48 protein-coding genes (2 of these 48 running past the window's edge) are annotated in these 57,527 nt (G+C 59.6%); 22 read left to right on the forward strand and 26 right to left on the reverse strand.

Annotation, left to right across the window (positions count from 1 at the left end):
- On the reverse strand, positions 1 to 401 hold the start of the coding sequence (locus tag ACOYXI_RS23425) for a PepSY domain-containing protein (protein ID WP_461675354.1). 2,128 nt of this gene lie to the left of the window's left edge; the window shows 401 of its 2,529 coding nt (coding positions 1-401); the start codon lies at positions 399 to 401; its stop codon lies off the left edge, out of view.
- Between the two features lie 236 nt (positions 402 to 637).
- Complete coding sequence (locus ACOYXI_RS23430; RefSeq protein ID WP_096795326.1) at positions 638 to 2,959, reverse strand: TonB-dependent receptor; 2,322 nt, start codon at positions 2,957 to 2,959, stop codon at positions 638 to 640.
- 207 nt (positions 2,960 to 3,166) lie between these two features.
- Here ACOYXI_RS23430 and ACOYXI_RS23435 point away from each other — a divergent pair, with 207 nt between their 5' ends.
- The 4 genes from ACOYXI_RS23435 to ACOYXI_RS23450 all read left to right on the forward strand — a co-directional run bounded on the left by ACOYXI_RS23435 (position 3,167) and on the right by ACOYXI_RS23450 (position 7,943).
- On the forward strand, positions 3,167 to 3,847 hold the full coding sequence (locus ACOYXI_RS23435) for a Fe2+-dependent dioxygenase (protein ID WP_027610799.1): 681 nt from the start codon (positions 3,167 to 3,169) through the stop codon (positions 3,845 to 3,847).
- A complete protein-coding gene (locus ACOYXI_RS23440; RefSeq protein ID WP_210558891.1) occupies positions 3,844 to 4,599 on the forward strand; it encodes a tetratricopeptide repeat protein in 756 nt (251 codons plus the stop codon). Before ACOYXI_RS23435 ends, ACOYXI_RS23440 begins: the two co-directional genes overlap by 4 nt.
- A 201-nt stretch (positions 4,600 to 4,800) precedes the next feature.
- Entirely contained in the window at positions 4,801 to 7,017 is a 2,217-nt protein-coding gene (locus tag ACOYXI_RS23445; protein WP_134785423.1) for an alpha-xenorhabdolysin family binary toxin subunit A, read from the forward strand.
- A gap of 47 nt (positions 7,018 to 7,064) precedes the next feature.
- Positions 7,065 to 7,943: a hypothetical protein gene (locus ACOYXI_RS23450; protein ID WP_210558892.1), complete on the forward strand. Its 879-nt coding sequence runs from the start codon at positions 7,065 to 7,067 to the stop codon at positions 7,941 to 7,943.
- Positions 7,944 to 7,990: 47 nt separating this feature from the next.
- Here ACOYXI_RS23450 and ACOYXI_RS23455 read toward each other — a convergent pair whose 3' ends face one another.
- From ACOYXI_RS23455 to ACOYXI_RS23475, 5 genes are all read right to left on the reverse strand, one after another.
- Positions 7,991 to 9,154: a type III PLP-dependent enzyme gene (locus tag ACOYXI_RS23455; RefSeq protein WP_039769212.1), complete on the reverse strand. Its 1,164-nt coding sequence runs from the start codon at positions 9,152 to 9,154 to the stop codon at positions 7,991 to 7,993.
- 635 nt (positions 9,155 to 9,789) lie between these two features.
- Entirely contained in the window at positions 9,790 to 10,947 is a 1,158-nt protein-coding gene (locus ACOYXI_RS23460) for an osmoprotectant ABC transporter ATP-binding protein OsmV (RefSeq protein WP_027610804.1), read from the reverse strand.
- Positions 10,944 to 11,597, reverse strand: a complete 654-nt coding sequence (locus ACOYXI_RS23465; protein ID WP_007965673.1) for an ABC transporter permease — start codon at positions 11,595 to 11,597, stop codon at positions 10,944 to 10,946. Before ACOYXI_RS23465 ends, ACOYXI_RS23460 begins: the two co-directional genes overlap by 4 nt.
- 12 nt (positions 11,598 to 11,609) lie before the next feature.
- Entirely contained in the window at positions 11,610 to 12,503 is an 894-nt protein-coding gene (locus ACOYXI_RS23470) for a glycine betaine ABC transporter substrate-binding protein (RefSeq protein ID WP_461675355.1), read from the reverse strand.
- A 21-nt stretch (positions 12,504 to 12,524) separates the two neighbouring features.
- Complete coding sequence (locus tag ACOYXI_RS23475; protein ID WP_177409065.1) at positions 12,525 to 13,214, reverse strand: ABC transporter permease; 690 nt, start codon at positions 13,212 to 13,214, stop codon at positions 12,525 to 12,527.
- Positions 13,215 to 13,572: 358 nt separating this feature from the next.
- Here ACOYXI_RS23475 and ACOYXI_RS23480 point away from each other — a divergent pair, with 358 nt between their 5' ends.
- From ACOYXI_RS23480 to ACOYXI_RS23490, 3 genes are all read left to right on the forward strand, one after another.
- Positions 13,573 to 15,156, forward strand: coding sequence for a peptide chain release factor 3 (locus ACOYXI_RS23480; RefSeq protein WP_027610807.1), 1,584 nt, complete (start codon positions 13,573 to 13,575; stop codon positions 15,154 to 15,156).
- 824 nt (positions 15,157 to 15,980) lie between these two features.
- Positions 15,981 to 17,210, forward strand: a complete 1,230-nt coding sequence (locus ACOYXI_RS23485) for an MFS transporter (protein ID WP_134785426.1) — start codon at positions 15,981 to 15,983, stop codon at positions 17,208 to 17,210.
- Positions 17,211 to 17,367: 157 nt separating this feature from the next.
- The gene (locus ACOYXI_RS23490; protein ID WP_047291237.1) at positions 17,368 to 17,622 is read left to right on the forward strand and encodes a hypothetical protein; all 255 of its coding nucleotides are present in this window, start codon (positions 17,368 to 17,370) and stop codon (positions 17,620 to 17,622) included.
- Between the two features lie 200 nt (positions 17,623 to 17,822).
- Here ACOYXI_RS23490 and ACOYXI_RS23495 read toward each other — a convergent pair whose 3' ends face one another.
- The 9 genes from ACOYXI_RS23495 to ACOYXI_RS23535 form a co-directional block, all read right to left on the reverse strand.
- Positions 17,823 to 18,803 carry a peptide ABC transporter ATP-binding protein gene (locus ACOYXI_RS23495; RefSeq protein ID WP_027610810.1) on the reverse strand — a complete coding sequence of 327 codons (981 nt, stop codon included), beginning with the start codon at positions 18,801 to 18,803 and terminating at the stop codon, positions 17,823 to 17,825.
- On the reverse strand, positions 18,803 to 19,771 hold the full coding sequence (locus ACOYXI_RS23500) for an ABC transporter ATP-binding protein (protein ID WP_139055904.1): 969 nt from the start codon (positions 19,769 to 19,771) through the stop codon (positions 18,803 to 18,805). Before ACOYXI_RS23500 ends, ACOYXI_RS23495 begins: the two co-directional genes overlap by 1 nt.
- 10 nt (positions 19,772 to 19,781) lie before the next feature.
- On the reverse strand, positions 19,782 to 20,708 hold the full coding sequence (locus tag ACOYXI_RS23505) for an ABC transporter permease subunit (protein ID WP_007966702.1): 927 nt from the start codon (positions 20,706 to 20,708) through the stop codon (positions 19,782 to 19,784).
- Between the two features lie 10 nt (positions 20,709 to 20,718).
- A complete protein-coding gene (locus ACOYXI_RS23510) occupies positions 20,719 to 21,729 on the reverse strand; it encodes an ABC transporter permease subunit (protein ID WP_007953665.1) in 1,011 nt (336 codons plus the stop codon).
- A gap of 73 nt (positions 21,730 to 21,802) precedes the next feature.
- Positions 21,803 to 23,398: an ABC transporter substrate-binding protein gene (locus tag ACOYXI_RS23515; RefSeq protein ID WP_098967183.1), complete on the reverse strand. Its 1,596-nt coding sequence runs from the start codon at positions 23,396 to 23,398 to the stop codon at positions 21,803 to 21,805.
- Positions 23,399 to 23,476: 78 nt separating this feature from the next.
- Entirely contained in the window at positions 23,477 to 24,898 is a 1,422-nt protein-coding gene (locus ACOYXI_RS23520) for an OprD family porin (RefSeq protein ID WP_098967185.1), read from the reverse strand.
- Positions 24,899 to 25,073: 175 nt separating this feature from the next.
- Positions 25,074 to 26,672, reverse strand: coding sequence for an ABC transporter substrate-binding protein (locus ACOYXI_RS23525; RefSeq protein ID WP_027610815.1), 1,599 nt, complete (start codon positions 26,670 to 26,672; stop codon positions 25,074 to 25,076).
- Positions 26,673 to 26,976: 304 nt separating this feature from the next.
- Positions 26,977 to 28,602 (reverse strand): ABC transporter substrate-binding protein, encoded by a 1,626-nt coding sequence (locus ACOYXI_RS23530; protein WP_027610816.1) that lies wholly within the window; start codon positions 28,600 to 28,602, stop codon positions 26,977 to 26,979.
- Between the two features lie 260 nt (positions 28,603 to 28,862).
- On the reverse strand, positions 28,863 to 30,464 hold the full coding sequence (locus ACOYXI_RS23535; RefSeq protein WP_223008104.1) for an ABC transporter substrate-binding protein: 1,602 nt from the start codon (positions 30,462 to 30,464) through the stop codon (positions 28,863 to 28,865).
- A gap of 967 nt (positions 30,465 to 31,431) precedes the next feature.
- Here ACOYXI_RS23535 and ACOYXI_RS23540 point away from each other — a divergent pair.
- Entirely contained in the window at positions 31,432 to 31,791 is a 360-nt protein-coding gene (locus ACOYXI_RS23540) for a DUF6124 family protein (RefSeq protein WP_210558896.1), read from the forward strand.
- Between the two features lie 170 nt (positions 31,792 to 31,961).
- Here ACOYXI_RS23540 and ACOYXI_RS23545 read toward each other — a convergent pair whose 3' ends face one another.
- A complete protein-coding gene (locus ACOYXI_RS23545) occupies positions 31,962 to 32,681 on the reverse strand; it encodes an SIMPL domain-containing protein (protein WP_134785432.1) in 720 nt (239 codons plus the stop codon).
- A gap of 404 nt (positions 32,682 to 33,085) precedes the next feature.
- Between ACOYXI_RS23545 and ACOYXI_RS23550 the strand changes: the two genes are divergently transcribed.
- Together ACOYXI_RS23550 and ACOYXI_RS23555 are read left to right on the forward strand one after the other, a co-directional pair.
- Entirely contained in the window at positions 33,086 to 34,348 is a 1,263-nt protein-coding gene (locus ACOYXI_RS23550; protein ID WP_027610820.1) for an ATP-binding protein, read from the forward strand.
- The gene (locus ACOYXI_RS23555; protein ID WP_003221630.1) at positions 34,341 to 34,901 is read left to right on the forward strand and encodes a response regulator transcription factor; all 561 of its coding nucleotides are present in this window, start codon (positions 34,341 to 34,343) and stop codon (positions 34,899 to 34,901) included. The genes ACOYXI_RS23550 and ACOYXI_RS23555 overlap by 8 nt, the downstream gene beginning before the upstream one ends.
- A gap of 71 nt (positions 34,902 to 34,972) precedes the next feature.
- On the opposite strand, the gene ACOYXI_RS23560 is transcribed toward ACOYXI_RS23555, so the two are convergent.
- Positions 34,973 to 35,299: a hypothetical protein gene (locus tag ACOYXI_RS23560; RefSeq protein WP_134785433.1), complete on the reverse strand. Its 327-nt coding sequence runs from the start codon at positions 35,297 to 35,299 to the stop codon at positions 34,973 to 34,975.
- Between the two features lie 270 nt (positions 35,300 to 35,569).
- On the opposite strand from ACOYXI_RS23560, the gene ACOYXI_RS23565 reads away from it, so the two are divergent.
- The gene (locus tag ACOYXI_RS23565; RefSeq protein ID WP_134785434.1) at positions 35,570 to 37,297 is read left to right on the forward strand and encodes an ABC transporter ATP-binding protein/permease; all 1,728 of its coding nucleotides are present in this window, start codon (positions 35,570 to 35,572) and stop codon (positions 37,295 to 37,297) included.
- 191 nt (positions 37,298 to 37,488) lie between these two features.
- Positions 37,489 to 38,238, forward strand: a complete 750-nt coding sequence (locus ACOYXI_RS23570) for a FadR/GntR family transcriptional regulator (protein ID WP_177416188.1) — start codon at positions 37,489 to 37,491, stop codon at positions 38,236 to 38,238.
- 145 nt (positions 38,239 to 38,383) lie between these two features.
- Here the strand turns inward: ACOYXI_RS23570 and ACOYXI_RS23575 are convergent, their stop codons facing one another.
- Positions 38,384 to 38,572, reverse strand: a complete 189-nt coding sequence (locus ACOYXI_RS23575) for a hypothetical protein (RefSeq protein WP_134785435.1) — start codon at positions 38,570 to 38,572, stop codon at positions 38,384 to 38,386.
- The gene (locus ACOYXI_RS23580) at positions 38,569 to 39,888 is read right to left on the reverse strand and encodes a phospholipase (protein ID WP_282412928.1); all 1,320 of its coding nucleotides are present in this window, start codon (positions 39,886 to 39,888) and stop codon (positions 38,569 to 38,571) included. The genes ACOYXI_RS23575 and ACOYXI_RS23580 overlap by 4 nt, the downstream gene beginning before the upstream one ends.
- Positions 39,889 to 40,125: 237 nt before the next feature.
- On the opposite strand from ACOYXI_RS23580, the gene kdgD reads away from it, so the two are divergent.
- The 5 genes from kdgD (at position 40,126) to ACOYXI_RS23605 (ending at position 46,952) form a co-directional block, all read left to right on the forward strand.
- Entirely contained in the window at positions 40,126 to 41,037 is a 912-nt protein-coding gene (gene kdgD / locus ACOYXI_RS23585) for a 5-dehydro-4-deoxyglucarate dehydratase (protein WP_007981458.1), read from the forward strand.
- A 60-nt stretch (positions 41,038 to 41,097) separates the two neighbouring features.
- Positions 41,098 to 42,543 carry an aldehyde dehydrogenase family protein gene (locus ACOYXI_RS23590; protein WP_134785437.1) on the forward strand — a complete coding sequence of 482 codons (1,446 nt, stop codon included), beginning with the start codon at positions 41,098 to 41,100 and terminating at the stop codon, positions 42,541 to 42,543.
- A gap of 149 nt (positions 42,544 to 42,692) precedes the next feature.
- The gene (locus ACOYXI_RS23595; protein WP_247842310.1) at positions 42,693 to 44,057 is read left to right on the forward strand and encodes an MFS transporter; all 1,365 of its coding nucleotides are present in this window, start codon (positions 42,693 to 42,695) and stop codon (positions 44,055 to 44,057) included.
- A gap of 11 nt (positions 44,058 to 44,068) precedes the next feature.
- A complete protein-coding gene (gene garD, locus ACOYXI_RS23600) occupies positions 44,069 to 45,622 on the forward strand; it encodes a galactarate dehydratase (RefSeq protein ID WP_098967200.1) in 1,554 nt (517 codons plus the stop codon).
- Between the two features lie 388 nt (positions 45,623 to 46,010).
- Positions 46,011 to 46,952 (forward strand): AEC family transporter, encoded by a 942-nt coding sequence (locus ACOYXI_RS23605; protein ID WP_134785438.1) that lies wholly within the window; start codon positions 46,011 to 46,013, stop codon positions 46,950 to 46,952.
- A gap of 135 nt (positions 46,953 to 47,087) precedes the next feature.
- Here the strand turns inward: ACOYXI_RS23605 and ACOYXI_RS23610 are convergent, their stop codons facing one another.
- From ACOYXI_RS23610 to gatC, 6 genes are all read right to left on the reverse strand, one after another.
- A complete protein-coding gene (locus tag ACOYXI_RS23610; protein ID WP_003221648.1) occupies positions 47,088 to 47,468 on the reverse strand; it encodes a carboxymuconolactone decarboxylase family protein in 381 nt (126 codons plus the stop codon).
- Positions 47,465 to 48,526, reverse strand: coding sequence for a calcium/sodium antiporter (locus ACOYXI_RS23615; RefSeq protein ID WP_461675356.1), 1,062 nt, complete (start codon positions 48,524 to 48,526; stop codon positions 47,465 to 47,467). The genes ACOYXI_RS23610 and ACOYXI_RS23615 overlap by 4 nt, the downstream gene beginning before the upstream one ends.
- A gap of 46 nt (positions 48,527 to 48,572) precedes the next feature.
- Entirely contained in the window at positions 48,573 to 48,947 is a 375-nt protein-coding gene (locus tag ACOYXI_RS23620; protein ID WP_007966094.1) for a septal ring lytic transglycosylase RlpA family protein, read from the reverse strand.
- Between the two features lie 229 nt (positions 48,948 to 49,176).
- Positions 49,177 to 50,622, reverse strand: coding sequence for an Asp-tRNA(Asn)/Glu-tRNA(Gln) amidotransferase subunit GatB (gene gatB / locus ACOYXI_RS23625; RefSeq protein ID WP_007961565.1), 1,446 nt, complete (start codon positions 50,620 to 50,622; stop codon positions 49,177 to 49,179).
- A gap of 10 nt (positions 50,623 to 50,632) precedes the next feature.
- A complete protein-coding gene (gatA, locus tag ACOYXI_RS23630; RefSeq protein WP_097090387.1) occupies positions 50,633 to 52,084 on the reverse strand; it encodes an Asp-tRNA(Asn)/Glu-tRNA(Gln) amidotransferase subunit GatA in 1,452 nt (483 codons plus the stop codon).
- Positions 52,085 to 52,100: 16 nt separating this feature from the next.
- Entirely contained in the window at positions 52,101 to 52,388 is a 288-nt protein-coding gene (gatC, locus tag ACOYXI_RS23635) for an Asp-tRNA(Asn)/Glu-tRNA(Gln) amidotransferase subunit GatC (protein WP_003221657.1), read from the reverse strand.
- A 211-nt stretch (positions 52,389 to 52,599) separates the two neighbouring features.
- Here gatC and mreB point away from each other — a divergent pair, with 211 nt between their 5' ends.
- The 5 genes from mreB to rng all read left to right on the forward strand — a co-directional run.
- Positions 52,600 to 53,637, forward strand: a complete 1,038-nt coding sequence (mreB, locus tag ACOYXI_RS23640; RefSeq protein ID WP_002555108.1) for a rod shape-determining protein MreB — start codon at positions 52,600 to 52,602, stop codon at positions 53,635 to 53,637.
- A gap of 141 nt (positions 53,638 to 53,778) precedes the next feature.
- A complete protein-coding gene (gene mreC, locus ACOYXI_RS23645) occupies positions 53,779 to 54,903 on the forward strand; it encodes a rod shape-determining protein MreC (RefSeq protein WP_461675578.1) in 1,125 nt (374 codons plus the stop codon).
- Positions 54,903 to 55,394 (forward strand): rod shape-determining protein MreD, encoded by a 492-nt coding sequence (mreD, locus tag ACOYXI_RS23650; protein ID WP_007961576.1) that lies wholly within the window; start codon positions 54,903 to 54,905, stop codon positions 55,392 to 55,394. The genes mreC and mreD overlap by 1 nt, the downstream gene beginning before the upstream one ends.
- 44 nt (positions 55,395 to 55,438) lie before the next feature.
- Positions 55,439 to 56,035 (forward strand): Maf family protein, encoded by a 597-nt coding sequence (locus ACOYXI_RS23655; RefSeq protein ID WP_461675357.1) that lies wholly within the window; start codon positions 55,439 to 55,441, stop codon positions 56,033 to 56,035.
- A 58-nt stretch (positions 56,036 to 56,093) separates the two neighbouring features.
- A protein-coding gene (gene rng / locus ACOYXI_RS23660; RefSeq protein WP_007961585.1) for a ribonuclease G crosses the window boundary here: on the forward strand, positions 56,094 to 57,527 show its 5' portion. It continues 24 nt past the right edge of the window; the window shows 1,434 of its 1,458 coding nt (coding positions 1-1,434); the start codon lies at positions 56,094 to 56,096; its stop codon lies beyond the right edge, outside the window.

The raw sequence follows: 57,527 nt of genomic DNA on the forward strand, positions 1-57,527 counted from the left end.
CCCATGGCGAGAAAGCGGTGCAGTTGCAGCATCAGGCCGAAGAAGTCCTGACCCACGGCGTCGCCCATGAACTCGCCGGTGTATGGGTCGAAGTAGCGCATCTCGCCACGGCGTTCGCCTTTGGGCGGGGTGAAGTAGACGCGCGCGGCGTTGCCGCTGTCGGTTTCGACCCAGAGCATCCCGACTTTCTTGCCGGAGTTCGCTTCGATGTGTTCCACCAGTTCGACTGGAGGCAGGACGCCAGCGACCTGTTTTTCCACCTGCAACACCGACGGGTTCAGCGCCCGCAGGATTTCGTCCTGGAACGAATAGGCGGCACCGGTAATGCCCATCAGGGCCAGCACCAGCCCGGCAGTGATGCCGAAAAACCAGTGCAACTGGAACAGGGTTTTCTTCAACACGTCGCTCGCCTTGTCCGTTCGAAAATTGTCATCACGGCGCGCATTATGCCGTGGGTTGTCGAGAGCTTCTTTGATTACGCACAAAGGCCCCGTTCAATCTAATGAACGGGGCCGGATCTGCTGATTGCATTAACTGTGGGAGGGGGCTTGCTCCCGAATGCGTCGTGTCAGTCGATATCTATTTCACTGACACATCGCCTTCGCGAGCAAGCCCGCTCCCACATTTAAAGCATCCATCAGAAGTGGAAGTTGGTGCTCAACAGCGCCGTACGGCCCGCCGCCTGGTTGGCGAAGTGGGTCGAGAAGGCTTTGTCGTAGTAGGTTTCGTTGGTCAGGTTCTGCACGTTGAGTTGCAGGTCGACGTTTTTGCTTAGCTTGTAGGCGGCCATCGCGTCGTAACGTACATAGGAATCGACCATCGTGGTGTTGGCCACGCTGCCGTAGACGTCGTCGACGTAGAACGCGCCGCCACCGAGGGTCAGCTTCGGCGTGACCTGATAAGTGGTCCACAGGCTGGCGCTGTTTTTCGGCGTGTTGGGCAACTCGTTACCGTTGTTGATTTTGTTGGCTGGCAGGTCACCGCCGTCCACCTGTTCGCTGTCCATGTAGGCGTAGCCGGCGAACACTTGCCACTTGTCAGTGATCTTGCCGCTAGCCGACAGCTCGATACCTTGCACGCGGGTCTTGCCGGCGTTCTCGTAGGAGGTGGTGTCGACTTGTACGCGAGCGTTTTCTTTCTCGGTGCGGAAGATGTCAGCGGTCAGCGACAGGCGATCGTTCAACAGATCCCACTTGGTGCCGATTTCGTAGTTCTTGGTGGTTTCCGGCTCCATGTCGCTCTTGAGCAGGTTGCCGTTGCGATCCGGGGTGCCGCCCAGCGGGTTGCCTTCCTGGCCTTCACCGAGGGTGTTGCCCGGTGGCGTCGCGGAGGTCGCGTAGGAGGCGTAGATGCTGCCGTTCGGTGCCGGTTTGTAGACCACGCCGAACTGACCGGTGACGAATTCGCTGGTGTCATCACCCTTGGAGGTGGTGGTGCCGGCGTTGTTGTAGGTCTTGTAGTCGGTGTCGAAGTGGTCGTAACGCAGGCCCATGTTCACCAGCCACTGCTCGGACAACTCCAGGGTGTCGAACGCATACAGCGCGTAAGTGTTGGCCTTGGTGTCGGTGCCGGCGTAGTTGCGCGAGATCGCGCCGTTCCACGGATCGTTCGGGTTCGGGTTCGACAGCGAGGTGCAGTTGTAGCCGCTCGATGCGCCAATCATCGACGGGGTGCAATTGGTGGTCGCGGCGCTGGTGCGCGGCGTGGTGTCAGTGTTGACGTTGTACGAGGACTTCTGGCCTTCCTCGCGGGTGTATTCGACACCGGTGGAGAAGCTGTTCTTGAAACCGGCGACGTAGAAATTGCCGAACAGATCAGTCTGGTTGGTGGTGGTCTCGGTGTTGCTGACCCGCGTGTTGGCACGGCGCCAGACGCTGCCATTGTTGACGTTGCCCTTGCTGTCGTCCGGCTGAGTCAGGATGTAATCCTGCATGCTGGTGCCGTGGCGCAGGGTGTTCTTGATGGTCAGCGAGTCGCTCAGGTCATGCTCGATGGCGAAGGTCGCGGTGTCGGTGCGGCCCTTGCGGAAGTCGCGATCCAGACCGTAGAAGTTGCTGTGATCACCACCGGCGTACGGCTTGTCCGGGTTGGACTTGGTGCGTGCCGCCGAACCACCGGCCGGGATGGTGTAAGGAATGCCCGAGTCCGGGGTGTCGTTGCTTTCCAGATGGTAGTAGTCGAGGTTGACGCGGGTGTCGGTACCCAGGCCAAACGCCAGGGACGGCGCGATACCCCAGCGATCGTAGTCGACCTTGTCGCGACCGGCGACATTGCTCTCGTGGCTCATCAGGTTCAGGCGGCCGGCAGCGGTGTCGCTGAACTGGTAGTTGCCGTCCAGGGTGTAACGCTGGGTCTGGTCGGAACCCCAGGTGAAACCACCATCAAACGAATTGCCCAGGTGCGCTTTCTTGCTCACCAGGTTGATGCTGCCGCCGGCTGCGCCACGACCGCCGATGGCGGAGTTCGGGCCTTTGCTGACTTCAATGTTTTCCACGGCGAAGATTTCGCGACTCTGCGAACCGGTGTCGCGCACGCCGTCGAGGTAGGTGTCGCCCTGGGCGTCGAAACCACGAATGAACGGACGATCGCCCTGCGGGTTGCCGCCTTCACCGGCACCGAAGGTGATGCCCGGCACGGTGCGCAGCGCGTCCTGCATGTTCAGGGCGCCGGTGTCTTTCAGGACTTGTTGCGGAATGACGGTGACCGAGCGCGGCGTGTCGACCAGCGGCGCGGTGTACTTGGGCGAGGAGGCTTTTTCGACCTGGTAGGACGTCGAGTCCTGCGCTTCGCCGGTGATGGCGGTAGCGTCCAGAGCGATGGCATTGCCGGAAGCTTTGCTGTCGGTCTTTTCCGCGGCGAAGACCATGTGCCCAGCAGAGCCGGCGGTGATGGCGACACCAATGGCCGAAGCAAGCAAACGTGGTGAACTGACCGGCAATTGAACCTGTTGACGTGACATTTTTATTCCCCTCCCCAAGGATTTGAGGTCGCGGAATATAGGGTAAACAGGTATTCGTATCAATTGCGAAACATTGTTATTCGCGACGAATTTACATTCTTTACAATTTAACCTTACGGTTTTTGCCGATTCATCCGTCGTGCGGGTTTTACACGGCCAATAAGAATCAATACCATTGGCACCCCTTTACCATCAGGTACGATCGCCATGCTGCTGCACATCCCCGGCCTGTTCGCCAAAGCAGAAGTGCAGCGCATCCGCGAGGCGCTGGAGCAGGCGGATTGGGCCGATGGCAAGATCACCGCCGGCTATCAGTCGGCCAAGGCCAAGCACAATCTGCAACTGCCGGAAGGCCATCCACTGGCCAAAGAAATCGGCGCAGCGATGCTCGAACGGTTGTGGAAAAATCCGCTGTTCATGTCGGCCGCGCTGCCGCACAAAGTATTCCCGCCGTTACTCAACTGCTACACGGCGGGCGGTAGTTTCGACTTTCACATCGACAACGCCGTGCGTCAGCCCAAAGGCAGCATCGAGCGGGTGCGCACCGATCTGTCGGCCACACTGTTTTTCAGCGAACCCGAGGATTACGACGGCGGCGAGCTGGAGATCCAGGACACTTTCGGCACGCAACGGGTGAAACTGCCCGCCGGCGATATGGTGCTGTACCCCGGCACCAGCCTGCACAAGGTCAATGCCGTCACCCGCGGCGCGCGTTATGCGTCGTTCTTCTGGACGCAAAGTCTGGTGCGTGAAGACAGCCAGCGCGCTCTGCTGTTCGAGATGGACGGGGCGATCCAGCAGCTCACTCAAGACATGCCCGATCACCCGTCGCTGATCCGCCTCACCGGCACCTATCACAATCTGTTGCGGCGCTGGGTCGAGGTATGAGTTTTCAACTGCGACGCGAAGAAGTACTCGACGGCGCCCAGCTCAACGCCATGCTTGAAGAAAGCCCGGCGCGTGCGGCGCAGGCGATTCTGCTCGCGGCCGGCCAGGGCATTGTTGAAGCGCAGGCGCTGCTCGGGCAGATCCTCCTCGATGGCCGTGGCATCGCTCAGGATCAGCCGCTGGCGCTACGCTGGTTTGGCATTGCCGCCGGGCAAGGACATCTGATGGCGCGCAACATGCTGGGTCGTTGTCATGAGCATGGTTGGGGCTGTGTCGCCAATGCTGCGGTTGCCGCGCAGCATTACCGGACCGCGGCGGATAACGGACTGGACTGGGCGATGTATAACCTGGCCAATCTGCTCGCCACCGGGCGTGGATTGGCTGAGGATCAATTTCAGGCACTGGCCCTGTATCGAAGCGCCGCAGAAGCCGGCCACGCCAAATCGATGAACCTGCTGGGGCGTTATCTGGAAGAAGGGCTGGTCTGTCGGGCCGACCCGGTCGCCGCGCGCGACTGGTACCGACGCTCGGCCGAGGGCGGAGATTTTCGTGGGCAGTTCAGTTATGCCGCAGTGCTGGCTGATGCTGGATTGATCGAGGACGCACTGGGCTGGTTGCGCAAGGCACTGGCTACAGGGAACGTGAATTTTCTGCGGGTGAGCATGGGTTCATTATCGAGCGCCCGTCATCCGTCGATTCGCCAGATGGCCGATGCTTATCGGCAGCGGCTTGGGGAATTGCTCGTCGCTTGAGTCATTAAAAAGTCTTTCGGTTTGCCACTGGTTAGTTGGCTTTTCTGCTTCTTGTATTTAATTTTAATAGTTAATAACTTGGCGAATTAGTTGTATCTGCCTACTGTCGGGCTCGATGTTTTTCAAGTGATTGGAAGTTTCTTGTCGGCATCGAAAATAAATTAGCCGTTATTAATATCCACGGAAGACAAGGAGTCTTTGATGGAACTCAAGTTAAATGACAAGGTGGTCGAGGCCGCCGCGAAAGCGCCTCTGGCATTTGTAAATGCTTCGCTGGGTGTGGGTGAGGGGTATAACCGCGGTACCGGTTTGCAAATGACCAAAGAGCAAATTATCAGTCTAAGGAAGTATGAAGTTCTCGGCCTCTCGCTGCCCGTCCGGTTGCAAGATGTTATTGCCTATCTGAACTATGGTGCGGGTGATGAAGGCGGCGTGGGCCTGAAAGCGGGAGATTTCCTGCGCACCTTCAGCATGACCTATGATCACGCCAAACGCTGGTCGCCATTGCGCGAAAAGATCATGTTGACCGGTAACGATCTGAGAATCTTTGCTGGCAGTATTATCCGCACGGGTAACGCCATTGTTGAAGTGTATGAGGATCTCAAGGCCTCGAGGTATCTCGAAGAGCACAACATCAATACGCCTGAGGAATACCTGAATCTGCAACGGCAGATTCCGGGTCTGCCTGATCTTGACCTGTCTTCGGAAGATATCCTGGATATCAAGGCGTATCTCAATGACCTGTTGGCTAAAGTTGCGCATTGTCATCAGGAAGCCGAGCGCGTTCGGGCCCTGCTGGACAGTTTTGGCGCCGATATGCGTGAAAAGGTGCTGCCGGAAATTGCCTTGCGACTGCAGTTCGTCTCCAGGAACACTTATCAGAACGATACCAAGGCGCTGCAGGAAGTCATTGATCAGCGCGCAAAAGAAATTGATGAACTGAACAAACAGTACGATCAACTGGTGCAGGAAGCGATCAAGTCGGCGGCCACCCTGAATATTGGCGGATTGATTCTTGGCATTTACCAAGGCGTCAAGGCCGAGAAAATCCGCTCTGAACGTAATCGCCTGAAGCAACTGCAGCAGGTCGATAACCAGAGTATGGCAAGCAAGAACCAGACGCTGAGTTCGTTGAACAAGGTTCGAGATGATTTGCAGAATTTGAGTTACGTGGCGATTGAAGCCGAGGTCGCGACTCAGAACCTGATGCTGGTATGGAATGCCCTCAGTGATTACGTCGAGGCGTCGTTCAAGGAAGTTGACGGTATTTTCGAAGCGACTTCGCTACGCCGTTTCAAGATTCAATTACTGAGTATCATCGATCCCTGGGAGCAGATAAAAGTCAGCTCTGATCAGTTGCTGAAAGTGTTTGAAGAGGCTGACAGGGAATATGAAAGAAGTGGGCTGGTTGTTCGGAGTGGGTCAATGATGTCTTTGCTATCGGTTAGTTCGGCTGTACCCGCATTCAACATGCCCCGCCTGCGTGAGCATAATGCGGGTGTGCAGGGTCTTAATACCACGGCTCAGATGCTCTTCGAGCAATTCGATTACATGCCTGGAACTGTCGGGGCCATGAACAATCTGGCGCTCGCCATCAACAAGGCCACCTACGATCTGCGGAGTCAGGCACAGGCCACCAGCATTTACCTGGAACGCGCCGATAAAAAACTGCGCAGCTATCAAGCTGAGCTGGAGTATCCGGACGACGCGGACGAAGTTCGCGAGGATATGGAGGTCGAGCTGAAGAATATCTTCAACAAGGTGGCGGTGCAGAACGAAGATCTGAAAGCTGTGCACAAGAGCATCAGCGCTTATTACGATCGCAGCGCCTCGGCCGAGTGGATCGTGACGCTCAAGGCCGAGCGTGTCACCACGATCGAGCTCAAGGCCAGATCCGACAAAAAACTCGCAGACCTGACGACCGAAATGAAGTCTGTTTCCGAGGGTATTGATCTGATCGCCAAGGCTGGCATCGAGAAAATTGGCGAACAAGCGCAGTTGTCTCTGGAAAGCCTCAAGGCATTGGGACTGGCGCCACCTCAGGTGCAGGTTGCCCTGCTGGCTATCGAGACGCTGAAGAAACTGATTTCCGGCATTGGCGAGGCCGTTTCCTTTCTCAATATGCTGGCAGCGTACAACCGGCTGAATGAACAGGCAGGTGATCTGCGCACACAGATCAACAAATACAGCAAAGACCTCGCGCGCATTGAAGGCCGGATTGAGCTGGTCGAAACCCTGGATCAACTGGACGACGGCCGTGCGGCTTACGCTGGAGAGTTCAGCGTTCTGATCGATGACTTTACCCGCTTCGCCAATGATTTCAGACAGAACACTGCGCTTCCCGTTGAAACCCGGGCGCAAGCAGCGATTGATCGAGTCGCCGAAGTCGTCCGGCATCTACAGAGCATTCATCAATAACAAGGAGCTGGAAAGGTGGGCGACTAGCCTGCCTTTCCTGAAACGGCATGAATGCTTTGGCTTATGAATTTTCAGCGATGCAACGGCGTGTACTGGACCGTTACGGGCGATTTCTCGGCACCTTGCCGACGACATTCAATGCGATACCGCTGGTCTTCGAGCGCCGGAGAAAGGCAGGGCATCAATTGGCCGTCCTGGCCAAAGACTCGCGTCTGGAGAACGCCCGGTTCAATCAGCGCTATCTGCAGGATTTCTGGGCGCGTACCGAAGCGTCGAGGCGTCTTGGCGCAGGGTATCTAGGGGATCTGCAAGTGTTTACCCGCGAAGCCCTGGATATCACAGGCAACACCTCCAGACACGAGCCTGTCAGCCAGGTGGACTTTCGGCTGTTCAGCCTTTCGCGGTCGACCAGCTGGCAGTTGTTCCCAGCAGAGGATGTGCCTGACCTGATCCACGAACTGGCACTGCGTTTCTATGCGCTGCAGGCCGAGATACGGCAGCTGAAATACACGGTCGTGGAAGTGTACGACGAGTCATTTGGCTTGAAGTCAGTGTTTCTCAGCGCTATGGATCACCGCTCCTGTCTGTGTCATGCGACGCCAACCGTTGCCGAAGGGTTGTTTGGCGATTCATTGACGACGCCTGTCTGGGATCTGGCTTATGCATCGACCGATCCGGCCATCAGGGCGGCTGAATACCAGGCTGATATCGCGGCGTTATTCAATGGAGTCGTGTCGGTGAATACGCAGATGGGGCTATTCATCGAAGCGCTTTATCAGCGCCTCGACAACGTGTGCAATCAACTCTTGCAGGCGAAGGCTGCGGTGAAACTGAGTGAGCTGAATTTCAAACTCGCCGCGATGACCGAGAGCGCCAATGAGTGCATGGCAATGCTCGATCATCTTGAGGCGTGGCTGCGCCCATAAAAAAAGGCCCATGATTGCTCATGGGCCTTTTTCTCAATCGCTACGTATTACACGTAGAACGATTTCAGCGGCGGGAAGCCATTGAATTCGACGGCACTGTAACTGGTGGTGTACGCACCGGTCGACAACCAGTACAGACGGTCACCAATGGCCAGGTTCAGCGGCAGACCGTACTTGTAGTTTTCGTACATGATGTCGGCGCTGTCGCAGGTTGGGCCGGCGATGACCACTTCTTCCATCTCGCCTTTCTTCTCGGTCCAGATCGGGAACTTGATCGCCTCGTCCATGGTTTCGATCAGGCCGGAGAATTTACCCACATCGGTATACACCCAACGCTCAACGGCGGTGCGGGATTTACGTGCAACCAGCACGACTTCGCTGACCAGAATGCCGGCGTTGGCAATCAACGAACGGCCCGGCTCCAGAATGATTTCCGGCAGATCGTCACCGAAGTCTTCCTTCAGGAAGCGGATGATTTCTTCGGCGTAGGTTTCCAGGCTGTTGGTGCGGGTGATGTAGTTGGCCGGGAAGCCGCCACCCATGTTGATCAGCTTCAAGTGGATGCCGTCTTCTTCTTTCAGGCGCTCGAAGATCACTTTGACCTTGGCGATCGCCGCGTCCCAGACACTGATGTCGCGCTGTTGCGAACCGACGTGGAACGAGATGCCGTACGGCACCAGGCCCAGGTCGCGGGCGAGGATCAGCAGGTCCATGGCCATGTCGGTCTGGCAGCCGAACTTGCGCGACAGTGGCCAGTCAGCGGTGGTCGAGCCTTCGGTGAGGATGCGCACATAGACTTTCGCACCCGGCGCAGCCTTGGCAATGTTGCGCAGGTCGGCTTCGGAGTCGGTGGCGAACAGGCGCACACCCTTCTCGTAGAAGTAGCGGATGTCCTTGGACTTTTTGATGGTATTGCCGTAGCTGATCTGGTCCGGGCTGACGCCACGGCTCAGCACTTTGTCCAGCTCATAGATGGAGGCGATGTCGAAGCTCGAGCCTTTCTCTTTGAGCAGGTCGATGATCTCGACAGCCGGGTTGGCCTTGACCGCGTAGTAGACCTTGGCGAATTCGAAACCGGCGCGCAGGTCATCGTAGGCCTGGGCGATCATCGCGGTGTCGATCACCACGAACGGGGTTTCCTGTTTGTCGGCGAACGCCTTCATTTTCTGAAAGGTTTCGCGCGCGAAATAGTCTTCGACCTGGATCGACATGCTGGAGTGCTCCTATGGGCAAACGGGTAAAAACATGGGTGTAAATGAACGTCCTCCGTATCCCCACTTTGGTTCGCCTACTTCCCAAGGCATGTCGCCGAAAGCAAAAAGGCCACGGGCGTATCTGCCCTTGGCCTTGCTGTCTCGTCGTCAGTACTTGAGCCGGATGGATCGTTTCCAGCATGGACGTTCGGCGCGAACTTTAGGGCGTGAGGGGCCTGAGATCAACTAAAAATGTCGCGTTTTTGCACGCTTCTGACGTACGTCGCGGATATCACTCTTTGTAGCCGACCGAGATGACGGACAGATGTTCCCCGGGAATTTTCATGTGTTAAAAATACCTGCACGTTCGCGGCTTTTGTCGGCTAATTAGCCGGGAAGTGTGATCGGCGCAACATCGGCGACGTTGGCGGCGAGAGGTGGATGTGAGGGGGATTTTGGCCGTTTGGGAGCGGGAGTTTGCAGAGGTTCTGTGAACGCAGCTGTTGAGATTCTTTTCCGCCCTGCGAATCATCAGGAAATTGCACGAATCCTGTGGGAGCGGGCTTGCTCGCGAAGACATTTTCACAGCCGACATCACCGCCGACGGCCACTACGCATTCGCGAGCAAGCCCGCTCCCACAGGTTTGGAGTTTTTACGCGATTACAGCCTCAGCCGGCGAGACGATATTGGTCTTCATCCCGCGCGAACGCCCCGAGCTCAGATAGGCTGCGATCGACTCCTGCGTCACCTCACCGAGGAACACCCGCTCGGCATCCATCACCGGCAGCCACGAACGGTTGAATTCGTACATGCGCGACAACAGGATGCGCAGATGTTCGTCGTACGCCGCGGTGGCGTTGAACTCACGCAGATACTGCGCGCAGGTGCCGGTCTGGCGGTGCAGGTCGCGACGACGCACATAGCCCAGCGCCTTGTTCTCGGCACAGGTGACCACCACGTAGCGGCGGTCATGCTCGTCCATCAACTCCAGCGCATCGGCCACCGGGGTTTCCGGGCTGACCGAAGGCGCATTGTCGGCGGCGTCTTCGGCCTTCACCAGCAGCAGGCGTTTGAGGGTGCTGTCCTGGCCGACGAAATTGCTGACAAAGTCGTCCGCCGGGTGCGCGAGCAGCGTGTCCGGATGGTCGATCTGCAGCAGTTTGCCGGCGCGGAAAATCGCGATCTTGTCGCCGAGTTTGATCGCTTCGTCGATGTCGTGGCTGACCATGATCACGGTCTTGTTCAGCGCCCGCTGCATCTCGAAGAACTCGTTCTGGATCATCTCGCGGTTGATCGGGTCGACCGCACCAAACGGCTCGTCCATCAGCAACAGCGGCGCATCCGCCGCCAGTGCGCGGATCACGCCGATGCGCTGTTGCTGGCCGCCGGACAGTTCACGCGGATAGCGATGCAGATACTGCTTGGGTTCCAGTTTGATCATGCTCATCAGTTCGCGAGCGCGGTCGTGGCATTTCTGTTTGTCCCAGCCGAGCAGTTTCGGCACCACGACGATGTTCTCTTCGATGGTCATGTTCGGGAACAGGCCGATCTGCTGGATCACGTAGCCGATGTTGCGGCGCAGGGTCACTTCGTCGAGGTCGGTGGTGTCTTCGCCGTTGATCAGGATCTTGCCCGAGGTCGGCTTGATCAGGCGGTTGATCATTTTCAGCGTGGTGCTTTTGCCGCAACCCGATGGCCCGAGGAACACACAGATTTCGCCTTCATTGACGGTCAGGCTCACCGAGTCCACGGCTTTGACATCTTTGCCGTTGCTCTGGAAGGTCTTGCTGAGGTTTTGAAGTTCGATCATTTGAGGAGTCCTTTTGGAGTCAGCGTACGTTGCAGCCACTGCAGGAGAAGGTCGGCGAAGATCGCCAGAAGACTGACCAGCAGCGCGCCGACGATCAGCATCGACATGTCGCTGCGGCTGATGGAGGCGAGGATCAGCACGCCAAGGCCACCGGCGCCGATGGTCGCGGCGATGGTCATCACGCCGATGTTCATCACCACCGCGGTGCGCACCCCGGCGAGGATCACCGGCACCGCAATCGGCAATTCGACCATGCGCAGGCGCTGGCCGAAGGTCATGCCGATGCCGCGTGCAGCTTCACGAATGCCCGGCTCGACGCCGGTCAGGGCGAGATAGGTGTTGCGCATGATCGGTAGCAGCGAATAGAGGAACACTGCGGTGATCGCCGGCATCGGCCCCAGGCCCTGGCCGAATTTGGAGTAGAACGGCAGCAGCAGGCCGAACAGGGCAATCGACGGCACGGTCAGCAGCACCGTGGCGCTGGCCTGCAAGGGACCGGCGAGGCTCGGGAAGCGCGTCATCAGAATGCCCAGCGGCACACCGATGAGAATCGCCAGCGTTACCGCGATGCCGACCAGGGTGATGTGCTGCCAGGTCAGGTGCATCACCTGCTGCCAGTCGAGGTGGGAAAAGGCGTTGAGAAATTCCATGACTTTTCCTCCTTAGTTGAGTGGGTGCTGGCGCAGGAAATCCGCGGCCACTTTCGATGGGCTTTCGTGATCGACATCGACCCGCGCGTTGAGTTGGCGCATGGTTTCGTCGTCGAACAGTTGCGCCAGCGGCTTGAGTTGCTCGGCCAGTTGCGGGTGTGCATCGAGGTAGGCCTGACGCACCACCGGCGCGGCGGTGTAGTCGGGGAAGTAATGCTTGTCGTCTTCCAGCAGCTTCAAGCCGAAGGCGTTGAGGCGGCCGTCGGTGGTGTAGACCAGACCGGCAAACACCTGGCCATTGCGCAGCGCGGTGTAGACCAGCCCGGCGTCCATCTGCCGGATGTTCTTGCGGGTCAGGTTCATGTCGTAGAGCTTGACCATGCCGTCCAGACCGTCGGAGCGGTTGGCGAACTCGGTGTCCAGCGCCACCAGGTGATTGGTCTTGGCTTCATCGCGCAGCACCTTGTTCAGGTCGCTGATGGTGTTGATCTGCGGGTACTCCTCGACGACTTTTTTCGGCAGGGCGAGGGCGTAGGTGTTGCTGAATTTCGACGGGGTCAGCCAGACCAGGCCTTTTTTCGCGTCGAGTTCTTTGACCCGGGCGTAGGACTGTTCGCTGTCGAGTTTCTCGGTGACATGGTTGTAGGCCACCAGCGACACGCCGGTGTATTCCCAGAGCATGTCCAGTTGTCCGCTTTCGTGGGCGCTGCGGGCGAGGTTGCTGCCCAGGCCGCCGGTGATCTGCGCGTCGTAGCCTTTGCTGCGCAGGTATTGCGCGGTGATTTCCGCGAGCAGGGTCTGCTCGGTGAACACCCGGGCGCCGAGGCGAATGAGCGGTTTTTCCGCCGCTTGGGCAAATCCTGCGAACAGCATGATGCAGCCTAAGATCAAGCTAAATCGTTTCATAAATATTCCTTCGCAAGAGCCTTAAGACGGGCGCAAACCGCGTTCCAGCCAGAGACGGCTGGCGAGGGTGACCACGCCATCGAGCAGCAGGGCCAGCAGCGCAGTGCACGCGGCGCCGAGCAGCAGTTGCGGCTGATTGTTCAGGGCGATACCAGGGAAGATCAGGCTGCCGAGGCTGTTGGCGCCGATCAGGAAGGCCAGCGGCGCGGTGCCGACGTTGATCGCCAGTGCCACGCGCACGCCACCGATGATGATCGGCACGGCGTTGGGCAATTCGACTTTCCACAGCACCTGGCGCGGGGTCATGCCGATGCCGACGGCGGCTTCCTTCAGCGAACCCTGAACGTTTTTCAGGCCTTCGTAGGTGTTGCGCACGATCGGCAACAGGGACGCGAGGAACAGAGCGAAGATCGCCGGACCACTGCCGATGCCGAGAATCCCCAGGGCAATCGCCAGTACGGCCAGCGGTGGCACGGTGTTGCCGATATTGAAGATCTGCATGAAGCGTTCAGCGCGGCCGACCATGGTCGGGCGACTGAGGAAGATACCGGCGGGGATGCCCACGACCAGGGCGGCCAGCATTGAAGCGAGGACGAGAATCAGATGAGCTTGCAGGTAAAACAACAAATCGTCGCGGTAGTGTTCGATCGTGTTGATGCCGATCCAGTGGATCAGCAGGGCCAGGAGCGCGATAACCACCGCACCTCCCATCAGCCCTTTGCCATAGCGGATAGCCACAGGCGGACTCCTTTTTTATAGTCGGCGAACGCTCTCCCGTGTGGCATGCCAAGCCTTGGCTGCCGGGAATAAACGTTCGCGAGAAGCAGCTCCTTCAGCACCGGCAACAAGCGGTCTGAAAGCGAGCCATGAGCGCAGCCTCGTCAGGCTAACTTGCTGATTTTTCAGCCCCTGACGAAATGTCGTAACAGGGGATGGACGTCTCCGTGCTTTAAAAGGTTCCCATCTGGGGCAGCATTTGGCCACCCTTAATGTGCTCAACGGTTCGGTTATTGCATCGAGTTGGGCTATAATCGCGGCCCTTTTTTGAATCACCGCCAGGCGATTTCCCATGACCAACCAGGCCGCCGAAGTCGCGAAACGCCGCACTTTCGCCATTATTTCCCACCCCGATGCCGGTAAAACCACGATCACCGAAAAGCTCCTGTTGATGGGCAAGGCGATTGCAGTGGCCGGTACGGTGAAATCCCGTAAATCCGACCGCCATGCGACATCCGACTGGATGGAGATGGAGAAGCAGCGGGGTATTTCCATTACCACGTCGGTCATGCAGTTCCCGTATCGCGAACACATGATCAACCTGCTCGACACCCCGGGCCACGAAGACTTCTCCGAAGACACCTACCGCACCCTGACGGCGGTCGACTCGGCATTGATGGTCCTCGACGGCGGTAAAGGCGTTGAGCCACGGACCATCGCCCTGATGGACGTCTGCCGTCTGCGTGACACGCCGATCGTCAGCTTCATCAACAAACTCGACCGTGACATCCGCGACCCGATCGAACTGCTCGACGAAATCGAAGCCGTTCTGAAGATCAAGGCAGCGCCGATCACCTGGCCGATCGGTTGCTACCGCGACTTCAAGGGCGTGTACCACCTGGCCGACGACTACATCATTGTCTACACCGCCGGTCACGGTCACGAACGCACCGAAACCAAGATCATCGAGAAGCTCGACTCCGACGAGGCGCGCGCGCACTTGGGCGACGAGTACGATCGCTTCCTCGAACAGCTGGAACTGGTGCAGGGCGCCTGCCACGAGTTCAACCAGCAGGAGTTCCTCGACGGTCAACTGACCCCGGTGTTCTTCGGTACGGCATTGGGCAACTTCGGTGTCGACCACGTGCTCGACGCTGTAGTTGACTGGGCCCCGCGTCCGCTGGCCCGTGTCGCCAACGAACGTACCGTGGAGCCGGTGGAAGAGAAGTTCTCGGGCTTCATCTTCAAGATCCAGGCGAACATGGACCCGAAACACCGCGACCGCATCGCCTTCATGCGTATCTGCTCCGGCAAGTACGAGAAAGGCATGAAGATGCGCCACGTTCGTACCGGCAAGGACGTGCGCATCGGCGACGCCCTGACGTTCTTCTCCTCCGAGCGTGAACAGCTGGAAGAGGCGTACGCCGGCGACATCATCGGTCTGCATAACCACGGCACGATCCAGATCGGCGACACCTTCAGCGAAGGTGAAGTCCTCGGTTTCACCGGTATCCCGCACTTCGCCCCGGAGCTGTTCCGTCGTGTGCGTCTGCGTGATCCGCTGAAGTCCAAGCAATTGCGTCAGGGCCTGCAGCAGTTGGCCGAAGAAGGCGCGACCCAGGTGTTCTTCCCGGAGCGCAGCAACGACATCATTCTTGGCGCCGTCGGTGTGCTGCAGTTTGATGTGGTCGCCAGTCGTTTGAAGGAGGAATACAAGGTTGAGTGCTCGTATGAGCCGATCACTGTTTACTCCGCGCGCTGGATCGAGTGCAGCGACAAGAAGAAGCTTGAGGAGTTTTCCAACAAGGCGGTGGAGAACCTCGCACTGGATGGCGGTGGGCACCTGACCTACCTGGCGCCGACGCGGGTTAACCTGGCGTTGATGGAAGAACGGTGGCCGGATGTGAAATTCCGTGCGACGCGTGAGCATCACTAAGCGCTGAGCTGGGTTGTCTGGAGCCCCTGAGGTGTAGGCCTTGGGGGCTTTTTTTGGGGCTTTGGTCTTGGCGGCCTTTGGGCCGACCAGGCTTCGGGTGGTTTTGGGTGTATATCCGTTTTTTCGGTAACGGCTACTAAGGGTTTCGCCCTTACGGCGAGTCACCTTTTCCAAACGCCGAAAAGGTAACCCAAAAGGCTTGCTCCTGCGTTCGGCCCGCTCGCTGGGGCTCGGGGTCCCTTCGCTCCGGGATTGATCCGGGCGCAGCGCCTACGGTTTGCTTTGCTGCACCTCCTCTCGCTGTGTTTGGCTTCGCCAAACGGTCGCTGCGCTCCCCCCCCCCCCGGATCAATCCCTCCACTCAGCCTTCCGACGTCACCCGTGGACCAAGATCAAAAGCTTTCGGCGAGCTGACACTCGGCCATTTGAGTGGTGAAAAGCATGCGCCTGGCTTTAGCTTTTTCTGTGGGAGCTGGCTTGCCAGCGATGGCGGCCTGATAGCCGACCAATCTCTACCTGAATACACCGGTTTCAACCTGTGGGAGCGGGCTTGCTCGCGAAGGCTGCCTGACAGCCGACCAGTCTCCAGCTGACCGCACCCATTCCCACTGTAGGAGCCAGCCTGCTGGCGATGGCGGCCTGCTGGCGATGGCGGCCTGACAGCCGACCAGTTTCTCTAATCCAATTGAGCGACTGAAGGAAGCTCCTTGCAGGGACTGTAGGACGAATCCGTATTTTGAGATCTCAAGGTTCTTGAGCGCGACAACCGGCGCGCTGGACGTTAGTGTTCCAGGTCACGCCAGTCGCTTTGAGAGGTCAATGGAATGACGCGCAACCTCATCCATCTGCTGCGCCCCAATGGCTATTTCAGTCTGATGGCCTGGGTGCTTGCGGCGTTGCTGTTCATCAATCGTCTGAGCAGCATGGTCAAGTTGTTCATGGCGCTGTATCTGCGTCAGGAGCTGGGGCTGGCGATTGAAACCGTCGGCTGGTTGCTGTCGGCCTATGGTGCCGGGTTGTTGGTCGGTTCGATGCTGGGTGGTTTGCTCAGTGACCATGTGCGTACGGCGCGGCTGACGGCGGGGTTGTTCTTTGTTTCGGTGTGGGTGTTGATCCTGCTGGGGCTGGTCTCGCAAGTGCCGTTGCTTGCGGCATTGCTGTTGCTCAGCGGGACGATCGATGGGGCCATTCGCACCCTGCACCAACGCCTGATCATGGAGTACTGCGAAGTCTCTCAACGCTCGCGCGCGCAGGCCTTGAGCCGGGTGGCGCGTAACCTTGGCATGGCCGCCGCGGGTGTGGCGGGCGGGGTGTTGGCGCAGACGGATTTCCGTTGGGTGTTTTTTGTCAGTGCGGCGATGACGTTGCTGGCGTTGCTGTGGTTTGTGCGCACTACCTGGCACCGTGAGGTGCTCGAGCCCGATGAGGTGACCGAGGCTGGCACTGGCACACCGTTGCGCGACGCGGCGTTCCTCTGGCTGCTCGGTGCGGCCGTGTTGCTGGGGATGGCCTTCGACACGGTTTACAGCACGCTGGGCAACTATCTGCGCGACTACTACCACTTGAGCACCGAGGCCATCGGCTGGCAGTTCGGGCTTAACGCGATGCTGGTGGTGGCGCTGCAGATACCACTGACGCATTGGGGCGAGCGCTGGGGCTTGCGTCGGCAATTACTGGCGGGTTGTGTGTTGCTGGCGGTCGGGTTGGGAATGCTGCCGTTTGGTTCGGGGCTGTTTTACGTGTGTTTGTCGACGGTGATCTGGACGTTGGGTGAAGCTTTTTTCATGCCGCCGATGAATGTGCTGGTCATGCGGCATGCGCAGGGCGGCAAAAGCGGCCAGTATTTCGGCCTGTTTTTCATGAGCTGGAGCGCCAGTGCATTGCTGTCGCCGGTGTTGAGTGGTCAGTTGTATGGTCGCTTCGGCGGCCACAGTGTATGGCTCGCAAGCGCGACACTGGCGTTGTTGACCTTGCCGCTGATCTGCCTGGCGACGCGCTCATCGACCCAGGACAAGGCGCTGGCCACCAGCAAACGCACGGCCTCGCTTAGCTGATTCGGTTATAGCGGTTATTCACAAGTGATCTGCCGTACCGGGGCATTTCCCGGGGTTGGTCAGCGTCCTATCTGGTGAACCGGACTGATCGGAACTAGATTTCATTCAGCGCCGGATCGGCACCCCAGGCTTCAACCACGAAAGGATGGAAATGGCTATGAGCATTTTTCAACGCATTGTGCTGTTGCTTAAGGTTTTGGTGATGTTGACGCTTGGCACTACGGCGGCGTGGGCAAGTTCTGCCACACCATCACAGGGGTTTAACGCAGCCCACGGACAAGCCGGTGTGGTCATGCTGGCCAAGTCGGAATCCGAACCGGGCGATCAGGATCAGGGCGGCAGCAAGGATGATGACGACTCGACCACTGATGAGCCGGACACCGACGATGACGAAGGCGACAGCCAGTCGTAAATCGCCGGCAAAAGAAAACCCCTTCTTCCCTGACTGATGCGCAATCGGGGGAGAAGGGGTTTGGTTAACGCTTTAGCGACAACTCAAGTTCCCTGTGGGACGAGGCTTGCTCTCGAAAGCGGTGAGTCAGTCACCATTATCAGTGACTGTCACACCGCATTCGCGAGCAAGCCCGCTCCCACAATTTCGTCCGCCGTTAATCAGGCGGCGCCGTCGAGGAATTGCTCGGCGTAGTGGCAGGCCACCTGGCGATTATCCAATTCACGCAACAACGGCTCTTCAGTGCTGCAACGCTCGGTCGCGTACGGGCAGCGCTTGTGGAACGCGCAACCCGGTGGCGGGTTCAGCGGGTTGGGCAATTCGCCGACGATCTTGATTTTCGGCTTGTTCGGGTCCGGGTGAATGGTCGGGGTCGCCGACAGCAACGCCTGGGTGTACGGGTGCAGCGGACGTTCGTAGATAGCGTCTTTCGGGCCCATTTCCACCGGGCGACCGAGGTACATCACCATTACGTCATCGGCCACATGTTGCACCACCGCCAGGTTGTGCGAGATGAACACGTACGCCGTGTTGAACTCTTGCTGCAGATCCATGAACAGGTTCAGCACCTGGGCCTGAATCGACACGTCCAGTGCCGAGGTAGGCTCATCCGCCACCAGCACTTTCGGTTGCAGCATCATCGCCCGGGCGAGAGCGATCCGCTGGCGCTGACCGCCGGAGAACATGTGCGGATAGCGCTGGTAGTGCTCGGGACGCAAGCCGACCTGCTTCATCATCGCCTGGACTTTTTCGCGGCGTTCAGCGGCGGACAGGTTGGTGTTGATCAGCAGCGGCTCGCCGAGTTGGTCACCGACTTTCTGCCGTGGGTTCAACGACGCGTACGGGCTCTGGAATACCATCTGCACGTCTTTGCGCAGTTGTTTGCGCTGGGCCTTGTCGGCGCCAGCCACTTCCTGGCCGGCGATTTTCAACGAACCGGACGACGGCTCTTCAATCAGGGTCAGGGCGCGGGCGAGGGTGGATTTGCCGCAGCCCGATTCGCCGACTACGGCGAGGGTCTTGCCGGCTTCCAGTTCGAACGACACGCCGTTGAGCGCGCGTACGGTGGCGTGCCCCTTGAACAGGCCACGGGATACTTCGTAGTGACGGGTCAGGTCGCGGGCGGTAAGTACGACGGCCATTACGCCACCTCCTGGTTCAGCGGGAAGAAGCAGCGGGCGAGGCTGTGGCTTTTCGGATCAAGGGTCGGACGTTGCGCGCGGCAGGTGTCCTGTACGTACGGGCAGCGCGGCGACAGCAGGCAACCCTGCGGGCGGTCATAACGGCCCGGAACGATGCCCGGCAGTGTCGCCAGACGCTCGGCGCCCTGGCTGTGTTCCGGAATCGCCTTGAGCAACGCTTCGCTGTACGGGTGTGCCGGGATGTCGAACAGTTGCGGCACCTGACCGACTTCGACAGCCTGGCCGGCGTACATCACGCACACGCGCTGGGCGGTTTCGGCCACAACCGCGAGGTCGTGAGTGATCAGCACCAGGCCCATGTTCTGTTCTTTCTGCAACGCCAGCAGCAGATCCATGATCTGTGCCTGAATGGTTACGTCGAGTGCCGTGGTCGGTTCGTCGGCGATCAGCAGTTTCGGTTCGCCGGCAATCGCCATGGCAATCGCGACACGCTGGCTCATACCGCCAGACAGTTGGTGCGGGTAGGCGTCCATACGGCTGGCGGCGCCCGGGATCTCCACTTTTTCCAGCAGTTCGATGGCGCGTTTGCGCGCTTGCTTGCCGGACATTTTCAGGTGCAGACGCAGCACTTCTTCGATCTGGAAACCGACGGTGTAGCTCGGATTCAGCGCGGTCATCGGGTCCTGGAACACCATCGACAGGTCTTTGCCGACGATTTGCCGACGCTGGCGATTGCTCAGCTTGAGCATGTCTTTGCCGTCAAAGCTGAGCGAGTCGGCGGTGACGATGCCGGGATGCTCGATCAGGCCCATCAGCGCCATCATGGTCACGGATTTACCCGAACCCGATTCGCCAACGATGGCCAGGACTTCGCCTTTGTCGACTTTCAGGTCGAGGCCATCGACAACGGGTGTCGCGGTTTTGTCGCCGAAGCGAACGTTGAGATTCTTGATTTCTAACAGTGACATGGGAATCTCCTCAGGCGGCGTTCTTGAGTTTCGGGTCCAGCGCATCGCGCAGACCGTCGCCCATCAAGTTGATTGCCAGCACGCTGAGCAAAATGGTCAAACCAGGCAGACTCACGACCCACCAGGCGCGTTCGATGTAGTCGCGGGCCGAGGCCAGCATGGTGCCCCACTCAGGGGTTGGCGGTTGTACGCCAAGGCCGAGGAAGCCCAGGGCGGCGGCATCGAGAATCGCCGAGGAGAAGCTCAGGGTGGCCTGCACGATCAGCGGCGCCATGCAGTTCGGCAGCACGGTGATGAACATCAGACGTGGCAGACCGGCACCGGCCAGGCGCGCGGCGGTCACGTAGTCGCGGTTCAGTTCGCCCATCACGGCGGCGCGGGTCAGACGCACGTAGGACGGCAGCGATACCACAGCAATGGCGATCACGGTGTTGATCAGGCCAGGGCCGAGGATGGCGACGATCGCCACAGCCAGCAGCAGGGACGGCAGGGCCAGCATGATGTCCATCAGACGCATGATGGTCGGGCCGATCATTTTCGGGAAGAAACCGGCGAACAGACCCAGCAGGATCCCCGGGATCAGCGACATCACCACCGACGACAGACCGATCAGCAGCGACAGGCGCGAACCCTGAATCAGCCGTGACAGCAGGTCGCGACCCAGTTCATCGGTGCCGAGCAGGAATTGCATCTGCCCGCCTTCGAGCCACGCCGGTGGCGTCAGCAGGAAGTCCCGGTATTGCTCGCTCGGGTTATGCGGGGCGACCCACGGCGCGAAGATCGCGCAGAAAATCACCAGCAGCATGAACAGCAGGCCGGCAACCGCGCCCTTGTTCTTGGAAAAGGCTTGCCAGAATTCTTTGTACGGTGACGGGTACAGCAGGCTTTGATCCGCGTTTGGAGCGGAAGTGGCTACTGAGGATGTTGGAGTGCTCATGGTATGGACCTCAGCGCTGATGACGGATGCGTGGGTTGGCAAAGCCGTAGAGGATGTCCACTACGAAGTTGACCAGAATCACCAGGCAGGCGATTAACAGGATGCCGTTTTGCACAACCGGGTAGTCCCGGGCGCCGATGGCTTCGATCAGCCATTTACCGATGCCGGGCCAGGAGAAAATGGTTTCGGTCAGGACTGCACCGGCCAGCAGGGTGCCGACTTGCAGGCCGACCACGGTCAGCACCGGAATCAGCGCGTTGCGCAGGCCGTGCACGAACACCACGCGCGACGGCGAAAGGCCTTTGGCCTTGGCGGTGCGGATGTAGTCTTCACGCAGCACTTCGAGCATCGACGAACGGGTCATCCGCGCGATCACCGCCAGCGGAATGGTGCCGAGCACGATGGCCGGCAGGATCAGGTGATGCAGGGCATCGAGGAATGCGCCCATGTCATCGGCCAGCAGCGTGTCGATCAGCATGAAACCGGTGCGCGGCTCGATGTCGTAAAGCAGGTCGATCCGCCCGGACACCGGGGTCCAGCCCAGGCTCACCGAGAAGAACATGATCAGGATCAGGCCCCACCAGAAGATCGGCATCGAATACCCCGCCAGGGAGATGCCCATCACCCCGTGGTCGAACAGGGATCCTCGCTTGAGCGCCGCGATCACCCCGGCCAGCAGGCCCAGGATGCCGGCAAACAGCAGGGCGGCCATGGACAGTTCCAGGGTCGCCGGGAAGAGGGAGGTGAACTCGGTCCATACGCTCTCACGGGTACGCAGGGATTCGCCGAGATCGCCGTGGGCCAGTTTGCCGATGTAGTCCAGGTACTGGGCATACAGCGGTTTGTTCAGACCTAGGCGTTCCATTGCCTGAGCGTGCATTTCGGGGTCGACCCGACGTTCGCCCATCATCACTTCCACGGGGTCGCCCGGAATCATGCGAATCAACGCGAAAGTCAGCAAGGTGATGCCGAAAAACGTGGGGATCAACAACCCCAGTCGGCGGGCAATAAAACTAAACATCTTGTGTGGTACCTCATCAGCCGGTTAGGCGTGCCCGGCGACCCTGGGGTCAGGGAGGCCGGGAGTTTCTTATCTACTTCACCTGGGTAGTGGCGAAGTTATTGGTTGTGAGAGGGCTGATGTGATAACCCTCTACGTTGTTGCGCATTGCGGTAAACATCCGGGTGTGGGCCATGCTGATCCACGGTTGGTCCTGATTAAACAGCACCTGGGCCTGTTCGTAGAGTTTGGCGCGTTCGGCCGGATCTACTTTAGCCCGTGCTTCGTCGAGCAGGGTCTGGAATTTCTCGTTGCACCAGCGCGCGTAGTTTTCGCCGTTCTTGGCTGCTTCGCAACTGAGCATAGGCGTCAGGAAGTTATCCGGGTCGCCGTTGTCGCCCGCCCATCCGGCCGACACCATGTCGTGCTCGCCGGCCTTGGCGCGTTTGAGCATTTCGCCCCATTCCATGACGCGGATGTCGATCTTGATTCCGACCTTGGCCAGGTCAGCCTGCATCATCTGCGCGCCCAGCATCGGGTTCGGGTTGGTCGGGCCACCGCCGTTACGGGTAAACAGGGTAAACACGGTGCCTTCCGGAACCCCGGCTTCCTTGAGCAGGGCGCGTGCCTTGTCCAGATCGCGTGGCGGGTTCTTCAGGTCGTGGTTGTAGCCCAGAAGGGTCGGCGGGTACGGGTTGACCGCCACGCTGGCGTTGCCTTTGCCGAACAGCGCGTTGACGTAGGCTTCCTTGTCGAAGGCGATGTCGATGGCCTTACGCACACGCACGTCGCTCATGTATTTGTGCTGGGTGTTCATGGCGATGTACGAGACGGTCATCGCGTCCATCTCGTCGACTTTCAGGTTGCTGTCTTTCTTGATGCTCGGGATGTCATCCGGTTTCGGATACAGCGCGATCTGGCACTCGTTGGCCTTGAGCTTCTGCAGGCGCACGTTGTTGTCGGTGGCGATCGCCAGGATCAGCGCGTCGGCCGGGGCCTTGCCACGGAAGTAGTCCGGGTTGGCCTTGAAGCGCACCTGCGCATCCTTGGCATAACGCTGGAAGATGAACGGACCGGTACCGATCGGCTTGCTGTTCAGGTCGGCAGTTTTGCCAGACTTGAGCAATTGGTCGGCGTATTCGGCCGGGTAGATCGAGGAGAACGCCATGGCGATGTCGGCCAGGAACGGCGCTTCGCGGCGGGTCAGGGTGAACTTGACCGTGTTGTCGTCGACTTTCTCTACGCTTTTGAGCAGTTCCTTGAAGCCCATGCTTTCAAAGTACGGGAAGCCCACGCTCGACAGTTTGTGCCACGGGTGATTCGGGTCCAGCTGACGCTGGAAGCTCCAGACCACGTCGTCGGCGTTCATGTCGCGGGTCGGCTTGAAGTATTCGGTGGTGTGAAACTTGACGCCTTTGCGCAGGTGGAACGTGTACGTCAGGCCGTCTTCACTGATGTCCCAGGATTCGGCCAGTGCCGGAATCACTTCGGTGGTGCCGGGCTTGAAGTCGGCCAGGCGGTTGAAGATCGTTTCGGCCACCGCATCGGCAGTGACTGCAGTTGTGTACTGGACCATGTCGAAGCCTTCCGGGCTGGCTTCGGTGCAGACCACCAAGGGTTTGGCCGAGACGCCGATGGCGGCGCTCAACAACGCGGCAGCGACGGCCGCACGTAGGGGAAGCATTTTCATCGATAACCCTCTGCAATCGGTTGAAGACAAAAAACCGAACGGCCGACTCGTCATGAGTCAGCCGTCGGTTGGCGTTTTTTACAGGATGTTGAACGGGATGGTGGTCACGAGACGGAACTCGTTGATGTTGCCGTCAGCCTGGTGCTCGCTCGCGCGGTGAGTGGTGTAAGTCGCGCGAATTGCGGTGGCCTTGAGCGGGCCGCTCTGCACGGCGTAGGAAGCACCGACACCGTATTCGTAGTGGCTTTCGCCATCCATCAGGCTCAGGTCGCCGCGCTTGGCGCCCGGATCGGTGTAGGCGGTGCCGGTGTAGTGAGTACCGTCGATACCCCAGCCGCGAGCTTGGTAGATGTTGAACTTCAGGCCTGGCACGCCGTATTCGGCCATGTTGATGCCGTAGGCGATCTGGAAGGATTTCTCGTTCGGGCCGTTGAAGTCCGACAGCAGGGAGTTGGCCAGGTAGATGCCGTTGGTTTCGTGCAGGTAGTCGAAGTACTCGTCACCGTTCACTTGCTGGTACGAGAAGGTCAGGCTGTGGGCCTGGTGAGTCAGGCCGAACGACAGCGAGTAGGTGTCGTTGTCGATGTTGCCCATCAACTTTTTGCCTTCGTCGACGGTCTTGTAGTAGTTCAGACCGGTGGTCAGGCTTAGTACCTGGCTATCACCCAATTCGTGGGTGCCGCCGAAGTAGTACTGGTTCCAGAAGTCTTCGACGTTGGCTACGTAGAGGCTGGTTTTCAGGCTCTTCAGAGGCTGGTAGTTCACGCCAGCGGTGTAAACCTTGTCGGTTTCAACGCCAGTGGCCGAGTACTCGGTGCGGAACTTCGACAGGCTCTGCTCGGTACGCGGCGAAACACGGTCAAAACCGGCCAGATCGAACGACAGGTTGTTGAATTCTTCGCTGTGCAGGCTGATACCTTCGAAGCTCGAAGGCAGCGGACGGTTGCCGATGACGTCGACGATCGGGGTGCTGAAGTTCTGACGACCCGCGGTCAGCGTGGTGTTGGAAACACGGAACTTGACGTTGGCCAGACCCAGTTTGCTCCACTGGTCAACAGCATCGCCGTCGGAGTGCGCCAGGGTGCGGTTGGAGCCGCCGGCGATGTCCTTGCGGTCACGGTCCAGAACGATGGCGTTGTAGGCGGCGACTTCAGTGCTCACGCCAACGGTGCCTTGGGTGAAGCCCGAGGTGTAGTTGACGATGGTGCCTTGAACCCAGTTGATACGACGCGGGGTTGGCGTTTTCACCACTGGCGAAGTGTTCTTGTCGCTGTTCTTCACATAGCTGAAACGGTCATCCCGACGCTTCAGTTCGTTGGCGTACCAGTTGCGTGTAGTCCCGCCCAGACTTTGTCCATCGATAAAGCCTTTGGCCTCGCTTTGGGCGCTGCTGCCGGCCAGGGTGGTCGGTACGAATTCCTGACTTGCAGGTTCTGCGTACGCCGTAGCGGTGATGCTGCTGATGGCCAGGGCCAGTATCGCGGTGCTGCTCAGTTTCATGGGTGAAGCTCCTTTACTTTCTTTTTATGCCGGCTTTTTTGGGTGGGCCGGTTATTGGTTTAGAACTCATTTCACACATCGCAAACGTTTGCAAAATGCCGGATCGGCGAATTTCGGCAAAGCGCTTGCGTGAGGGGATAGACAGTCCCCTCAGCATTGCGGCTAATCGGTTGGGTTAATCGATACTGACGCCCGAGAACACATTGCGACCGAAGGGGCTGACCTTGAAGCCTTCAACCCTGGCGCTTAACGGCTGGTTGACCGTCGAGTGGGCGACAGGCGTGATCGGCACTTGCTGCTTGAGCAACTGCTGCGCCTGTTTGTAGAGCGTGGTGCGCTGGTCGCGATCGGTGACGACCTTGGCCTCTTTGATCAGCTTGTCGTACGCCGGATCGCACCACATGGAATAGTTGTTGCCGCCAATGGCGTCGCAGCTGTACAGGGTGCCCAGCCAGTTGTCCGGGTCCCCGTTGTCGCCGGTCCAGCCGATCAGGCTGATATCGTGCTCGCCATTCTTGGTGCGCTTGATGTACTCGCCCCATTCGTAGCTGACGATCTTCACTTTCAGACCGATTTTCGCCCAGTCTGCCTGGAGCATTTCGGCCATCAGTTTGGCGTTCGGGTTGTATGGACGCTGTACCGGCATCGCCCACAGGGTGATCTCGGTGCCTTCTTTCACGCCGGCAGCCTTGAGCAGCTCGCGGGCTTTTTCCGGGTTGTAGGCGGCGTCTTTGATGCTGTCATCGTAGGACCATTGGGTCGGTGGCATGGCGTTGACCGCCAGTTGCCCGGCGCCTTGATAAACAGCGTTGAGAATCCCCTGTTTATTCACCGCCATGTCCAGCGCCTGGCGTACTTCGAGCTGGTCGAAGGGCTTGTGGCGCACGTTGTAGGCGATGTAACCGAGGTTGAAGCCCGGCTTGGAAATCAGCTGCAGTTTCGGGTCGACCTTCAGTGCTTCGACATCGGCAGGGCGTGGATGCAGGGTGATCTGGCATTCGCCGGCCTTGAGCTTCTGCACGCGTACCGAAGCGTCGGTGTTGATCGCGAAGATCAGGTTCTTCAGCTTGACCCGGCTCGGGTCCCAGTAGTGCTCGTTACCGGTGTAACGGATATTCGAGTCTTTCTGATAGCTCTTGAACACGAACGGCCCGGTGCCGACCGGCTTCTGGTTGATGTCGCTCGGCTTGCCTTCGGCCAGCAGCTTGTCGGCGTATTCGGCGGACAGGATGGCAGCGAAGCTCATGGCGATGTTCTGGATGAACGCGGCGTCGACGCTGTTGAGCGTGAATTCCACGGTCAGCGGCCCGGTCTTTTCGACCTTGGCAATGTTCTTGTTCAGGCTCATCCCGTTGAAATACGGGAATTCGGTCGGATAAGCCTTACGGAATGGCTGTTGCGGATCGAGCATGCGGTTAAACGTGAACAGCACGTCGTCGGCGTTGAAATCGCGCGTCGGTTTGAAGTACGGCGTTGTATGAAATTTCACACCTTCACGCAGGTGAAAGGTGTACTTGAGACCATCCTCGGAAATATCCCACTTGGTTGCCAGTCCCGGTACGACGTTGGTCGCGCCTTTTTCAAACTCGACCAGGCGGTTGTACAGCGGCTCGGCGGCATCGTTATCGGTGGCCGTCGTGTATTGCGCGGTATCAAAACCCGCCGGGCTGCCTTCGGAGCAGAACACCAGGCTGTTGCTGGCGGCGTAACTGGCGGACGTGGCGGCCAACAGGCCGGCGCCCAGCAGTGCGGAAAAAACCAAGGTATGGCGCATGACGCTCCCTCTTTTTTGTAGTGTTGTTCAATGCACCGCGGTCCCGTCCAGGGACGCTGAGGTGGCATTGAGCTCAATCCAGTACGTACAGCAAGCCGGTGGCCCACGCAGAAACTGGTCAGAACCCGACGGTAGGGGCCGTGGGTCTGGCAGTAAATGCGCTGAGTCCTAAAGACTCGTAGGAAAAGGCAACACATCATGTACCACCCTGTTAGAGCAGGGTGGAAATGGCTGTAGGCAAATTCCTGGCTAGTCGGCAGAAAAAAAACAGCGGCGCCGCCTGAAACGTCGCCGCTGTCTGTTTTTAATTGCTGACGCTGACGCCGTAGAAGGAGTTCAAGCCGAATGGGCTGATCTTGAAGTCCTGCACGTTGGCGCGCATGGGTTGATACACCGTCGAGTGAGCGATAGGTGTCATTGGGACTGCATCTTTGAGGACGTGTTGCGCCTGTTTGTACAGTTCGGTGCGCTTGGCCTGGTCGGTAGTGCGTTTGGCTTCCTTGACGAGGCCGTCGAACTTCTTGTCGCACCACTTGGAGAAGTTGTTGCCGCTGAGCGAGTCGCAGCCGAACAGCACGTTCAGCCAGTTGTCCGGGTCACCATTGTCACCGCTCCAGCCAATGATCATGGCCTGGTTCTCGCCACCTTTGGAACGCTTGATGTACTCGCCCCACTCGTAGCTGGTGATCTTCACGTTCAGGCCGATCTTCTTCCAGTCGGACTGGAGCATTTCAGCCATCAGCTTGGCGTTGGGGTTGTACGGACGCTGAACCGGCATCGCCCACAGAACGATCTCGGTACCTTCCTTGACGCCAGCTTCCTTGAGCAGTTGCTTGGCTTTTTCAGGATCGTACTTGGCGTCCTTGATGGTGGTGTCGTAGGACCACTGGGTCGGTGGCATGGCGTTGACGGCCAGCTGGCCGGCGCCCTGGTAAACCGAATCGATGATCTGCGGCTTGTTCACCGCCATGTCCAGCGCCTGACGTACGCGCAGGTCAGCCAGCGGGTTAGCCTCGTTGCTGCCCTTGACCTTGTCCATCACGTTGTAGGCGATGTAGCCCAGGTTGAAACCGGCCTGGTCAGGCATCTTCAGGGTCTTGTCGGCCTTCAGCGCCGCGAGATCCGCCGGACGCGGGAACAGGGTGACCTGGCACTCGTTCTTTTTCAGCTTCTGGATACGCACCGACGGGTCGGTGGTGATGGCGAAGATCAGGTTGTCGATCTTCACGTCCTCAGGTTTCCAGTAATCCTTGTTGCCGGTGTAGCGGATGTTCGAGTCTTTCTGGTAGCTCTTGAACACGAACGGGCCAGTGCCGATCGGCTTCTGGTTGATGTCGGCAGCCTTGCCTTCCTTGAGCAGCTGGGCTGCGTACTCGGCGGACTGGATCGAGGCGAAGCTCATGGCCATGTTCTGGATGAACGCGGCGTCGACTTCTTTCAGAGTGAATTTAACGGTGTGGTCGTCGACTTTATCGATCTTGGTGATGTTGGTGTCCATCCCCATGTCGGTGAAGTACGGGAATTCGGTCGGGTACGCCTTACGGAACGGGTCATCCTTGTTAATCATGCGATTGAAGGTGAACAGCACGTCGTCGGCGTTGAACTCACGAGTCGGCTTGAAATACGGGGTGGTGTGGAACTTGACGCCTTCACGCAAGTGGAAGGTGTAAGTCAGGCCGTCCGGGGAAATGTCCCAGCTGGTGGCCAGGCCCGGGATAACGGCGGTGCCGCCACGCTCGAACTGGCTCAGGCGGTTGAACATGGTTTCGGCTGAGGCGTCGAAGTCGGTTCCGGTGGTGTACTGGCCTGGATCAAAACCGGCCGGGCTCCCTTCGGAGCAGAACACCAGGTTAGTCGCAGCGGATGCGAAAGGTGCGGAGGCTAACAAGCCTGCGCCGACTAAAAACGGAATGACCGCGTGTTTAAGCATGTTGGCCTCATGATTTGTTGTCATTTTTTAATATTGAGGTACGACCTCGTGAGTCGTGCCTGCGGATACTTATGCAGGGGCCATACCCAATGCAAGATCCAGAGTGTGAGCGAGCGTTAAACGGTGGCACGTACGTACCTTAATGTCGCATCTGTATAACTTTTGACGCATTTGACCGTTTGCGGGTGGATTTTACGGTGCAAACGAAGCCCCAAAACGGTGCGCTGGTCACGTTGTGCGCGCCGCATTGGGGCTCGGTGTTACTTATTTATACCCACGCCGTAGAAGGGCGTAAGGCCAAACGGACTGATCTTGAAGTCGGTCACTTCCTTGCGCAGCGGCTGGAACACCGTGGAGTTGGCGATCGGGGTGATCGGCACCTGCTGTTTAAGGATCAGTTGCGCCTGTTGATACAGTTTTACCCGTTGCGCCTTGTCGGTGGTCACCTTGGCCTGCTGCACCAGTTTGTCGTAGGCCGGGTCGCACCACTTGGCGTAGTTGCTGCCCTTGACTGCCGCGCAGCTGTAGAGCACGCCGAGCCAGTTGTCCGGGTCGCCGTTGTCACCTGTCCAACCATAGATCATCGCGTCGTGTTCGCCATTTTTCGCACGCTTGATGTACTCGCCCCATTCGTAGCTGACGATGTTGGCCTTGATGCCGATTTTCTCCCAATCCTGCTGGATCATCTGCGCCGACATGCGTGCATTCGGGTTTGAGGCGCGCTGCACCGTCATCGCCCACAGGTTGATGGTGGTACCCGGCGCAACCCCGGCTTCCTTGAGTAGCGCCTTGGCTTTCGCCGGGTCGTATGGCGCGTCCTTGATGTTCGGGTCATACGACCATTGCGCCGGCGGCAAGGCGTTCTGCGCCAGTTGGCCGGCACTCTGGTAAACGGCTTTGATGATCGCCGGTTTGTCGATGGCCATGTCCAGTGCCTGACGGACCTTGAGCTGGTCCAATGGCGGGTGAGTGGTGTTGTAGGCGAGGAAGCCGAGGTTGAATCCGGGCTGCTTGAGCACGCGCAGGTTCGGGTCTTTCTCCATGACTTCGATGTCGGCCGGGCGCGGGTAGCCGCTGACCTGGCATTCGCCGGCCTTGAGTTTCTGCAGGCGTACGGCGGCGTCGGGGGTGATCGAGAAGATCAGGTTGTCGATCTTCACGTCTTCGGGTTTCCAGTAGGCCGGGTTGGCGGCGTAGCGGATCTGCGAATCTTTCTGGTAGCGCTTGAATACGAACGGGCCGGTGCCCACCGGTTTCTGGTTGAGGTCGGCGGCTTTGCCTTCCTTTAGCAGTTGCGCGGCGTATTCGGCCGATTGCACCGAGGCGAAGCTCATGGCGAGGTTTTGCACGAACGCGGCGTCAACGTTGTTCAGGTTGAAGCGCACGGTCTGATCGTCGATTTTTTCTACCGATTTGATCGTGGTGTTCAGGCCCATGTCGGTGAAGTACGGGGACTCGGCGGGGTAGGCCTTGCGGAAGGCGTTGTCGGGGTCGAGCAGGCGCTGGAAGGTGAACAGTACGTCGTCGGCGTTGAAGTCGCGGGTCGGGGTGAAATATTCCGTTGTGTGGAATTTCACACCTTGCCGTAAGTGGAAGGTGTATTGCAGGCCGTCGCTGGAGACGTCCCATTTTGTCGCCAGGCCGGGTTCGATGTCGGTGCCGCCGCGCTGGAATTGGGTGAGGCGGTTGAAGACGGTTTCGGCTGAGGCGTCGAAGTCGGTGCCGCTGGTGTATTGGCTGGGGTCGAAGCCTGCCGGGCTGGCTTCGGAGCAGTAGACCAGGGTGGTGGCGGCGTTGGCGATCGGGGCTATGGCGGTGAGTGCGAGGGTGATTAGTAGTGGTTTTAGGGTGAATCTTTCCATGGAGTCCCCGGGATTTGGAGGTGGTTGTTTTTTCAGGTTAGCGGGGATTTGGGTGTGTTCGGAAATATCGTTTTTCTTGTTGGGGTGTCTATCTCGGTATATCTGGGGCTTTTGGGTGTATATCCGTTGCTGCGGTAACGGCGGCTTGGGGTTCCGCCCTTACGGCGGGTCACTTTTTCCAGACGCCGAAAAAGTAACCAAAAAGGCTTGCTCCTGCGTTCGGCCCGCTCGCTGGGGCTCGGGGTGCCTTCGCTGCGGGATCGATCCGGGCGCAGCGCCTCCGGTTTGCTTCGCTGCACCTCCTCTCGCTGTGTTTGGCTGCGCCAAACGGTCGCTGCGCTCCCACCCCCGGATCAATCCCTCCACTCAGTCTTCCGACGTCGCCTTACAGATCAAAAGCCGCAGCCGAGCTAACGCTCATCCTGTTGAGTGGTGAAAGCGGGGGGGCGGCTTTGGTTTTGTGGTGGATTTGCCCCTCATCGGAACGCCGCCCGCCCAGCCCTCTCCTGAGGGAGAGGGGGCCGATTTTTGGGCTTTTCAAAATTGGAGTTCGGCTCGGTATTTCATGTCGGCGTAGCTCCCCCAAATACCTCGGTCAGTCCCCTCTCCCTCCGGGAGAGGGCTAGGGTGAGGGTTGGCTTTTGGCTGTTTAAATCTGTGTCAAATAACCAGAACCTTCCCACAAGGTTTTCAGGTTGTCCCTCGGACGCCAGCTCTCTAGCCTTGGGCTGTCGCTGAAAACTCAGCGATCGGGTGTGAGAACCCGCAGGAACTGTTAATCCACAATCAGTACCACCATAATTGCCGCCGGCATTTCTGCTGCTGCAATGTTCTATGGCGGCTGTGTGCGGGCGGGCTTCGGTCCGGCCGGGCTTGTTCCTACCGGTTTCTCACCCCGCACATTGCTGCCACCACTCCGCCGCGTGAGAAACGGCGAGTGAATGGCTTTTGATTAGGAACGCTATCAATGTCCAAGCCTGTCCCCGATCCACCCCCAGAAACAACCCCACTCACCGAAGCCCTCAACGCCGAAGACCTCGCAAAAAACCGCGAAGCGATCAAACGCGCCCTCGACTTCTACCTCAGCCCCGAAGCTACAAAACCGCGCCCCCCGAGTTCGATGTTCCTCGTCCATCCGGGCATCGACACGGAAAGCCTGCTGGCGCATGCCTGTGAATCCCTGGCCTCGGCCAACACCATGGCCAGCGATTTCGCCGATCAGCTCAGTCGTCCGCAGCGCAATACGGCGCTGGCGATTCAGCAGATCATCATGCTCGCTGAGCTGGCGGTGAATCGGGCGCTGGACCGGGTTGATCCGCAGGCTTGAGACCGCGTTATCGTTCATCGCGAGCAGGCTCACTCCTACAGGGGAACGCATTCCAAATTGTAGGAGTGAGCCTGCTCGCGATGGCGGCGGAACATTCACCACAAAATCCAGGCACAAAAAAACCGGCGATCATTCACTGATCGCCGGTTTTTCATTCAGCCCATATCAATTCACTGCATCAGCACTTCAATCGAGCCATCGGCGGTCAGGCTGACCTGGCTGGTGCCGGCTTCAACTTCTGGCGTGACCGGTGCCGAATCCGCCATGCCGGCGGCTTTCATCATCATCGGGGCGCGCATGTACGGTTGCGGGAAGCCATTGCTGTTGAGGTTCAGGTTGACGATTTTGTAGCCCTTGCCGCCCAGTGCATCGGTGGCCAGTTGCGCGCGGGCCTTGAAGGCGATGACGGCTTCTTTCAGCAACTTGTCCTCGCTGGCCTTGCGGGTCGGCTCGGCGATGGCGAAGTCCATGCCGCCCATTTTCAGGTCGGTCAGCAGTTCGCCGGTGAGTTTGGACAGGGCGGCGAAGTCGGCGCTTTCCAGGCGCAGTTCGGCGCGTTCACGCCAACCGGTGATTTTCTGGCCCTTGGTGTCGTAGATCGGGTAGCTGTTGCGGCTGCCCTGGCGCAGGGTGATGTCTTTGACTTGCTTGGCCTGGGCCAGTGCCTTGTTCATGGTGGTGCTGACGTCGGCGGCGAGTTTGGCCGGGTCGGTGTTTTGCGCTTCGGTGTAGAGCGTCACGATCATCAGGTCGCGGGCCACTTCCTGGCTGACTTCGGCGCGCAGGGAGATCTGGTTGTAGTGCAGCTCATCGGCGGCCAGCGCCGGAAGGCTGGCGATGCTGCCGACGGTCAGGGCGAGAAGGGCGGCGCTGCGGCGAAAGGTGTGCATGAAGGCTCCTTGAATAATGCGCAGGTGTTGGTTCGTCCCTGCGTGAAACCATCAGACTCTAGCTTTTATGCTCCGGTTCGCCCAGTTACAACTTCTATACAGATGTCCGCAAGTTGAAAGCACTCTGTGGTGAGGGGATTTATCCCCGATGGGTGGCGAAGCCGCCCAAATGCTGCAACCAGATTTATTTCAGGAGAATGGGGGCGCAGGTTTTACGACTGCTGCGCAGCCGATCGGGGATGAATCCCCTCACCACAGTTGATCTCTTCAAGCCTCGGAATTTCGTGTGAGGTAGCCGATTTTTCTGGTAGCGCCATGTGGTCATTTGCCGCACTTTCGCCTCTCAAAGGCGCGGCTTGGTTATACTCCGTGCGATCCGCCTGGAGCGCTCATCAGGAGAGCTCATGCTCGCCCCCGTACAACTGACTTCCGCCACTCGCCAGAACCTCTGGCGGCTGACTTTCATTCGCACCCTGGTGCTCGCCGCGCAGGCCGGTTCCGTCGGCCTGGCCTACTGGCTGCAACTGCTGCCGTTGCCGTGGGTGCAACTGGCGATGACCCTCGGCTGCTCGATTCTGCTGTGCGTGTTCACCGCCGTGCGCCTGCGTACTTCATGGCCGGTGACTGAACTCGAATACGCCCTGCAACTGGCCTGCGATCTGGTGATCCACAGTGCGTTGCTGTATTTCTCCGGCGGTTCGACCAACCCGTTCGTTTCCTACTATCTGGTGCCGCTGACCATCGCGGCGGTGACGCTGCCGTGGCGTTATTCGGTGATTCTGTCGGGTATCGCGCTGGCGCTGTACACCGTGATGCTCACGCGTTTCTACCCGTTGGAAACTCTGCCGGTGGCCCGCGAGAACCTGCAGATCTACGGCATGTGGCTGAGCTTCGCGCTGGCGGCTGCGGTCATCACGTTTTTCGCTGCGCGCATGGCTGAAGAGCTGCGTCGTCAGGAAGAATTGCGTGCGATTCGCCGCGAAGAAGGCTTGCGCGATCAGCAATTGCTCGCCGTCGCCACTCAGGCGGCTGGCGCCGCGCATGAACTCGGCACACCGCTGGCGACCATGAGCGTGTTGCTCAAGGAGATGCAGCAGGACCACCCCGACGCGATGTTGCAGGATGATCTGAAGGTGCTGCAGGATCAGGTCAAACTGTGTAAAGAAACCCTGCAGCAACTGGTGCGCGCCGCCGAAGCCAACCGCCGTATGGCCGTGGAAATGCAGGATGTCACCCAATGGCTCGACGAAGCGCTGAACCGCTGGCACCTGATGCGTCCGGAAGCCAGTTATCGCTTCCAGCGTCTCGGCCAGGGCACCGTGCCGCGCATGGCACCGCCGCCGGATCTGACCCAGGCGCTGCTCAACCTGCTGAACAATGCCGCCGACGCCTGCCCGGAAAATCTTCAGGTGACGCTGGACTGGGACGCGGAAACCGTGACCATCAGCATTCGTGACCACGGCGCCGGTGTGCCGCTGGCCATCGCCGAGCAGATCGGCAAACCGTTTTTTACCACCAAGGGCAAAGGTTTCGGCCTGGGCCTGTTTTTGAGCAAGGCCAGCGTGACACGCGCCGGCGGCTCAGTGAAACTCTATAGTCATGAGGAAGGCGGCACGCTCACCGAGCTGCGCCTGCCCCACGGCGCCCGAGGAGACCAACATGAGTGACGAAATCCAAGTCGAAGGCGAAGAACTGCCGCATTTGCTGCTGGTCGACGACGACGCGACCTTCACCCGAGTGATGGCCCGTGCCATGGCTCGTCGTGGCTTTCGCGTCAGCACCGCCGGTTCCGCCGAAGAAGGCCTGACCATCGCCCAGGCCGACCTGCCGGACTATGCCGCGCTGGACCTGAAAATGGATGGCGACTCCGGCCTGGTGCTGCTGCCCAAGCTGCTGGAGCTGGACCCGGAAATGCGCGTGGTGATCCTCACCGGTTATTCGAGCATTGCCACCGCGGTCGAAGCGATCAAGCGCGGCGCCTGCAACTACCTGTGCAAACCGGCCGACGCCGACGACGTACTGGCCGCGCTGCTCTCCGAGCACGCCGACCTCGACAGCCTGGTGCCGGAAAACCCGATGTCGGTTGACCGTCTGCAATGGGAGCACATCCAGCGCGTGCTGACCGAGCATGAAGGCAACATTTCCGCCACTGCCCGCGCCTTGGGCATGCACCGCCGCACCCTGCAGCGCAAACTGCAGAAGCGCCCGGTTCGTCGTTGAGAGGTTTTCTGGCCGAATGAGCTGGATTGAATGAAGCAGGCGCTACCCTGCATTCGGGTAGCGCCTTGGGTTCAATCTACAACCGTGAAGAATGTTTTTGGCGATGAGTATTGTTTTTCACCCAGTGTCGCTTTGCATTGCGCGTAGAGATCCAGCCCCAACCAGCTTTCCAAGGTAGCTTTTGATACCGGGAGAATAAGCTCGTTGTTTTTACCGCCTTTCTGTTCGGATTTCTTTCCGGAGGCATAACCGATCCAGGCAGCATCGATATGAACCTCGGAGTTTTTGGACCCGAATGTGAATGTAGTTCCCGAATCCCCGAGCTTGCTGATAGACAGTTTGCCATTCCTGATCGAATCGCTGGTTGGAGCATTAAGCGGGTTTTCTTCTTTGTTCATGACCAATTCCTTTCGTTGTCAGAGGGGTAATCTGCTCTCCTGATTCACAGCGAATTCCTTGCAGGAGGCCAGCCCAGTTGATCAGCCTGAATAGCCCCCCTCTACTGTCAACTCTGACAGTCCCGATGAACGGTACGTGCGCTCGCTGCGATACTGAAACCCCCATCAATCTGAACAATCCCTGAATGAGCCAGTCCCACTCTGGCGATAAAACGAACCGATCAACTATGATCGGTGCGTGTCTGTTCTTTTCTTTATCGAGCCTTTTCCATGAATCAGAACGCTGAATATTCCGCGGTCAACGATGCTGTGCGCGGGCAGTTTTTTCGCAAGGTGTGGGCGATCATCACGCCCTACTGGCGCAGTGAAGAGAAGGGCAAGGCCTGGACGCTGCTGATTGCGGTGATCGCGCTCTCGCTGCTGAGCGTGGGCATCTCGGTGTGGTTCAACACCTGGTACAAGGACTTCTACAACGCCCTGCAAAAGAAGGATGAAGCGGCGTTCTGGCGCTTGATTCTGTATTTTTGCGGCATTGCGGCCGTGGCGATTGTCGGTGCCGTGTACCGGCTGTATCTGACCCAGATGCTGACGATTCGCTGGCGGGCCTGGCTCACCGAAAAGCATTTCTCCCGTTGGCTTGCCGACAAGAATTACTACCAGCTGGAGCAGGGCGGTTACACCGATAACCCGGACCAGCGGATTTCAGAAGACCTCAACAAGTTCACCGCCACCACCTTAAGCCTGGGTATTGGCTTGCTGAGCAATGTCGTCAGTCTGGTGTCTTTTTCGATCATCCTCTGGGGTGTATCGGGCAGCATCGAAGTGTTCGGGGTTACGATTCCCGGTTACATGTTCTGGTGTGTGCTGATTTACGCAGGGGTGGGTAGTTGGCTGACGCATTTGATCGGTCGGCGCTTGATCGGCCTGAACAACAGACAACAGCGTTTCGAGGCTGACCTGCGTTTCTCCATGGTTCGAATTCGTGAGAATGCCGAGAGCATCGCGTTGTACAACGGCGAGCCGAACGAGAACCGCCGGCTGAGCAGCCGTTTCGGTCTGGTCTGGCACAACTTCTGGGACATCATGAAAGTGTCCAAACGACTGACCTTCTTTACCGCCGGCTACAGCCAAGCAGCCGTGATCTTTCCGTTTATCGTTGCGGCGCCGCGTTACTTCGCCGGCAAGATCGAGCTGGGTGAACTGATGCAAATCAGCTCGGCATTCGGCAACGTCCAGGAGAGTTTCAGCTGGTTCATCAGCGCCTATCAAGAGCTGGCCTCGTGGCGCGCCACCTGTGATCGTCTGCTGAGTTTCCGTCAGGCCATGACCGATAACGAACAGCGTACGCCGGCCATCGACGTGCAGAATCAGGGCAGTGAATTGCAAGTGCACAACCTCGGTCTGGACTTGGCTGATGGTCGTCATCTGCTGACCAGCGCCGACATGACAGTCGAGCCGGGTGAGCGGGTGATGCTCAGCGGCCGATCCGGCAGCGGCAAGTCGACGTTGCTGCGGGCGATGGGGCATCTGTGGCCGGCGGGCCACGGCAACATCCGGCTGCCGGCGGCGCGTTACCTGTTCCTGCCGCAGAAACCGTACCTGCCGATCGGCACCTTGCGCGAGGCCTTGAGTTATCCACAGCCGGGCGATACCTATGCGCCGGAGCGCTACGCCGAGGTGCTGGAAACTTGCCGACTGCCGCATCTGGTTGCGCGTCTGGACGAAGCCAATCACTGGCAGCGCATGCTGTCGCCGGGTGAGCAGCAACGCCTGGCTTTCGCCCGTGCCATGCTTTACGCACCGCAATGGCTGTACATGGACGAAGCGACGTCGGCGATGGATGAAGAGGATGAGGCAACGTTGTATCAGGCGCTGATCGATCAGTTGCCGGGCCTGAGCATCGTCAGCGTCGGCCACCGCAGCAGCCTGAAGCGTTTCCACCCTAGACATGTGCGGATCGACAGCGGGCATCTGGTGGAGCAGGCCGTGACCGCTTGATCACCACAACCCCCTGTGGGAGCGGGCTTGCTCGCGAAGGCGTCTCTTCAGTCGACAAATCGGTTGCCTGACACACCGCCTTCGCGAGCAAGCCCGCTCCCACATGGGGTAATGTGAGGCGGGATGTGATCGTACAACCCGCCTGCGCTATGATGCCCACCAAGCCGAATTTTCGAGACCAGACGTTGACCATGGAAAACCCGATCGACACTCCACGCCTCCCACGCAAGCGCCGCAGCCTGGCTCAGGAGCTGGTGACGGTGCTGACCGAGCAGATCCGCGACGGTCTGCTCAAGCGCGGCGACAAATTGCCCACCGAGTCGGCGATCATGCAGGAGCACGGCGTCAGCCGCACCGTGGTGCGCGAGGCGATCTCCCGTTTGCAGGCCGCCGGCCAGGTGGAAACCCGCCACGGCATCGGCACCTTTGTGCTCGACACGCCGAGCCCCAGCGGTTTCCGCATCGACCCGGCCACGGTCGTCACCCTGCGTGACGTGCTGGCGATTCTCGAATTGCGCATCAGCCTGGAAGTGGAGTCCGCCGGCCTCGCCGCGCAACGCCGCAGCTCCGAACAACTGGCGACCATGCGCGCCGCCCTCGATGCGCTGAACGACAGCGTGGCCCACGCCAGCGATGCGGTGGCCTCGGACTTCGCCTTCCACCTGGAAATCGCCCTGTCCACCGGCAACCGCTACTTCACAGACATCATGACCCACCTGGGTACCAGCATCATTCCGCGTACGCGGCTGAATTCGGCGCGTCTGGCCCACGATGATCAGCAGCACTACATGAATCGTCTGAGCCGTGAGCACGAAGAGATTTATGACGCAATTGCCCGCCAGGATTCCGATGCGGCGCGGGCGGCCATGCGTCTGCACTTGACCAACAGCCGCGAAAGACTGCGCCAGGCTCATGAAGAGGCACAAGCGCAGCGCGGATGAGTTTGCAGGTTTGATTCATGTGTTGATTGATCTACCGCTTTCGCGAGCAAGCCCGCTCCCACCCTGGATTTTCGGCAAGCCCGGACTTTGAGTTCAGCCGAGATCCATTGTGGGAGCGGGCTTGCTCGCGAAGGGGCCCGTGAATTCAGCGCGGCAATATCGAGCGATCCACCCTCACTGCCAGTTGCGCTTGCCCCGGCTTGGCAGCAAACGCCACCTCGCCTGATTGATCCACAATACCCCGCGCAATCGGCTTGCCATCTGCCAGCAACTCCAGCGGTGCACCTTGCAGCGACTGTCCCGACGCCAGTTCCAGTTTCAATCTGATCGTCATGCCCATTCTCCTTGATTGACGTTGCCGCTCGGGTGGTAGTCCTTGAGCAGCAGGTAGGTGCTCCAGCCCCACCAGTCATCGATGGTGGCGGTGTCGTTGAGGTTGTTCACGTCTTTGCGCCGCAGCACCTTGCCGCCCTCGACGCGGAACAGCGGCGAGAAGTTGCCGGAAAGATTCAGCACCGCCGTCAGATCCGGCAGCCGTTGCAGCGCGGCAAACGTCGAAGGGGCGGGCACGTTGCCGCTGAGGTAAGCTGCGAAGACTTCATCCGCCGAGGCCTGCACCGCCAGGTTGACCTGGGTGCGGTTGTCCGCATCGCTGGCCTCGAAGTAGCGTTTGTCGCCGTAGGCGCGCCATTGATCGCCATGGGCGTTGCGCACTTTGAGGCCGAATTTGCTGTCCTCGTCGTGCATGAAACGGGTCACCAGCGAGCCGAGATCGCTCGGCGTGACCACCGCCGCCATCTCTTTGCGCGGCACCCGCAGATGGCCGGCAGAGAACAGGTCAGTGAGGAAGTGGTCGGCAAATGCGTTCATTGCATAGGCCCGTTTCAGTTGCTGCTCATCGTGAGTGGCGCGGGCCGCGACGGCGGTTTGCAGGGCGGCGGTGTGGCCGGCGATGTAGGCCAGTCTGGCCCATTCGCCGAAGTGGTCGGCGTTGTTCGCCGCCAGTTTCAGATAACGTCCGAGCGGGAACAGCGCGGAGACAAAACTGCCGCCACCGGTGATCTTGTTCCACTCTTCGGACAACGTATCTCCGAGCGCATCGTAGGCTTCGTGCGGTGCTTTGCCGTCCTTGATCGCTTGTTTAACCGCGTCGATCTCTTTTTGCATGACCGCGAGAATCTGCGTGGCCTCGGCGCGGGAGGCCGGCAGCACGGCGAGGGAGTCGAAGGCGGCATTGAAACGGTTCAGGCGATCGGCTGGAGTCGCGCCTTCGTTGATCGGTCGATCGACCACGCCGTAGAAATCTCCAGCCAGCGCCACCACCTGGCCGTAGGTCAGCGCTAGACCGTTGGGCAAGTGCAAGGGCAGGTTTTGCGCGCGAACCGGCTCGACGTTTTCGCTGAAGCGCAGCAGGGTGTTGTCGCCGATGGCCGTGTGTTCAGCGCCTTCAAAGCGCAGTGGTGGTCGAATGTTCAACGCTTTGCCGGGGAGGGCGGTGACCGGTTCGACATCGCCGTGGGCGTCGGCGATGTGCAGCAGCAGATGCGGATTGTCGGTGCTGAAGTGGATGCCATTTACAGTGAAAAGATCTTCGAATCGGGCGATGACCGGTGTGGGTCTTTCCTGTGGTTTTGCATGCAGTCCGGACATTTCTGGCTCCTTGATATGTCGTCGGTGGATTTATTTTTAGCTGTATGGATATACAGTTAAATCGAGCCTAGCCCAGATTTTTCCTACGTCAAGAACGAATCTTGTCCGACAAAAAGTGTGAGGCGACGATGAAATGCAGTTGACGGTTGTCTTTTAAGTTGTACGATGACCTACAACTTCAGCGCTGGCTGAACCATAAAACTCACAAAAAATGTTGCTACCCAGGGTGTTCGAAAAATGAATCCACAAGAACTGAAGTCCATCCTCTCCGCCGGTCTGCTGTCGTTCCCGGTCACCGATTTCAATGCCCAGGGCGATTTCAACCGCGCTGGCTACATCAAACGTCTGGAATGGCTGGCCCCGTACGGCGCGTCGGCACTGTTCGCCGCCGGCGGCACCGGTGAGTTCTTCTCCCTGGCAGCCAGCGAATACTCGGAAATCATCAAGACCGCGGTCGATACCTGCGCCACCAGCGTGCCGATTCTGGCCGGTGTCGGCGGCTCGACCCGTCAAGCCATCGAGTACGCCCAGGAAGCCGAGCGTCTGGGCGCCAAAGGTCTGTTGCTGCTGCCGCATTACCTGACCGAAGCCAGCCAGGACGGCGTTGCCGCCCACGTTGAAGCGGTGTGCAAATCGGTGAACATCGGCGTGGTGGTCTACAACCGCAACGTCTGCCGCCTGACCGCGCCACTGCTGGAACGTCTGGCCGAGCGTTGCCCGAACCTGATCGGCTACAAGGACGGTCTGGGCGATATCGAGTTGATGGTGTCGATCCGTCGCCGCCTCGGTGATCGCTTCAGCTACCTCGGCGGCCTGCCGACCGCTGAAGTCTACGCCGCCGCCTACAAGGCGCTGGGCGTGCCTGTTTACTCGTCGGCGGTGTTCAACTTCATCCCGAAAACCGCGATGGATTTCTACCACGCGATTGCTCGCGAAGATCACGCCACCGTCGGCAAGATCATCGACGACTTCTTCCTGCCGTACCTCGACATCCGCAACCGCAAAGCCGGTTACGCCGTGAGCATCGTCAAGGCAGGCGCCAAGATCGCCGGCTATGACGCAGGCCCGGTGCGCGCACCGCTGACCGACCTGACCGGCGAAGAGTACGAAATGCTCGCTGCGCTGATCGACAAGCAAGGCGCGCAATAAACACCGACCCACAAGGCCGCTGAGCAATCAGCGGCTTTTGCGTAGAGAGGAGAATTTTCTGTGGCTGATTCCAAGCGTTACGACAACTACATCAACGGTGAATGGGTCGCCGGTGCCGACTACTCGGCCAACATCAACCCGTCCGAGTTGAGCGACACCATCGGAGATTACGCCAAGGCTGACCTGACTCAGGTTAACGCCGCTATCGATGCGGCCCGCACCGCGTTCCCGGCGTGGTCGACTTCGGGCATTCAGGCCCGTCACGATGCGCTGGATAAAGTCGGCACGGAAATCCTCGCCCGTCGCGAAGAACTCGGCACCCTGCTGGCCCGGGAAGAGGGCAAGACCCTGCCCGAAGCCATCGGCGAAGTGACCCGCGCCGGCAATATTTTCAAGTTTTTCGCCGGTGAATGCCTGCGTCTGTCCGGCGATTACGTGCCGTCGGTGCGCCCGGGCGTCAACGTTGAAGTGACCCGCGAAGCCCTCGGCGTGGTCGGTCTGATCACCCCGTGGAACTTCCCGATTGCCATCCCGGCATGGAAGATTGCTCCGGCATTGGCCTACGGCAACTGCGTGGTGCTGAAACCTGCGGATCTGGTGCCGGGTTGTGCCTGGGCGCTGGCGGAAATTATCTCCCGTGCAGGCTTCCCGGCCGGCGTGTTCAACCTGGTGATGGGCAGCGGTCGAGTGGTCGGCGAAGCGCTGGTCAACAGCCCGAAAGTCGATGGCATCAGCTTTACCGGTTCGGTGGGCGTGGGTCGGCAGATCGCTGTTAATTGCGTGTCGCGCCAGGCCAAGGTGCAGCTGGAAATGGGCGGCAAGAACCCGCAGATCATTCTCGACGACGCCGACCTCAAACAAGCGGTCGAGCTCTCGGTGCAGAGCGCGTTCTATTCCACCGGCCAGCGTTGCACGGCGTCGAGCCGCCTGATCGTCACCGCCGGGATTCACGACAAATTCGTCGAGGCCATGGCCGAGCGCATGCAGTCGATCAAGGTCGGCCACGCGCTGAAATCCGGCACCGACATCGGTCCGGTGGTTTCCCAGGCGCAGCTTGAACAGGACATGAAGTACATCGACATCGGCCAGTCCGAAGGTGCACGTCTGGTCAGCGGCGGTGGTCTGGTGACCTGCGACACCGAAGGCTACTTCCTCGCGCCAACGCTGTTTGCCGACAGCGAGGCGTCGATGCGCATCAGCCGTGAAGAGATCTTCGGCCCGGTGGCCAACGTCGTTCGCGTGGCCGATTACGAGGCGGCGCTGGCGATGGCCAACGACACCGAGTTCGGTCTGTCGGCTGGTATCGCCACCACGTCGCTGAAGTACGCCAACCACTTCAAGCGTCATTCGCAGGCCGGGATGGTAATGGTCAACCTGCCGACCGCCGGTGTCGATTACCACGTTCCGTTCGGTGGCCGTAAGGGTTCATCCTATGGCTCACGTGAGCAAGGCCGCTATGCGCAAGAGTTCTACACCGTGGTGAAAACCGCCTACATCGGCTCCTGATACAGCAATACCCCTGTAGGAGCTGCCGAAGGCTGCGATCTTTGCTTTTGAAGATCAAAAGATCGCAGCCTTCGGCAACTCCTACAGGGAATACATGCAGCACAACAGATTCACCCGCGCATAAAAATAATCAGTGGGAGTACATCTACATGCAATCGTCCAAGCCGACTCACGTCCGCTATTTGATCCTGCTCATGCTGTTTCTGGTGACCACGATCAACTACGCCGACCGCGCGACCATCGCCATCGCCGGTTCCAGCCTGCAAAAAGACCTCGGCATCGACGCGGTCACCCTCGGCTACATCTTCTCTGCTTTCGGCTGGGCCTACGTCGCCGGGCAGATTCCCGGTGGCTGGCTGCTCGATCGCTTCGGCTCGAAAAAAGTCTATGCCCTGAGCATTTTCACCTGGTCGCTGTTCACCGTGCTGCAAGGCTTTGTCGGTGAATTCGGCATGTCCACGGCGATCGTTGCGCTGTTCATGCTGCGCTTTCTGGTGGGCCTGGCCGAGGCGCCATCCTTTCCCGGTAACGCGCGGATTGTCGCGGCCTGGTTCCCGACTGCGGAGCGCGGAACCGCCTCGGCGATCTTCAACTCGGCGCAATACTTTGCCACCGTGCTGTTTGCACCGCTGATGGGCTGGATCGTGTATCGCTTCGGCTGGGAACACGTGTTCATCGTCATGGGTATGTTCGGCATCGTCTTCTCGGGCATCTGGCTCAAGGTTATCCACAGCCCGCGTCAACATCCGCTGGCCAACGAAGCCGAAGTGCAGTTCATCGCCGACAACGGCGGCATGGTCGACATGGACGTCAAGCAAGGCAAAAAATCCGACGGTCCGAAGTGGGATTACATCCGTCAGTTGCTGACCAACCGCATGATGCTCGGTGTATATCTGGGTCAGTACTGCATCAACGGCATCACCTATTTCTTCCTGACCTGGTTCCCGGTGTACCTGGTGCAGGAGCGCGGCATGACTATTCTCAAAGCCGGTTTCATTGCCTCGCTGCCGGCGATCTGCGGTTTCATCGGTGGCGTGCTTGGCGGGGTGATTTCCGATTACTTGCTGCGCAAAGGGCATTCGCTGACCTTCGCCCGCAAGGCACCGATCATCGCCGGTCTGCTGGTATCCAGCAGCATCGTCGCCTGCAACTATGTTGATGTTGAATGGATGGTGGTCGGCTTCATGGCCTTGGCATTCTTCGGCAAAGGCGTGGGCGCGTTGGGCTGGGCAGTGGTGTCCGACACTTCGCCAAAACAGATCGCCGGTCTGAGCGGTGGCCTGTTCAACACCTTTGGCAACATCGCCTCGATTACCACGCCGATCGTGATTGGCTACATCATCAGCTCCACCGGTTCGTTCAAGTGGGCGCTGGTGTTCGTCGGTGCCAACGCACTGGTCGCGGTGTTCAGCTACCTGGTGATCGTCGGCCCGATCAAACGTGTGGTGCTCAAAGAGCCGCCAACCAACGGTGGTTCTGAAATCACCGGCAAATTGTCTCAAGCGCATTCCTGAGGAGCGGCGTCATGCAGTTGATTGAACATTCCGACTCGCCGCGCTACATCCGCCTGCACGAGCGGGACAACGTAGTGATTGTGGTCAACGACCAGGGCGTACCGGCCGGCACCGAGTTCCCGGACGGTCTGGTGACCGTGGATTTTGTGCCGCAGAGCCACAAGGTCACCCTCGAGGACATTCCCGAGGGCGGCCAGGTGATTCGCTACGGCCAGACCATCGGCTACGCGTTGCAGCCGATCCCGCGTGGCAGCTGGGTCAAGGAAGATCAACTGCGCATGCCGACCGCGCCGCCGCTGGACAGCCTGCCGCTGTCCACCGAAGTGCCTGCCGCGCAGGCCCCGCTGGAAGGCTTCACGTTCGAGGGTTACCGCAACGCCGACGGCACCGTCGGCACGCGCAATATTCTCGGGATCACCACCACGGTGCAGTGCGTGACCGGCGTGCTCGATCACGCGGTGAAACGCATCAAGGACGAGTTGCTGCCGAAATATCCGCACGTCGATGATGTGGTGGCGCTGACCCACAGTTACGGCTGCGGCGTGGCGATCACCGCCACCGACGCCTACATCCCGATCCGCACCGTGCGCAACTTGGCGCGCAACCCGAACCTGGGTGGCGAAGCGTTGGTGATCAGTCTGGGCTGCGAGAAATTGCAGGCCGGGCAGGTGATGCACGAGGACGATGCCTCGGTCGATCTCAGCGAGGCATGGCTGTATCGCCTGCAGGATTCCAGTCACGGTTTCACCGAGATGATCGAGCAGATCATGGCGCTGGCCGAAGTCCGTTTGAAGAAGCTCGACCAGCGCCGCCGCGAAACCGTGCCGGCCTCCGAGCTGATCCTCGGTATGCAGTGCGGCGGCAGCGATGCGTTCTCCGGCATCACCGCCAACCCGGCGCTGGGTTATGCCTCGGACTTGCTGCTGCGCGCGGGGGCGACGGTGATGTTTTCCGAAGTCACCGAAGTGCGCGATGCGATTTATCTGCTGACTTCCCGTGCCGAAACCAAAACCGTGGCGCAGGAACTGGTGCGTGAGATGGACTGGTACGACCGCTATCTGGCCAAGGGCGAAGCGGATCGCAGTGCCAACACTACGCCGGGCAACAAGAAGGGCGGGTTGTCGAACATTGTCGAGAAGTCGCTGGGTTCGATCGTCAAATCCGGTAGCAGCGCGATCAATGGCGTGCTCGGCCCGGGCGAGCGTTTCAAGCAGAAGGGTTTGATTTTCTGCGCCACGCCGGCGAGTGATTTTGTCTGCGGCACCTTGCAGTTGGCAGCGGGAATGAACCTGCATGTGTTCACCACCGGGCGGGGTACGCCGTATGGTTTGGCGATGGCGCCGGTGGTCAAGGTCTCGACGCGTACGGAATTGGCGCAGCGCTGGCCGGACCTGATTGACATCGATGCCGGTCGGATTGCCACCGGGCGCGCGACCATCGAGGAGCTGGGCTGGGAGTTGTTCCACTACTACCTGGATGTGGCGAGCGGCAAGCAGCAGACGTGGGCGGAGAAGCACAAGCTGCATAACGACATCACCCTGTTCAATCCGGCGCCGATTACCTGATGGTTTGTGAGGCAAAATCTACCCTCACCCCAACCCTCTCCCGGAGGGAGAGGGGGCCGATCCGGGAATATTCTAGTAATACACCGACCTGAAAGGGATCTACCGAATCCATAATCGACTCGGTCACTCGGGTCGATGGATGACGCACCACACCTCAGTCAGCCCCCTCTCCCGGAGGGGGAGAGGGGCCGATCCGGGAATTTTAATAATACGCCGACCTGAAAATGCTTTGCCGAATCCATAGTCGACTCGGTATTGCAGGTCGATGTATGACGCACCACACCTCAGTCGTCCCCTCTCCCTCCGGGAGAGGGTTAGGGTGAGGGGCTTTTCAAGCTTTTGGCTTATCATTAAGCCCTGACGACGCTCACCCAAAGGCTCCCCCGGCATGCTGGCAATTTTCCTCGAAACCTTGAACATCACCGCGCCGGTGTTCGCCATGCTGTTCCTCGGGGTGTTGCTCAAGCGCATCGACTGGATCAACGACAACTTCATCCACACCGCCTCGGCGCTGGTGTTCAACGTCAGCATGCCGGCGCTGCTGTTTCTCGGGATTCTGCATGCGGATCTGCACGCCGCACTGCAACCGGCGCTGCTGATCTATTTTGCGATCGCGACGCTGGTGAGTTTTGCCCTGGCCTGGGGCTGGGCGATCATCAAGTGCCCGCGTGAAGATCGCGGTATCTACACCCAGGGTGCGTTTCGCGGCAACAACGGGGTGATCGGTCTGGCGCTGGCGGCGAGCATGTACGGCGACTACGGGATTTCCCTCGGGGCGATTCTCGCGGCGCTGGTGATCCTGTTTTACAACACGCTGTCGACCATCGTGCTCGCGGTGTACAGCCCGGTGATCAAGTCCGATCCGTGGAGCATCTGCAAAAGCGTGTTCAGCAACCCGCTGATCATCAGCGTGATTGCCGCCGCGCCGTTCGCGTATTTCCAGATCAGCCTGCCGGGCTGGCTGGAAACCTCCGGCCAGTATCTGGCGCAAACCACTTTGCCGCTGGCGCTGATCTGCATTGGTGGCACGCTGTCACTGGCGGCGCTGCGCAAGAGCGGCAGCATGGCGCTGAGTTCGAGTCTGGTGAAGATGATCGGCCTGCCGGTGCTGGCGACGCTGGGGGCGTGGTTGTGGGGCTTTCGTGGCGCAGAGCTGGGGATTCTGTTTCTGTACTTCGGCAGCCCGACGGCGGCGGCCAGTTTCGTCATGGCCCGGGCGGCGCAGGGCAATCATGAGCTGGCAGCGGCGATCATTGTGCTGACCACGCTGATGGCGGCGGTGACCACCAATATCGGGATCTTTCTGTTGCAGTGGGGTGGGTGGATCTAGCCTGAGACTCGGGTTGCTCCTGCGGGCCTCTTCGCGAGCAAGCCCGCTCCCACAGGTTTTTGTGTTGTTAATCAGATTTCAACAACACCAAAGAACCCTGTGGGAGCGGGCTTGCTCGCGAAGGCGTCAGTCCTTTCACTCAGGTTTCTGGTAACTGTCGATCACTTCCTGCGCCGCGCGAAACGCATCAATCGCCGCCGGCACCCCGGCGTACACCGCGCAATGCAGCAGCGCCTCGCGAATCTCCTCGACCGTGCAGCCATTGTTCAGCGCACCGCGCACGTGGCCCTTCAATTCCTGCGGGCACTTCAATGCGGTCAGCGCTGCAAGGGTAATCAGGCTGCGGGTTTTCAGCGGCAGACCTTCGCGATTCCACACGCCGCCCCAGGCGTGTTCATTGACGAAATCCTGCAACGGCTGAGTGAATTCGGTGGCGTTGCCCAAGGCGCGATCAACGAACGCATCACCCATTACCTGACGGCGGATTTCAACCCCGGTTTTCTGCGAATCGGTCATGGCACATCCCTCTTGTGGTGTTGGCGGCGCCAGGCGCGTACGGACGTGAACAACAGAAACGCCAGCAGCGTCGGCAGCACGTAGAACAGCATCAGTTTTTCCAGTTTGCCGGCCAGCGGCATGCCGGTGGTGAACGACACCACGTGCAGTCCGTAAGCCGCGTACAAACCGAGCAACAGCAGACCCTCGGCGCGGGTCACACGGTAGCCGGAATAGAACACCGGCAGGCACAGCGCGGCGACGCCGAGCATCACCGGCAAGTCGAAATCCAGCGCGTTGGGCGAGACCGACAACGGCGTCGGCGCAATCAACGCAGTGACCCCGAGCACCCCGAGCAGGTTGAACAGGTTGGCGCCAATCACGTTGCCCACGGCGATATCGCGTTGTCCGCGCAATGCGGCGATCAGCGAGGTGGCGAGTTCCGGCAGCGAGGTGCCGACCGCAACCACCGTCAGACCGATCACCCGTTCGGAGAAGCCCAGATCGGTCGCCACCGCCACCGCTGCGCCGAGCAGCAAATGCCCGGCGAACACCAACAGCGCCAGGCCGACAACGATCATCAGCAGACTGCTGAACCACGGCACCTGCGGAGGTTGTGGCGATTCCGAATGCGGGCGCGCCGAGTGCCGCGACTGGCGCAGCAACAGGCCCAGATACAACGCCAATGCCGCGAGCAACAGCACGCCGTCGAAGCGGCCGATCTGTTCATTCCAGGCGAGGACGAACACCAGCAGGCTGGCGCCGATCATCAGTGGAATATCCAGACGCACCAGTTGCCGTGAGACTCGCAACGGAATGATCAGCGCCGACAGACCAAGGGTCACGAGGATGTTGAAGATGCTGCTGCCGATCACGCTGCCGACGGCGATGTCGGGGTTGTGCGTCAGGGTCGCTTGCAGGCTGACCGCCATCTGCGGGGCGCTGCTGCCGAGGGCGACGATGGTCAGGCCGATGATCAGCGGTCGCACATGCAGGCGCGCGGCGAGACGCACCGCGGCGCGCACCATCAGTTCGGCGCCGAGGATCAGCAGGATCAGGCCGCTAAGCAGCTCGATCACCTTGATCAGTGGTAGGTCGGCTAGAGCAAAAATGGTCAGCGCTCCATCAGTCGTCGAGGGCCTGTATGCGCACCCGTGCGGTGCCGCTACCGAGCATGCCGAGGCGTTCGGCGGCTTCACGCGAGACATCGATCAAGCGGCCACGGGTGTGCGGGCCACGATCGTTGATGCGCACAACGCAGGATTTGTCGTTTTTCAGGTTGGTGACCTTCACCCGGGTGCCGAATGGCAATTGGCGGTGGGCGGCGGTCAGGGAATGCTGGTTGAACGGCTCGCCACTGGCGGTGCGTTTACCGTGGTGCTTGGCACCGTAATAGGAGGCGACGCCGGTCTGGTCGTACCCGTGCGGGTCGATGATGTCGTTGCTGGCGCAACCGGCGAGCAAGGAGAGCAGGGCGCAGGCGCCGAGCAGACGTTTCATTCAAAGGCTCCACAAAACAAATGTGGAAACAACCCAATGTGAAGATCAGTTTCTGTGGCGAGGGGATTTATCCCCGATGGCGCGCGCAGCGCCCCCAAATTCCAGATACAGAAGAATTGGGGCCGCTTCGCAGCCCATCGGGGATAAATCCCCTCACCACAAAACCCCTTCAGCCATGGATTGTTCCCACAGGGGATGGAGCCAGGCTTCAGGTCTGGCCCCATTTGCATCAGCCTTCGAGCTTGCTTTTCAGCAGTTCGTTCACTTGCTGCGGGTTGGCTTTGCCTTTCGAAGCCTTCATGGCCTGACCGACAAAGAAGCCGAACATCTTGCCGCGCTTGGCTTCGTCTGCCGCACGGTATTGTTCGACCTGCTCGGCGTTGGCCGCGAGCATTTCGTCCAGCACCGCGGAGATCGCGCCGCTGTCGGTCACTTGCTTCAGACCGCGCTTGTCGATGATCTCGTCCGCCGTGCCTTCGCCGTTGGCCATCGCTTCGAACACCACTTTGGCGATCTTGCCGGAGATGGTGTTGTCCTTGATGCGCTGCAGCATGCCGCCCAACAGTTCAGCGGAAACCGGCGACTCGTCGATGTCCAGGCCTTGCTTGTTGAGCAGGCTGCCCAACTCGACCATCACCCAGTTCGCCGCCAGTTTGGCGTCGCCGCCGATGGCTGCGACCTTCTCGAAGTAGTCCGCTTGCTCACGGCTGGTAGCCAGCACGTTGGCGTCGTAGGCCGACAGACCGAACTGGCTCTGGAAGCGCTCGCGTTTTTGCGGTGGCAGTTCCGGCAGGGTAGCGCGCACCTCGCCGAGGAACGACTCTTCGATGACCACTGGCAGCAGGTCCGGGTCGGGGAAGTAACGATAGTCGTTGGCTTCCTCTTTGGAGCGCATCGGACGGGTCTCGTCCTTGTTCGGATCGTACAGACGGGTCTGCTGGATCACTTTGCCGCCGTCTTCGATCAGCTCGATCTGCCGCTGGATCTCGGAGTTGATGGCCTTCTCGATGAAGCGGAACGAGTTGACGTTCTTGATCTCGCAGCGGGTGCCGAACTCGACCTGGCCTTTCGGGCGGACCGAGACGTTGCAGTCGCAACGCAGCGAACCTTCGGCCATGTTGCCGTCGCAGATGCCCAGATAACGTACCAACGCGTGGATCGCCTTGACGTAAGCCACGGCTTCCTTGGCGCTGCGCATGTCCGGCTCGGAAACGATTTCCAGCAGCGGCGTGCCGGCACGGTTCAGGTCGATGCCGGTGGCACCGTTGAATTCTTCGTGCAGACTCTTGCCGGCGTCTTCTTCCAGGTGCGCGCGGGTGATGCCGACACGTTTGACGGTGCCGTCTTCCAGCGCGATGTCCAGGTGGCCCTTGCCGACGATCGGCAATTCCATCTGACTGATCTGGTAGCCCTTCGGCAGGTCCGGGTAGAAGTAGTTTTTGCGGGCGAACACGTTGTGCTGACCGATCTCGGCGTCAATCGCCAGACCGAACATCACCGCCATGCGCACCGCTTCCTGGTTCAGCACCGGCAATACGCCGGGCATGCCCAGGTCGATCAGGCTGGCCTGGGTGTTCGGCTCGGAGCCGAACTGGGTGGAACTACCGGAAAAGATTTTCGACCGGGTAGTGAGCTGAGTGTGAATCTCCAGCCCGATCACGACTTCCCATTGCATGTGTGTCTCCTCAGAAGCCGGTTGGGGTGCGGGTGTGCCAGTCAGTGTTCAACTGATACTGATGGGCAACGTTCAACAGGCGACCTTCCTGGAAATACGGCGCAAGCAACTGCACGCCCACCGGCAGACCGTCGACAAAACCGGCCGGCATCGACAGGCCCGGCAGGCCCGCGAGGTTGGCGGTGATGGTGTAGACGTCTTCCAGATAGGCAGCGACCGGATCGCTGTTCTTCGCGCCGAGCTTCCAGGCCGGGTTCGGCGTGGTCGGGCCGAGGATGATGTCGACTTCATTAAAGGCCGCCATGAAGTCGTTCTTCACCAGACGACGGATCTTCTGCGCTTTCAGGTAGTAGGCGTCGTAGTAACCGGCGGACAGCGCGTAGGCGCCGACCATGATCCGGCGCTGCACTTCCGGCCCGAAGCCTTCGCCACGGGAGCGTTTGTACAGGTCGATCAGGTTCTCCGGGTTCTCGCAGCGATGGCCGAAGCGCACGCCGTCGAAACGCGACAGGTTCGAGGAGGCCTCGGCTGGCGCGATCACGTAGTACGCAGGAATCGCGTGCTGCATGTTCGGCAGGCTGATTTCCTTGATCACGGCACCGAGCTTCTGCAGCTCTTTGATGCTGTTCTGGATCAGTTCGGCGATGCGGGGGTCGAGACCGGCGCTGAAGTATTCCTTCGGCACGCCGATGCGCAGGCCCTGCAGCGAAGTGTTGAGGCTGGCGGAGTAATCCGGAACCGGCTCATCGATGCTGGTGGAGTCGTTCTGGTCGAACCCGGCCATACCTTGCAACAAAATCGCGCAGTCTTCGGCCGTACGCGCCAACGGGCCACCTTGGTCGAGGCTGGAGGCGTAAGCGATCATGCCCCAGCGCGAAACACGACCGTACGTCGGTTTCAGGCCTGTGAGGTTGGTGAATGCAGCGGGCTGACGGATCGAACCACCGGTATCGGTGGCCGTGGCCGCCGGCAACAGACGAGCGGCAACCGCCGCCGCCGAACCACCGGACGAACCACCCGGCACGTGTTCCAGGTTCCACGGGTTTTTCACCGCGCCGTACCAGCTCGACTCGTTGGCCGAACCCATGGCGAATTCGTCCATGTTGGTCTTGCCCAGTGTCACGGCGCCGGCAGCGGCCAGTTTCGCAACCACGGTGGCGTCGTACGGGGCCTTGAAGTTGTCGAGCATCTTCGAACCGCAGCTGGTGCGGATGCCTTGAGTGCAGAACAGGTCCTTGTGGGCGATCGGCGCACCGAGCAGGGCGCCGCTCTCACCGTTGGCCCGGCGCGCGTCGGCGGCTTTCGCCTGCTCGAGTGCCAGCTCTTCGGTGAGGCTGATGAAACTGTTGAGCTGCGGATCGAGCTGGGTAATACGCGCCAGCAGGACTTTGGTCAGCTCTTCGGAGGAAAACTTTTTATCGGCGAGACCGCGGGCGATCTCGGCCAGAGTCATTTGATGCATTGCAGGCTCTTTCCCTTTAGTCGATGACTTTCGGAACCAGATACAGGCCGTTTTCGACCGCTGGTGCGATGGACTGATAGGCCTCGCGGTGATTGGTCTCGGTCACGACGTCGGCGCGCAGGCGCTGACTGGCTTCCAGCGGGTGGGCCAAAGGCTCGATACCGTCGGTATCGACGGCCTGCATTTCGTCGACCAGCCCGAGAATGCTGTTGAGGGCGGAAGTAATGTGCGGAAGATCGGCATCATTCAGGCCAAGGCAGGCCAGATGTGCGATTTTTTCCACGTCGGAGCGTTCTAGCGCCATCGGGATTCTCCAGTGGAAAACAGAACGGACGGCGTCCGTGTGTTAGATTGTCGGAACACTACCGCACTTCTACGGTCATAAGGCCGCGATTGTGGGGCTTGGTGCACAGAAAAGCGGCCAATTTAACATATTGGCGCCTTGCCCAAAATCCCTGTCGTTGTTAGAGTTTGCCGCACTTTTTTACCCACGCGTTGCCTAGGGTCCCTTTCCCATGTTCAAGAAACTGCGTGGCATGTTTTCCAGCGATCTTTCCATTGACCTGGGCACTGCCAACACCCTTATTTACGTGCGCGAGCGCGGTATCGTCCTGAATGAGCCATCGGTTGTGGCCATTCGGACACACGGTAACCAGAAAAGTGTCGTTGCTGTCGGCACCGAAGCCAAGCGCATGCTCGGCCGTACGCCGGGCAACATTGCTGCCATTCGTCCGATGAAGGACGGCGTGATCGCCGACTTCAGCGTCTGCGAAAAGATGCTGCAATACTTTATCAACAAGGTTCACGAAAACAGCTTTCTGCAGCCCAGCCCTCGTGTGCTGATCTGCGTTCCATGCAAATCCACCCAGGTTGAGCGTCGTGCCATCCGTGAATCGGCCCTCGGTGCCGGTGCCCGTGAAGTGTTCCTGATCGAAGAGCCGATGGCTGCTGCGATCGGTGCCGGCCTGCCGGTTGAAGAAGCACGCGGTTCGATGGTCGTCGATATCGGTGGTGGTACCACTGAAATCGCGCTGATCTCCCTGAACGGTGTGGTCTACGCCGAATCCGTCCGCGTGGGCGGCGACCGCTTCGACGAAGCGATCATCACCTACGTGCGCCGCAACTACGGCAGCCTGATCGGTGAATCGACTGCCGAGCGCATCAAGCAGGAAATCGGTACGGCCTACCCGGGCGGCGAAGTTCGCGAAGTCGACGTTCGCGGTCGCAACCTGGCCGAAGGCGTTCCACGTGCATTCACCCTGAACTCCAACGAAGTGCTGGAAGCTCTGCAAGAGTCCCTGGCCACTATCGTTCAGGCTGTGAAAAGCGCGCTGGAGCAATCGCCGCCGGAACTGGCTTCCGACATCGCCGAGCGTGGCCTGGTGCTGACCGGTGGTGGCGCGCTGCTGCGTGACCTCGACAAGTTGCTGGCCCAGGAAACCGGTCTGCCGGTGATCGTTGCCGAAGATCCGCTGACCTGTGTTGCTCGCGGCGGTGGCCGTGCATTGGAAATGATGGACAAGCACACCATGGACCTGCTCTCCAGCGAATAAGCGCCGGTTTGCAATACGTGGGTGAGCGCACAGGCAGCACTTTGCAGTGCTGCCTGTTGGCGTTTATCTTCTGTCAGTCTTCATCCAGGCCGGTTTGATGCCGTATGAATAAACAGAACATTTGCCTGGGAGGAGCGGCTTATTAAACCGCTTTTCGCCAAAGGCCCTTCGTTGGGTGTGCGCCTGTTGGTGCTGGCCGTGCTGTCGGTCGCGCTGATGGTGGTCGATGCCCGCTTCGACCTGCTCAAACCCGCGCGCAAACAAGCGTCGCTGGTGTTGATGGACGCCTACTGGATCACCGACCTGCCCGGACGGCTGTGGGAAGGGATCGCCAGTCAGTTCGGCAGCCGCACCGAGCTGGTCGCCGAAAACGAAAAACTCAAGACCGAGAACCTGCTGTTGCAGGGGCGCATGCAGAAGCTTGCCGCCCTTACCGAGCAGAACGTGCGGCTGCGCGAGTTGCTCAATTCCTCCGCACTGGTCAACGAAAAGGTCGAAGTGGCCGAGTTGATCGGCATGGACCCCAATCCCTTCACCCATCGCATCATCATCAATAAAGGTGAGCGCGATGGCGTGGTGCTCGGTCAGCCGGTGCTCGATGCACGCGGTCTGATGGGCCAGGTGGTCGAGTTGATGCCGTACACCTCCCGGGTGCTGCTGCTGACCGACACCACTCACAGCATTCCTGTGCAGGTGAACCGTAACGGTCTGCGGGCGATTGCCAGCGGCACCGGCAACCCGGAACGTCTGGAACTGCGGCATGTTGCCGATACCGCTGACATCAAGGAAGGCGATCTGCTGGTCAGCTCCGGCCTGGGTCAGCGCTTCCCGGCCGGTTATCCGGTGGCGACGGTCAAGGAAGTCATTCACGATTCCGGTCAGCCGTTCGCGATTGTCCGCGCGGTGCCGACCGCTGCGTTGAACCGCAGCCGTTATCTGCTGCTGGTGTTCAGTGACAACCGCACCGCCGAAGAGCGCGCCAACGATGCGGCGCGGGCCCAGGAAAATCTCGATGCGCAGGGCGGTGGCCCGATGCTTCCGGCCACGGTGCCGAAAGTTGTCAACACCCCGGCTGCCGCTGCAGCGCCAGCCGCCCCGGCAGCACCGGCCGCTGCGGCCAGCACCACGCCGGCCAAACCTGCAGCGAGCAAACCTGCTGCGACCAAGCCTGCGGCGGCGGCTAAACCGCCAGCATCCCAGCCGGCTGCGCGACCGGCGGCGAAACCACCTGCCGCCACGCCAGCCAACACCGGGAGACAAGAATAATGGTCGGGGCTACTGCTTCGCGTAACGGCTGGATTGTCTGGCTGACGTTTGTCGTCGGCATCCTGCTGAGTGTTTCACCGCTGCCGATGTTCATGGAAATCCTGCGTCCCCTCTGGCTGGCGTTGCTGCTGACTTTCTGGGCGTTGTACATGCCGCATACGGTCGGCATGGTCACCGCGTTCTGCCTGGGGCTGGCCGAAGATGTGCTGCAGGGCGATCTGCTTGGCCAGAATGCCTTGATCCTGACGCTGATCACCTTCCTCGTGCTGTCGTTGCAGCAGCGTCTGCGGATGTTCCCGATGTGGCAGCAGTGCCTGGTGATCCTGGTGATCTTCGGCCTCGCTCAACTGGTGCAGCTGTGGCTCAGCGCCTTGACCGGCAATCGTCAGCCCACTCTGGCGCTGGTACTGCCGGCATTGGTCAGTGCCTTGCTCTGGCCTTGGGTCAGCTTCGCTTTGCGTGGATTGCGCCGGCGCTACAAAATCAACTGATTCGGTCAGGCATGTGCCCGCACCTCGACAAGGGAGATGTCTTGATGAAGCCGCTTTACCTCGCCTCTGGTTCGCCGCGTCGGCGTGAGTTGCTCGCGCAGATCGGCGTGCCGTTCTCCGCCATCAGTGCGGACATCGATGAAACCCCGCTCCCCGAAGAATCGCCAGCGGCCTATGTCGAACGCCTTGCGCGTGGCAAGGCCGAGGCCGGTCGGCGCACGCTGGCGGCCGACGCGGCGTTTTGCGTTCTGGGCGCGGACACCGCCGTGGTGCTCGACGGCAAAATTCTTGGCAAACCGGTGGACGAAGCCGATGCATGCGCCATGCTGATGATGTTGTCCGGCAAGGAGCATGAAGTGCTGACCGCCATCGCCGTGCTCGAAGGCGAGCGCTGTGAGTCGCGCGTGGTGCGCAGTCTGGTGCGCTTCCGCCCGATCAGCCGCGAAGAAGCGGCGGCCTACTGGGCCAGTGGCGAACCCCGGGACAAGGCCGGCGGGTATGGCATTCAGGGCCTCGGCGCGGTGTTTGTCGCCGGGCTCAATGGCAGCTATTCGGCGGTGGTCGGGCTGCCGGTTTGCGAAACCGCAGAACTGTTGGGCCATTTCGGCATACCCTGTTGGCAAAACCTGAACGCGCAATGAGCGTCGTACGAATCAAGATGCGGCCATTATCGTGAACATGCCTGAACGAGACCCTGCCATGAGTGAAGAGATTCTGATCAACATCACGCCGATGGAATCGCGCGTGGCGGTGGTCGAAAACGGTGTGCTGCAAGAAGTCCATGTCGAGCGCACGCAGAAACGCGGGATCGTCGGCAACATCTATAAGGGCAAGATTGTCCGGGTGCTGCCGGGCATGCAGGCGGCATTCGTCGACATCGGTCTGGATCGTGCCGCGTTCATCCATGCCTCGGAAATCTCCCTGCGCGAAGGCCCTGCGGTGGAAAGCATCAGCGCGCTGGTGCACGAAGGGCAGAGCCTGGTGGTACAGGTGACCAAGGATCCGATCGGTTCCAAGGGCGCGCGCCTGACCACGCAGCTGTCGATTCCGTCGCGCTATCTGGTGTACATGCCGCGCACCGCCCACGTCGGCATTTCCCTGAAAATCGAAGACGAAGCCGAGCGCGAGCGCCTCAAACAGGTGGTCAGCGATTGTGTGGCCAAGGAAGGAATCAAGGAGGCCGGTGGCTTCATTCTGCGTACCGCCGCCGAAGGTGCCGGGGCCGATGAGATCCTCATGGACATCCGCTACCTGCGCCGCCTGTGGGATCAGATCAATGCGCAGATCCAGACCATCGGCGCGCCGAGTGTGATCTACGAAGACCTCGGTCTGGCCCTGCGCACGTTGCGCGATCTGGTCAGCCCGAAGATCGAGAAAATCCGCATCGACTCCAGGGAAACCTTCCAGAAAACCACGCAGTTTGTGGCCGAACTGATGCCGGAAATCGCCGATCGTCTCGAACACTATCCGGGCGAGCGGCCGATTTTCGACCTGTATGGCGTCGAAGACGAAATTCAGAAAGCCCTCGAGCGCAAAGTGCCCCTCAAGTCTGGCGGTTATCTGGTGGTCGATCCGGCGGAAGCCATGACCACCATCGACGTCAACACCGGCGCGTTTGTAGGCCATCGCAATCTCGAAGAAACCATCTTCAAGACCAACCTCGAAGCCGCCACCGCGATTGCCCGGCAGATGCGCCTGCGCAATCTGGGTGGGATCATCATCATCGACTTCATCGACATGGAAGATGAAGAGCATCAGCGCCAGGTGCTGCGCACCCTGGAAAAACAGCTCGAACGTGATCACGCCAAGACCAACATCATCGGCATCACCGAGTTGGGCCTGGTGCAGATGACCCGCAAGCGCACCCGTGAAAGCCTTGAGCAAGTGCTGTGCGAGCCGTGCAGCAGTTGCCAGGGGCGGGGCAAGCTGAAGACCCCGGAAACCATCTGTTACGAGATTTTCCGCGAGATTCTGCGTGAAGCCCGGGCCTATCAGGCTGAGGGTTATCGGGTATTGGCGAACCAGAAAGTGGTGGATCGGCTGCTCGACGAAGAGTCCGGTAACGTCGCCGAGCTTGAAGGGTTCATCGGCCGCACCATACGCTTTCAGGTCGAAACCATGTATTCCCAGGAA

It is taken from the genome of Pseudomonas sp. G3-19, from assembly GCF_054855875.1.

What these genes read in the sequence shown, in the direction of transcription:
- ACOYXI_RS23430 (WP_096795326.1), bottom strand. Translation starts at nt 2,959, where the DNA reads ATGTCACGTCAACAGGTTCAATTGCCGGTCAGTTCACCACGTTTGCTT.
- ACOYXI_RS23435 (WP_027610799.1), top strand. Translation starts at nt 3,167, where the DNA reads ATGCTGCTGCACATCCCCGGCCTGTTCGCCAAAGCAGAAGTGCAGCGC.
- ACOYXI_RS23440 (WP_210558891.1), top strand. Translation starts at nt 3,844, where the DNA reads ATGAGTTTTCAACTGCGACGCGAAGAAGTACTCGACGGCGCCCAGCTC.
- ACOYXI_RS23445 (WP_134785423.1), top strand. Translation starts at nt 4,801, where the DNA reads ATGGAACTCAAGTTAAATGACAAGGTGGTCGAGGCCGCCGCGAAAGCG.
- ACOYXI_RS23450 (WP_210558892.1), top strand. Translation starts at nt 7,065, where the DNA reads ATGAATGCTTTGGCTTATGAATTTTCAGCGATGCAACGGCGTGTACTG.
- ACOYXI_RS23455 (WP_039769212.1), bottom strand. Translation starts at nt 9,154, where the DNA reads ATGTCGATCCAGGTCGAAGACTATTTCGCGCGCGAAACCTTTCAGAAA.
- ACOYXI_RS23460 (WP_027610804.1), bottom strand. Translation starts at nt 10,947, where the DNA reads ATGATCGAACTTCAAAACCTCAGCAAGACCTTCCAGAGCAACGGCAAA.
- ACOYXI_RS23465 (WP_007965673.1), bottom strand. Translation starts at nt 11,597, where the DNA reads ATGGAATTTCTCAACGCCTTTTCCCACCTCGACTGGCAGCAGGTGATG.
- ACOYXI_RS23470 (WP_461675355.1), bottom strand. Translation starts at nt 12,503, where the DNA reads ATGAAACGATTTAGCTTGATCTTAGGCTGCATCATGCTGTTCGCAGGA.
- ACOYXI_RS23475 (WP_177409065.1), bottom strand. Translation starts at nt 13,214, where the DNA reads ATGGGAGGTGCGGTGGTTATCGCGCTCCTGGCCCTGCTGATCCACTGG.
- ACOYXI_RS23480 (WP_027610807.1), top strand. Translation starts at nt 13,573, where the DNA reads ATGACCAACCAGGCCGCCGAAGTCGCGAAACGCCGCACTTTCGCCATT.
- ACOYXI_RS23485 (WP_134785426.1), top strand. Translation starts at nt 15,981, where the DNA reads ATGACGCGCAACCTCATCCATCTGCTGCGCCCCAATGGCTATTTCAGT.
- ACOYXI_RS23490 (WP_047291237.1), top strand. Translation starts at nt 17,368, where the DNA reads ATGAGCATTTTTCAACGCATTGTGCTGTTGCTTAAGGTTTTGGTGATG.
- ACOYXI_RS23495 (WP_027610810.1), bottom strand. Translation starts at nt 18,803, where the DNA reads ATGGCCGTCGTACTTACCGCCCGCGACCTGACCCGTCACTACGAAGTA.
- ACOYXI_RS23500 (WP_139055904.1), bottom strand. Translation starts at nt 19,771, where the DNA reads ATGTCACTGTTAGAAATCAAGAATCTCAACGTTCGCTTCGGCGACAAA.
- ACOYXI_RS23505 (WP_007966702.1), bottom strand. Translation starts at nt 20,708, where the DNA reads ATGAGCACTCCAACATCCTCAGTAGCCACTTCCGCTCCAAACGCGGAT.
- ACOYXI_RS23510 (WP_007953665.1), bottom strand. Translation starts at nt 21,729, where the DNA reads ATGTTTAGTTTTATTGCCCGCCGACTGGGGTTGTTGATCCCCACGTTT.
- ACOYXI_RS23515 (WP_098967183.1), bottom strand. Translation starts at nt 23,398, where the DNA reads ATGAAAATGCTTCCCCTACGTGCGGCCGTCGCTGCCGCGTTGTTGAGC.
- ACOYXI_RS23520 (WP_098967185.1), bottom strand. Translation starts at nt 24,898, where the DNA reads ATGAAACTGAGCAGCACCGCGATACTGGCCCTGGCCATCAGCAGCATC.
- ACOYXI_RS23525 (WP_027610815.1), bottom strand. Translation starts at nt 26,672, where the DNA reads ATGCGCCATACCTTGGTTTTTTCCGCACTGCTGGGCGCCGGCCTGTTG.
- ACOYXI_RS23530 (WP_027610816.1), bottom strand. Translation starts at nt 28,602, where the DNA reads ATGCTTAAACACGCGGTCATTCCGTTTTTAGTCGGCGCAGGCTTGTTA.
- ACOYXI_RS23535 (WP_223008104.1), bottom strand. Translation starts at nt 30,464, where the DNA reads ATGGAAAGATTCACCCTAAAACCACTACTAATCACCCTCGCACTCACC.
- ACOYXI_RS23540 (WP_210558896.1), top strand. Translation starts at nt 31,432, where the DNA reads ATGTCCAAGCCTGTCCCCGATCCACCCCCAGAAACAACCCCACTCACC.
- ACOYXI_RS23545 (WP_134785432.1), bottom strand. Translation starts at nt 32,681, where the DNA reads ATGCACACCTTTCGCCGCAGCGCCGCCCTTCTCGCCCTGACCGTCGGC.
- ACOYXI_RS23550 (WP_027610820.1), top strand. Translation starts at nt 33,086, where the DNA reads ATGCTCGCCCCCGTACAACTGACTTCCGCCACTCGCCAGAACCTCTGG.
- ACOYXI_RS23555 (WP_003221630.1), top strand. Translation starts at nt 34,341, where the DNA reads ATGAGTGACGAAATCCAAGTCGAAGGCGAAGAACTGCCGCATTTGCTG.
- ACOYXI_RS23560 (WP_134785433.1), bottom strand. Translation starts at nt 35,299, where the DNA reads ATGAACAAAGAAGAAAACCCGCTTAATGCTCCAACCAGCGATTCGATC.
- ACOYXI_RS23565 (WP_134785434.1), top strand. Translation starts at nt 35,570, where the DNA reads ATGAATCAGAACGCTGAATATTCCGCGGTCAACGATGCTGTGCGCGGG.
- ACOYXI_RS23570 (WP_177416188.1), top strand. Translation starts at nt 37,489, where the DNA reads ATGGAAAACCCGATCGACACTCCACGCCTCCCACGCAAGCGCCGCAGC.
- ACOYXI_RS23575 (WP_134785435.1), bottom strand. Translation starts at nt 38,572, where the DNA reads ATGACGATCAGATTGAAACTGGAACTGGCGTCGGGACAGTCGCTGCAA.
- ACOYXI_RS23580 (WP_282412928.1), bottom strand. Translation starts at nt 39,888, where the DNA reads ATGTCCGGACTGCATGCAAAACCACAGGAAAGACCCACACCGGTCATC.
- kdgD (WP_007981458.1), top strand. Translation starts at nt 40,126, where the DNA reads ATGAATCCACAAGAACTGAAGTCCATCCTCTCCGCCGGTCTGCTGTCG.
- ACOYXI_RS23595 (WP_247842310.1), top strand. Translation starts at nt 42,693, where the DNA reads ATGCAATCGTCCAAGCCGACTCACGTCCGCTATTTGATCCTGCTCATG.
- garD (WP_098967200.1), top strand. Translation starts at nt 44,069, where the DNA reads ATGCAGTTGATTGAACATTCCGACTCGCCGCGCTACATCCGCCTGCAC.
- ACOYXI_RS23605 (WP_134785438.1), top strand. Translation starts at nt 46,011, where the DNA reads ATGCTGGCAATTTTCCTCGAAACCTTGAACATCACCGCGCCGGTGTTC.
- ACOYXI_RS23610 (WP_003221648.1), bottom strand. Translation starts at nt 47,468, where the DNA reads ATGACCGATTCGCAGAAAACCGGGGTTGAAATCCGCCGTCAGGTAATG.
- ACOYXI_RS23620 (WP_007966094.1), bottom strand. Translation starts at nt 48,947, where the DNA reads ATGAAACGTCTGCTCGGCGCCTGCGCCCTGCTCTCCTTGCTCGCCGGT.
- gatB (WP_007961565.1), bottom strand. Translation starts at nt 50,622, where the DNA reads ATGCAATGGGAAGTCGTGATCGGGCTGGAGATTCACACTCAGCTCACT.
- gatA (WP_097090387.1), bottom strand. Translation starts at nt 52,084, where the DNA reads ATGCATCAAATGACTCTGGCCGAGATCGCCCGCGGTCTCGCCGATAAA.
- gatC (WP_003221657.1), bottom strand. Translation starts at nt 52,388, where the DNA reads ATGGCGCTAGAACGCTCCGACGTGGAAAAAATCGCACATCTGGCCTGC.
- mreB (WP_002555108.1), top strand. Translation starts at nt 52,600, where the DNA reads ATGTTCAAGAAACTGCGTGGCATGTTTTCCAGCGATCTTTCCATTGAC.
- mreD (WP_007961576.1), top strand. Translation starts at nt 54,903, where the DNA reads ATGGTCGGGGCTACTGCTTCGCGTAACGGCTGGATTGTCTGGCTGACG.
- ACOYXI_RS23655 (WP_461675357.1), top strand. Translation starts at nt 55,439, where the DNA reads ATGAAGCCGCTTTACCTCGCCTCTGGTTCGCCGCGTCGGCGTGAGTTG.